Here is a 56,738-nt window from a genome sequence, read left to right as displayed (position 1 = left end):
TCAGCCGGGACGGGTCGCAGTCAGCACGACGGCGGCGATGCGTTCTGCGTGTGAATAGGCGGGGTTGGATACAAGTTCTTCGCTGAACACGTCGGGATCGGTTTCTCTGTAGTGCCACTCGAAACCGGCGGCTTGAAGCGTTTTTGTGGCCGCCACCCGAAACGCGTCGACTCCCCGCTCGATGGCTACGCCTGTGTAAAGCAGCAATGTGCCGTGTGGGCTTAAACGCTGCACGGCCACGTCAACGATGGAAAGAGACAGTCCTTCGCCTAACGCACCTCCGCCGTGACGATACGCACGTTGTGCGGGATCAATCATATAGGGCGGGTTGGCAATGATCAGGTCGAACGTGCCGCCGACGGCATCCAGCAAATTGCTGTGCATGGGGTGGACGTTATCCGTGCCGGCCAGCTTGGCGTTGATTCGCGCCAGACGCACGGCCTGGTCGTTGATGTCGATGGCCAGCACCTCCGCGTGCGGATGACGCAAGGCGACGGCGATGGCCCCGGGTCCCGCGCCACAGCCGATATCGGCGACGCGCCGTACAGGTTCAGCCCGAGCCGCCAGATACTGGTCGATGGCGCCCACGAATCGGTACGTGTCAGGACCGAAGAACACGGCGTCGGTATCGTTGGTGGGGTAGGCCGAATGGAAAAACAGCGAGTCATTCAACGTTGAGGCACGGAGCCGGCATCGCCAGCCGTCTCCATGCTCCCTCAGGATGCCGGCCTCGCGCATAAGCGCTACCAGCGCGGCAGGCAGCACATCGGCGTTGAACGGCCGGCTCCAGCCCAGGACATCCTCCACCTGTTGGGCCCATTCGTTGCCAGTACGTTTATTGACCAGGTTATGGGTGGCCGGCGTCACTGCGGTGTAACGGTATCCCCGATCTTTCAATGCCAAGCCCAGGCGCAGCAGGGCGGCATCCTGAATTGATTCGCTCGATGCGGCGGCCTGCGGGTGGCGGTCGGGAAGTACGGTTTCCAAGGCGTTCATAGTCCTAAAGTTCCTGTCATCCCGGTGGGCGCGTCCTCAAGCGTCATGAAGCAGGCGCGTATAGAGGCGGGTTGCCATCAGGCCTGGCGCCGTGTGATGGTGTACCGGGGATAGCAATGGAATAAGCAGGGTCATCGCGCCGTCCTTGCCCGGCGCATTGGCCAGCCTTTGTTCCAGCTGGTGCAGGTCAGCATCGATATCGCTGTGCGAAGGCATGGTTGCATCGGAGTCGCACCAGGCCTTTGGTATGCTGCAGTCGGATCTCAAAGCGGAATTGCGGTAGTGCATGGTGGCTGGACTATCCTGGGTTGCCAGGCGTTGCCGGGCCCTGAAGCTGATGGGGCGTGAACCGGTCCCTCCCGCACTGTCTCCCGCGATCCAGTCGTGGATGACTTGTTTTTCATAGGCGTTAAATACGCCGAACATATGCGCCTGTTCACCCTGGATCAATTTCCAGAATCGGCTGTTTTCGGGATTCTGGTGCCGCTTGATCCACCCGTTTTCTTCCAGGGAAGCAAGAAACATAGGTATTTGCGCGGGTACAGCCAGCCACTCGTTCACCGTTTTACCCGCAATTTTGCAGTAGTCCGAGTGCAGTTGGGCGCCTACCCCGGCTTTCGCGGTCAGGACAGCCACCAGCTCTTCATCCAGGTCGAAGCTGGCGATGACCGAGTTGGTGCTGGCTCCCAGCTCATTGAGCTTGTAGCCGTTGACGACGCGTCGATAGAACTCTTTTTTGTCCGCGACCTGGGGCAGCGCATCGAAGACGGCCTGCACCGCCTGCATGGCGTGACCGGTGCTCGCGTTATCGACCGTGACATGCAGGGTGAAGTAATAGGGATCGATGCCCAGTTCATTCAACTCGTAGGCACTGATCAGCAGATGCAAGGGAAGCTGTTCGTAACCCAGGTTGTAGCCGATGACTTCGGGCAGGAAATGAGCCGTGTGCTGGGCAAGGGCCAACTGAATTGCACCCTGGATGAAATGTGCATCACTTAAGGAATGCCACTGCAGGCAACCGTGAGTGCCCAGCAGCTTTTTATAGAGCACCACGTGGTTTTTATCTGCCGCGCCTTCGCCCAATTCTTCCAGATATGTCTGTATCAGCGGCAAGAAGCGTGGATCGCGCCAATGTTGCAATAAACCGTACAACCACGCTCCATCCACCAGTTTGGTTGGGGCGACGCCCTTCAGGAAATACAGCGCATGCGATTTGTTTGTGAAGTACTGCCGCGTGTCGCCAGCCCTGCGCGCCTTAAGGTATTGGCGATACTGGGTGCCGACCTTTTCGGTGTGGGCAATGCTCCAGGCTTGAAGCTTTTCGGGCCTGTCAGGCAAGTCCGCATCGCAGGCGATGGCCTCCGCCAGCAACTGTGTCAAATACAGGCGTGACCGCGCCACAGCCAAGTCGTCGGGGCGGGCTCCCATTAATCCAAAATATATCTGCTTCGCGTCGAAATGCGGGGTACGGCCATCGGCGACACGACCGGTCGAGGCCAGAGCACCCTTGGCAACATGTTGCTCATAGGGAGTTCGGGCATCATTGTTTCGCAACCGGTCCATAAGACCTTCTTCTGTAAGCACCATGGCTCATCCTTCTACGGTTTAAGACCGGAATGGTAAGTGTGAGGGCTGAAGCAAGTAACATGCCCGGGGCGATTCACTCAGGCGTGAGCCCGGGATGCAGGGGGCTAGACTTGGTTCCCGGGAACGGCGACACTCATCGACGTTGCACCCGTTGCAATAGTTGACGTTACCCAACCTATAAACCGGCTCAAGCCGCAGGAGACCCGCATGATATTCAAGCTATCGTTTTTAAGTTTTTGTTGTATGGTGGCCGCTTCCACTGCGGTGGCACAGGATAAGCCTGTGGTGCAATTTTTCGCGACGGGCGGCACAATCGCAATGAAGATAGACCCTGTCAAGAATGCGCCAGTGCCAGCCATTTCAGGCGAAGATTTGCTCGCCACGGTGCCCGATGTGGCCAAATACGCCACGATCCGCGTGAAAAGCCTTTCGAATGTTCCGTCCGACTACATGGATCCGCCGCGCTGGGTAGAATTGACTAAAGTCGTGCAGCAAGCCCTGGATCAGCCCGACGTGGCCGGTGTGATCGTTTCCCACGGTACCGACACGCTCGAGGAAACCGCATTCTGGCTGGACCTTACCGTCAAGTCCGACAAGCCGGTAACCCTCATCGGAGCGCAGCGTAATGCATCATCTTCCGACTTCGATGGCCCGCGCAACTTGTTGAACGCCGTCAGAATCTCGGTGGATGAAAAATCGAAGAACAAGGGTGTCATGCTGGCCATGAACAATCAGATCAATTCCGCGCGTTATGTCAGGAAAACGCACACGGGAAATGTGGAAACCTTCAATTCAGGTGAATTCGGTTTTCTCGGCGAGGTCTATCCTGACCGGCTCATGTATGCCAACTCGCCATTACGGCGCCAGCACATTGCCCTGAGTACCGACACGATGCCCGCGGTGGAAATATTCCCAATGTACGGCGGTGCTGACGGAGCCGGGCTGCGCAACGCCGTTGACCGCGGAGTCAAAGGTATCGTGGTCCAGGCACTCGGAATGGGCAATATGAATCAGTCCATGTTCGAGGCGGTGAAGTATGCGCTGTCCAAGCAAGTACCTGTCGTCGTTTCCACACGGGTTTACAACGGGCGTGTCCTGCCCAACTACGGATTTGAGGGTGGTGGCAAAACACTTGCCGATGCAGGCGCCGTCATGGCCGATGACCTCAGCCCGCCCAAAGCGCGCATTTTATTGATGCTGGCACTGCAAAGTGGTGTGAGCAGCAAGGCTGATCTCCAGGCGGCGTTCGACAAATAAGCGCCATACGTTTTAATCCAGCGCAGTGGCCGCCCGATACTGCACATCCGTGTGCCCGGCGGCCATGTTGTCGTTACGCTGATGCCTTGCACCGATACCCTGGGGGTATCATTGCCGACCCAATCCATATTAGACCGGTGCACTGCCGAAACCTATACTCGTGAAGTCCGATTAACTTGTGTAGGCCGGAGCCGCAATGCAACCCACCATCGTAGACGTAAGCACCCATATACTCGACATCCCCACCATCAGGCCGCACAAGATGTCGGTTGCGACCATGCAGTGCCAAAGCATGGTTCTGGTCCGGATCAAGACCTCGGATGGCATTGAAGGCATCGGCGAGGCTACGACAATAGGGGGGCTTAATTATGGGGGTGAAAGTCCGGAAAGCATCAAGACCAATATCGACACGTATTTTGCTCCGCTGATCGTGGGTCAGGCTGCTGACAGGCCGGCCGCGTTGCGAGTTCGTATCGACAAGGCCATCAAGGCCAACCATTTCGCCAAGAGCGCGGTCGAATCCGCACTATACGATGCATGTGCCAGGCGGCTCGGCGTTCCGCTGAGTGCGTTGTTTGGCGGCGCCGTGCATGAGGAGATCAGCGTGGCGTGGACTCTTGCCAGTGGCGATACGGAAAAAGACATCGTCGAAGCCCGGCAGATGCTGGATACGCGTCGACACAACATCTTCAAATTGAAGGTAGGCATGCGCGCCTTGAAGGATGACCTGCGCCACATCGCGTCCATCAAGTCTGCGTTGGGCGACGACATAAGCGTGCGTATCGATGTGAACCAGGGATGGTCGGAAACGCAGGCGCTACGCATGCTGCGTCCTCTGGCCGATATAGGCGTTGAACTGGTCGAGCAGCCCATACACGAGAAAAACCTGGCGGGCATGGCGCGTTTGACGGGTTTGGGCATAGTGCCCATCATGGCCGATGAAGCGCTCAAGGGCAGGGAAGATGGCTTCGCGCTGGCCGCGAACCAGTGCGCCGATGTGTTTGCCATCAAAATCGAGCAGGCCGGCGGCCTGCAGCGTGCACGCGATTTGATCGGCATTGCCCAGGCCGCTGATATCGCGCTGTATGGCGGCACGATGCTGGAAGGATCCATTTCCACCCTGGCGGCGGCACATCTGTTTGCCACGGTCGATAAGCTGGAGTGGGGAACCGAAATGTTCGGCCCGCTATTGCTCAAGGACGACATCCTGGTCGAGCCCCTCGATTACAGTGAGTTCACACTGAAGGTGCCCAAAGGTCCCGGGCTCGGCGTGACGCTGGACGAGGACAAGGTTCGGCATTACACCCGCAGGTAGCAAAGCACGCGCGGCGTGAAAAAGCCGGTCTGTTACTGATTGACAGTCCGGCTTCTTTATTGGCAAGATGCCCATCGGCTGAGGGGCAGATTTCCTGGCGCCTGCGCGGGTGCCTAGTTGGGTGAAATACCGGTTTCCTTGATGATTTTTGCCCACTTGGTCGTTTCGTCGGCCAGATAGGTCTTTAGTTCCTCAGGAGTGCTGCCGATTTCCTCTGCGCCTATGCCGGCGAATATCTGTTGCACCTTTTCGGACTTCATGGCTTTGAGCATGGAAGCATTCAGCGTTTTGATGATGTCGGGCGGCGTACCGGCGGGCGCGAACGTGGCAAACCACGGGGTCAGCTCATAGCCCTCCATGCCGCTTTCGGCCACGGTGGGTACATCGGGCAGGGCAGTAGAGCGCTTGGCGGTGGTGATGGCCAGCGCCTTGAGCTTGCCGGAATCGATATGCGGCTTGGCCGATGTGATGCTGTCGAACATATAGTCAACCTGTCCGCCCAGCAAATCGGACACGGCCGGGCCGCTGCCCTTGTAGGGCACATGCAGCATGTCCAGCTTGCCCATATAGGTGAACAGGGCGCCCGCCAGGTGGATGGACGTTCCTACTCCGGCCGATGCATACGTATACTTCCCAGGTTGTGCCTTGGCCTGTGAAATCACGTCCTGCAATGAGTTCACGTCCTTGCGGGTCGACTGGGTAACCAGGATATTGGGCACGGCGGCCAGCAGCGATATGGGTTCGAAACCTGCGACGGGATCGTATTGCAGCGTTTTGTACAGCGACGGATTCACGGCCATGCCGTTGGCAACGATCATGATCGTATAGCCGTCAGGCTTGGCCTTCGCCACATACGCGGCGCCTATATTTCCGCCCGCACCCGGTTTGTTCTCGACCACGATGCTTTGGCCAAGATCTTTGCTCATCGTCTCGCCGACCACACGCGCAATGGCGTCCATGGCGCCACCCGGAGGGAAGGGTACGATCCAGTTGATGCTGCGTTCGGGGTAGGTCTGCGCCTGGGCTGTTGTGGCGCCGAGCGTCAGCACTGACGCGGCGGCCATTGAAAGCACCGTCCTTGCGATCCCGGCGAAGGCACCGCGCCGGTTCTGTGAATAAAAGCGGGTCGTTTCCAAAGTCATCTCCTTTTAGTATAGGTACGTCGTCATGGAGGACGGGTATGGTTCGATTATCCTGGTTGTGGCAGAGGCATGTCTAAGACTATATTTGTCGCCAACAATACTTTTTGGGTATCAAAGTGGAACTCCGTCAGATACGGTATTTTCGACAGGTTGCGACCGAGCTCAGCTTTACCCGGGCGGCTCGTATGCTGCATATGGCGCAGCCTCCCTTGAGTCGCCAGATCAAGTTGCTCGAAGAGGAGCTCGGTGTAGACCTTTTCGAACGGATAGGTCGTGGCATTCGGCTGACCGATGCAGGCAGGTATTTCTTGGATCAGACTGAAAATTTGACCCGCAAACTGGAGGAAGTTGTCAAGGCGACACAGCGTATCGGACATAAAGACAAACGCTGGTTCGGCCTTGGCTTCGTGCCGTCCACACTCTATGGCTTCATGCCGCAGTTCATCGCAAGGCTGCGCGCGCTCGACACTCAGGTTGACATCGGCCTTATCGAGATGACGACTCTGCAACAGTTCGATGCCTTGAAAACGGGGCGTATCGATGTGGGCATCGGCCGCATCCTGTTGCACGACGATGAAGTCGAACGGCTTGTTCTTCGCGATGAACGTATCGTCGTGGCGCTGCCCGTACATCACAGCTTGGCAAAGCATAAGAAGCTGACCCTGGAAGATGTGGTGCCGCAACCGCTGATTCTTTATCCCGCCCGGCCGCGCCCAAGCTATGCCGACCATGTTTGTGATCTGTTCAGGGTCAAGGGATATACACCGGATGTGATCCAGGAAGTGAACGAGCTGCAAACCGCCATCGGACTGGTCGCCGCCGGGGTGGGCGTCGCGCTGGTGCCTGAGTCGGTACGTGGCCTGCTCCGCGCCGATGTGGCTTATGTCGACCTGGACGAGCCGGGGTTCACCTCGCCCGTCATGCTCAGCTGGCGCAAGAATGATGACTCCGTGTTCTTGAAGCAGGTCGTTGATCTGGCACGCACGATGGCATCGGGAAAGTAGTGGATGTTGCTCCTTTATGGCCGCTAAGCTGCGCGTGGACTGCCTCATGAATTCTGTTGATCGTTCGAATTCACCGTCATTGAAATCGTCGGCATTGCTGGACCAGATGTTGCGCGTCGTCGCTCGTCGTTACTGTCTGCCGGCGTTGGCAGCCCCATTACTGCCAGTACAGGATGCAAGTCCCGCCACGGCCCTAGCCTTGTCGATTGAGCTGGCACGCCAGGCAATCGTTCGAGGCGAAGTGCCAGACACAGGACTGAAACTTCGCTTCATCGAAGCGCTTGCGAGCATGATTCGTGACGCAATGCGTGAAGACTCGGGCGATTCTGGTTTTCAGGCTATGGTGTTGCGACATCGGGTGGCGACAGTGCGCGAATACGCGTCGCTGTCCGCGCACGCCGATCAGGATCGCCGCTTGGTCCGCAGCATTGTCGATGCTGTCGCCCATCCGGCTAAACAGCAGCGTATCCCGCCAGGTGGACAGCGTGAGGCCCTGGCACAATTACATGATTTCTCGGCCTCCGCGACATGGTCGGCTCTCGGCGACAAAGCGCAATGTCTACTTGCGATGCCTGCGGTCGCTGATGGCGATTCGTCCTTGAAGTACGATCTGGACCGATTGCTGGTGAGTCCGGCCTTGGGGCGATTGCGGCGTCTCGAAGTCTTGGCATCGGACAGGCATGTGCTCCGCTATCAATCGCTCTGGGACAGGAATGGTCCGCGCATGGGAAGTCCTGGTGCGATCGCCCAAGGTTCGATATCGAAACAGCGTGGTGTCGCTGTAGAGGCATCCGCAATACATGCACTCGACGTGCTGGCCCGACGCCTCAACGCCGAAGAGGGTGGTGTGACGGCATACCGTGTGGTAAGTTCGATGCGCGTGCCAGCCTCGATTCCTGCCACTCGCGACCGCGCCAAGAGTGAGTGGGACGCCGTGTTGCTAAGGCGTGCAAAGATGGCTGGCGAAAAATCGGAATGGGATGTCTGTTTGCTGGTAGAAGCCAAGGCTTCTGTCGATGCCGCAACAAGCGACCTGCCGCGCTTGCTGCGCGGCTTGCGTCTGCTTGCGCACGCTGAAGAAGACGCCGTTTATACGTTCAAGACGAGGCAGGGAGCGGTGCACTTGCGCGGAAGTTCGTTAAGAAAGCTTCCGACCGATGAGGCGAGCTTGGCGACGGCAGTTCTTTATTGCTGCGATGCACCAGCAGAAATGACATCGCGGTTGCTCAGTGCCGCCAGCCGGATGCAGCTTTTGACCGCGCCAGCCAGCATCGAATTTGCATGTGCCTTGGCGCAGAATGAGCATGTGAGTACGCAAGGCCTGCAGATCGTCTGGCTTGAGCTACTGGAATCAACCCGGTGGGGCGCTGTGCTAAATCAATATCCGATGCTGCGTCGCGTGCGTGAATTGATGGTCCACCCAGAGGATTTGGTGGTCACTGCAAAATTATCCTGATAGCGCCCTGGGCATTCGCGCCTTCTGAATAGCCGGTTGTAGCTCAAGTTTCCGAGAATCATGCCGTTAACCATACGGTATAGGGTTTCATGGCCCTGATGACTTTCCTCTCCTTGCTGATCCCAATGAATTTGACTTCCAAGCTTGGAAACCGACGCATGCTTTGTGCGTTTGTTATAGCAAGCACCTTCCACCTGCCTGTCGGATATGCCGGCGGTACATCCTCCGCACACAAGACGAGTACGGCTGCAGGTTTGGCGTCGATGTCGCTGGAAGACTTGTTAAGGATGCGTGTCGTCACTACGGCGTCCCGGATTCCACAGCGCGTGTCCGATGCCCCGTCTGCCGTGGTTGTGCTGACAGCGGCCGATATCCAAACGTATGGATGGGACACACTGGGCGATGCGCTGGCGACGCTGCCCGGTCTTTATACTACCTACGACAGAAGCTATGCCTATCTTGGATCCCGCGGATTTCTCCGTGTTGGCGATTATGGCAGCCGCTTCCTGCTTCTTATAGACGGCCACCGGGCGAATGATCCCATTTACGATCAGGCGGCGATAGGCTCCGAATTCATGCTCGACATGGATTTGATCGAGCGCATCGAGTATTCACCAGGCCCCGGGTCGGCCGTGTACGGGGCAAATGCCCTGTTCGGTACGATCAACGTCATTACAAAGAAAGGGCGTGATTTCGACGGTGTGGAAGCGGCAGCATCCGTGGGCAGTTTCGGGAATAAAAAAGCCCGTATCACCTATGGGCGACAGGGAAAAGGCCGCAATGATTTCCTGATTTCAGCTACGACCCACGAGCGAAGTGGGCGCGATCTGTACTTCAGCGATTTTGACACGCCTGATCAGAATTACGGGATCGCCAACGGCCTCGACTACGAGCGCGGACTGAAGTTGTTGCTTAAGGGCACGTATGAGGACTTCAGCTTTTCGCTATCACACGCCACGCGAAAGAAGGGTGTGCCAACCGCCGCGTACGACACTGTTTTCAACGAACCCTATTTCACCGAAGACAAGCAGACACTGGCTAGCGTGAAGTATTCCCGGGCGCTCACAAGCTCTGTCGCCATTGATGGGCATGTATTCGCCGGTCGGTATGACTACAAGGCCGAGTCCGTGCCTGCGTGGTCCGCGCCGCAAAAAAATACCGACGGGTCGCGCGCGAACTGGTATGGACTCGATCTGCACGCTACTCTGACGAATTTTGATCGTCACAAAATTGTCGTCGGAACGCATGTTCAGCATGATGCGAGAAAGGATCAGTACAACTACAGTATTGAACCATATTGGTCTGAACTCGACGACCATCGCACAGGCAGCCAAGCCGGATTTTACGTGGAAGACGAGATCACCTTGCCGTACAACTTCTTGCTGAACGCTGGCGTACGTTATGACATGCTTTCCGACGGCAAACATAGCGTGAGTCCTCGAATCGCATTGATCCATAAGCTGAACCGGACCACAACAATCAAGGCGATCTACGGCACGGCGTTTCGCTCCCCCAATGCCTACGAGACGTATTATGCCTATTCCGGTGAGGGTGGCCAGGAGCCTAACCCCGATCTCCAGCCTGAACGCATCACCACGCATCAACTCGTACTGGATCAGGCACTAGGCAATGCGACACATGCAACATTGTCAATCTTTCAATACAAGATCGATGATCTCATTTCGATGACAGTGAATCCCGAGACTGGTCTTTACGTGCACAAGAACATGGACCGGGCCGACGGACGTGGTGCAGAGCTCAACATCGAGCACAAATGGCGTGAAGGCGCGCAGCTAAGGGCCAGTTATTCGTGGCAACTCGCTCGCGACGGCATGACAAATGCGGTGCTCGACAACTCGCCCCGATCCATGGCCAAGCTTAATGTGGCAATTCCACTGTTCGATAATGCGGTCCGGCTTGGAACGGAGATCCGCTACATCAGTGCTCGCCGGACAGCGATGGACAACGTCCCCAGCTACTATGTCGCCAATTTGACGGTCAATCTACCGAAGCTTATTGCGCACGGAAATATCTCGTTCAGCGCCTATAACTTGTTCAATAGGCGCTACGCAGATCCGGCTGGTCCAGGACTGGTTCAGGACTCCATCCGCCAGGATGGCCGGACGTTTTTGTTGAAATTTACCTATGAGCTGTAGATGATTGCACCATGCTTGAAGGGCCTCTTGAGCCTGACCCTGTCGGCGTTCCTTGGCGGCGTGCAGCCGGCATTCGCCCAAGTGGATGAGAATGCCTTGAAGGCAGCATTCATCTACAACTTCGCGATGTTTACGACCTGGAAGGCTCACCCGTCCGAAGGTCCCGTGTTCAATGTCTGTGTCGGCGATGATAGTCCACTGAGAAGTGCGCTGGGCGAGCTCTCCGGCAGGCCGGTGGATAATCGATCATGGACGGTACGTACGATGCCGCCCGTATCGAACGCATCGATCTGCCAGATCGTTGTGTACGACCCGCAGAACGGCGGCCTCGCCAACGAGATCGCCGCCGCCGTGTACGGAAACTCGGTATTGCTTGTGACCGACGGTGGCGAAGCCCGGAAGAATCACGCGGTCATCACGCTCACGCTTGAAAAAGACCTATTGCATTTCGACGTCGATCTGGGTGCGGCTAAAGAGCGAGGGGTATCGCTAAGTTCCAATCTATTGAGGTTGGCCCGAAGCGTCTTATGAAACCTGACCCGTTGACCGCCAGGCCCAGGGGTTTTGGACGCGCATTGACTCTGGGCCATTTCATTGTGGCCGCGAGTGCGCTTTGTCTGATGGGTATGTTTTTATTGACATATCAGTTCCTGACATCGCGGGATGCGTTGACGCATGACGTGGAAACGCTGGCGGTGATTATCAGTAAAAATAGCGCGGCATCCTTGATGTTCAACGATTCCCAGACTGCCGAGGAGATCCTCCACTCTTTTCAGGGGGCACCTTATTTGGAGTCAGCTGTCATCTTCAATCTGGATCGCAAGCCGTTTGCGCGGTATTCGAAGGACGCGGATAAGCCGGTATTACGGCCGGAGACGTTGACCGCCATCAAGACCACCCAGCTCGGCCTGGCCACGGTCAATGTCATGCGGCCTATTTTATTCAAGGATCAGCTGCATGGCTATGTCGCGTTGACGGCGACGATGACGCAGCTGTACGAAAAGCTTTTTGTTTACGCGTTTTTCTATTTGGCCGCCTCGATCGTGGCTATTGGTCTGTCGCTGCCTATTGTGAGTCGTCTGCGCAGGCAGATCATTAAGGCCGAAGAGCGCCTGGACTTTTATGCGTTTACGGATCCTGTTACTGGTCTGCCCAACCGCCGCGCCTTCCAGGCGAAATTGCTCGAGGCCGGCGAGCATGCGGAATCGACCGGCTCGTTGCTTGGCGTCTTGTTGCTGGATCTCGATGATTTCAAATCGGTCAACGACACGCTCGGACACTCCGTTGGCGATCAGCTGTTGCAGTCATTGGCGCAGCGCCTGCGCGATTCCGTAAAAAGCGCCGGCGTCGTGTATCGCGTGGGTGGCGACGAGTTCGGCGTTATCCTTTATCCGCTTAAAGACACCGGCATCGTTCGCTACGCGGCCAAGAGAATCCTGGCGGCCATTGCGGCACCCTGCGATCTGGCTGGCCGCCAGGTGTTCAGCACAGTGAGCATCGGGGCGAGCATTTTTCCGACAGATACGACTGACCTGACGCTATTAGTCAGCAATGCGGATATGGCGATGTATGCGGCCAAGAAGTCGGGTAAAAATGCTTTTCTTGCATTCGACAGCCAAATGTTTTTGATGAGCAAGAACCGGCTTGAGCTCGAGCGCGACATCCGCCGGGGCGTGGAGAATTCCGAGTTTGTCGTCTACTATCAGACGCAATTCTCCGCGAAATCGAATGCGCTCGTCGGCGTGGAGGCCTTGTTGCGATGGATGCCGCCGGATGGGAGCGTCATCGGACCAAGCGAGTTCATTCCCGTCGCCGAATCCACCGGTCTGATCGTCGACCTGGGCAGGTGGGTTCTTTTTCAGGCATGTACCCATGCGCGATCGTGGGCTGATCAGGGCCTTGGTCATATAAGGGTATCGGTCAACGTTTCAGCTCGCCAGTTGCGCGATCCCGGGCTTTTGAAGGACGTGATCCGGACCTTGGCCGAGACGGGTTTGCCGCCTTCGCTGCTTGAACTCGAACTGACGGAAAGCCTGCTGATGGACGACGTTGAACAGGCGATTGTGTTTATGCGCGCCGCTCAGGAGCATGGCATCCAGATATCCATTGACGATTTCGGCACAGGCTTTTCTTCCCTGGCATATTTGCAGAAGTTCCCGCTCAACCGCCTGAAGATTGATCGAAGTTTTATCACTCGTTTACCCGGATCGGGCGACACTATCGTCACGGCCATTATTGGACTCGCGCACAGCTTTGGCCTGGAGGTCGTCGCCGAAGGCGTTGAAACGGAATCCCAACTTGAATGGCTGCAAATCGCCGGTTGCGACATTATCCAGGGGTATCTGTTGGGGCGTCCTGTCAGTGAAGAACAGGTCCGGCAAGTATTGGCGAAGAGAAGCGGGCTGAAAATCAGTCGTTTTTTCCGCCAGGAGGTATAGTGCCATAGCGCTACGGTGCGCCAGAAAAGCCACGCCTGTTTTCAATTCAAAATGACATTCATAGAGGAGTTCTCATGAGACATATTTCGCGCTATTTCTTAGGTCTTGCCATGGCCATGACGCTTGTTTTGGCCGCGCAAGCCGGTCCTCGTTTGGACCGCATCATGGAAAACAAAGTGATCCGGGTTGGCACCCCTGGCGACTACAGGCCTTTTGCCATCAAATCAGATAAAGGCGGCTACGAAGGCCACGACATTGATGTGATGGAAGCCATGGCGAAAGGCCTGGGGGTAAAGGTTGAGTATGTGCCAACTTCCTGGCCCAATTTAATGAACGATCTGCTGGCGGACAAGTTTGATGTCGCTGTGGGAGGAATCACCCGTAATGTCGCCCGTATCAGCAAAGCAGCCATGCTGCCGGGCTACGCCTCATTCGGTAAGGTCGCCCTGGTCCGCAAAGATGAAGCGTCCAAATATAAATCGGTCGACGATCTGAATCAGGCTTCGGTTCGTGTCATCAAAAACCCGGGTGGCACCAATGAAATTTTCGTGCAAGAAAACTTGAAACAAGCTCATGTCAGCACTCACGGGAAAAATGCGGAGATCCCGGCGCTGATCGCCGAAGGCAAAGGCGATGTCATGATCACCGAGACATACGAAGCGTTGCATTACAGCAAGGCAGATCCCCGTCTTGCGGCCATATTCATCGATGCGCCTTTGACACCCAAGAGTCAGCTCGGTTTCATGCTGCCTGTTGACGACGCCGACTACGTGCGTGTCATGGAGTTTGCCTGGGATCTCGTTGACGAACGCGACACGCTGGACCAGGCGGAAGATCGCTGGCTGAAATAAACCGAAAAAGTCGGGCGGCGCGCTTCATGGAAGGAATGAACCCATGCTTTCCGAGCCGTCCGACGACGACGTGCCGGTGGCGCGCAGCGCCTTCAGCAAGTACCGCAAAGATTGCTCGGGTACCGCACAGCCGATAACTGGATTCGGCTCGCTCCGGCTCGCTTTTCAGATCAATTGCTGCGCCATTCGTAGAAATTGGGCAATGAGAGGGGAGTTTTTTCGTTCAGCTCTGCAGATCAGTCTTGTGTACGTCCTTGCATCGAAATTTCTGACGTTCAGCTTTACCAGACCGGGGCCCGGCAAGTAAGCCCTGTCGGCGACGACTCCTAGCCCCAATCCTTGAATTACCGCCTCTCGCACGGCTTCCCGACTACGCATCTCGACGCTTGTTTTGATTTTTATCCGGTTGGATTTCAAGAAATCTTCGAATGCCTTGCGTGTTCCTGAGCCTTCTTCGCGCATGACGAACTCCTGATTCGTCAAGTCGGCCAGGTTCAATTCGTCCGCGTCGGCCAGTTCATGTGATGTGGCTGAAAAAATTACAAGGGCCTGCTCCCGGTAAGGCATGCAAAAGATCTGAGGGTCGGTAATCTCGTTCAACACCAGGCCAATATCGCCCTGGTAGTCCAGTATGCGCTGTGTGATGGACTTGGAGTCACCGACGGTAACGGTGACCTGCACGCCCGGGTAGCGCATCCGATAGGCCTTGATGATAGGTGTGACGTTGTACGGCCCGATAGCGTGCAGATTCAGGGTTCCACTGTAATGGGTTTTCGCCGCTGTCAACATCGAGCGGGCATCGTCCTCTGCGCTGAATATCCGCCGCGTGTGTTCCAGCAAAGCATCGCCGAACTCAGTGAGGACCAGGCGCCGGCCTTTGCGAAAGAAAAGCTCGACGCCATATTCCGCCTCCAGCCGCAAAATGTGGGCCGATACTGTGGGTTGGCGCAATCCCAGTTGACGTGCGGCGGTTGTAATCGAACTTGCGCGTGCGGTGGCATCGAAGGCCTTCAGCGCGGCCAGTAAGGTAATCCCTGACATAGGCGCCACCTATACATTGGTCTGTTATTTAGGAGAAAACGTAAACACGGATGACATAACCTTTGATCATACTGGCAAGCATTGTAGTTCGCCATGTGCTCAACCTTCATGTGGTCGTACTGTCCGAATCACTTAATGCAATGGGGCAACCCCGATGATTCCTTCAACAAAGCTTCCATGGCTGGTACAGACCAGCGATCTGGCGGTGACGTACCCCAACGGCCACCAGGCTTTGTATCCTACCTCGCTCACGATATACCCCGGAGAGATTTTGGTTTTATTGGGAGCTTCGGGGGCAGGTAAGTCGACCTTGCTGCGTAGCCTCAATGGTTTGGTGCGACCCTCGGAAGGTGAAATCATACTAAGCGACATCGGTCGGCCGCAGCGCGATAAACGCGTATTGCGAGAGCACAGACGCAAGACCGGCATGGTGTTTCAGCAGCATCATCTTATCGGGCGGCTCACGGTCCTGGCGAATGTCTTGCTGGGCCGGGTCGCAACTCGTGGCAACTGGCGTTCCCTGTTTCCCTGGTCGCGTGAGGACAAGTTGGAGGCTTTGGCCGTGCTTGACCGCGTAGGTCTTGTCGATAAGGCACTGGTGCGCGCCGATGCGCTTTCGGGAGGTCAGCAACAGCGGGTGGGTATCGCGCGAGCGCTTATCCAGAAACCGCGACTAATGCTTGCTGACGAACCTGTGGCGAGCCTGGATCCGGTGACGGCGGAAAGCGTGTTGACTCTGTTGCACGACATCTGCAAAACAGACCACCTGACCGCCGTCGTCAGCCTGCATCAGATCGAGTTCGCCAAGAAATTCGCCGACCGCATTATTGGTCTGAGTCACGGAACCGTTGTCTTCGAAGGCAAGCCCGACGCCTTGGGCGACGACGCCATGCGACGACTTTACGCTACATCTTCCCAGTCCAGCAAACCATCATCCGGCTTCGTCGCACCCGCGCTTTACGCCGCTTAATTCTCAGGAGTTACACCCTTATGTTCCCACGTAGACGTTTCGTCAACTGCATGGCAGTTGGCCTGTTCTCGATTGCGATTCCTTTCTCAGTGTCCGCCCAGGGTAAAGACCCCTCACGGCTGCGCGTCGCGCTGTTGCCGGACGAGAATGCCGCCACGTTGATTCAGAACGCCCAGCCGCTCAAGCAATACTTGCGAAAAGCATTGAACAAAGAAATTGAGCTCATCGTGACAACGGACTATTCCTCGATGATCGAGGCAATGCGGTTCGGACGCATTGAAATCGCCTATTTCGGACCTTTTTCCTATGTCCTCGCCAAGTCGAAAGCCAAGAATATTGAACCTTTTGCAGTGGGTGTGGAACGCGGGTCGCCCACCTATCAGTCGGTGCTGATTGCCAAGGTGGACGGCCCCGTTAAAACACTTGGGGATATCCGTGGACAGTCCTTTGCTTTTGGAGACCATGCGTCGACCTCCAGTCATCTGGCTCCCCGGGCCCACCTCTTAAAGACCACAGGATTGGACGGCGAAAAAGATTATCGGCCTGTACATCTGGGTACACACGATGCAGTTGCCCGTGCTGTCCAGGCTGGGCAGGTTCCTGCCGGCGCGCTCTCCAAGCCCATTCTTGATTCCTTGATTCAAAGGGGCATCATCGATGCGTCGAAAATAATTGAACTGGACCTGAGCGCGCCTATCCCCAACTACCCCATGGTCATGCAGGCCGATCTGAAACCTCAGCTCAAGGACGCGATCAGGAAAGCGTTCATTGATATGACTGATGCAGAGGTGCTTAAGACCTTCAGGATCCAGGCCTTTGCGCCAACGGACGACAAGGCGTACGACGTGCTGCGTGACACCGCCGCCATTTTAAAACTCGATATCGGAAAAATGAAGTGACCATGCCAATAAAGTACGCGGCGTTTTTGGCCGCGGATCGTTTGCGCGTCCAGCGTCAGTTGTTGTTGGCATTCGCCATTTTCATCGCCTGCCTCCTGGCTTTGGACGTTACAGGTTTCTTCGATATCCAGCGATTTGTCGAGGGGGCGCCGGCGATGCGACAACTCGGTTCGGAAATGATCCCACCGAATTTCGAACGGTGGCGTCACTGGATCATGCCGCTCAGGGACACGCTGGCGATGTCCGTTGCCGGAACGGCGCTCACTGTGGTGTTGTCGCTGCCGCTGGCACTGTTGGCCGCGCCCAATACCACGCCCCATCCGGCATTAGGACGTCTATTGCGTATGGTGCTTGCCGCTTTTCGCTCCGTGCCTGAGATTATTCTCGGCATTATTTTCGTGGCTGCGGTGGGTTTTGGTGCCTTGCCTGGCGTGCTTGCCTTGGCCTTGCACTCGACCGGCATGGTCGGAAAGTTCTATGCCGAAGCCATTGAACACGCCGATCCCAAACCCATGGAGGCGGCGATGGCCGCCGGCGCCAGCCGATTTCAGGTGATCATGCATTCGGTTCTGCCTCAAGTTCTTCCCCAGCTCGCCGATATTACGATTTATCGCTGGGAATATCACTTTCGTGCCTCCGCAGTTCTGGGCATCGTAGGTGCCGGGGGAATTGGCTTCGAGCTCATGGCCGCCTTGCGTCTGATCAAGTACGACGAGGTGTCGGCCATTCTGTTATCGATTCTGGTTTGCGTCATTGTCGTAGACAGCATAGGAACCGCGCTGCGTCGATATCTTAAATAAATAAACCAAATTTCCAAGTCAATGAAGTTATGAAACCAAAAATAGTGGTGACCCAGCCTGTTCATGCGGATGTACTGTGCAAGCTGGAGGCGGCGGGAGACGTTGTCATGAACCCTGGCCCCGAGCCTTGGGACAAGCAGCAATTTCATCAGCATCTCGCTGACGCCGACGCCTTGATGGCATTCATGCCCGATCGTATCGATGCCGACGTCTTGCGGCATGCGCCGCGATTGAAGACCATCGCGTGCGCCTTGAAAGGCTATGACAATTTCGATCTGGTGGCCTGCGGGAAGGCGGGCATAGCGATTAGTTTTGTGCCTGACCTGCTGACCGAACCGACAGCAGAACTGGCCATAGGGTTGGCCATTGCAGCAGGCCGGCATATAGTGGCTGGAGACCGTATCGTTCGTTCAGGCCGGTTTTGCGGTTGGCGACCCGTTTTATATGGAATGGGCCTGCACCGGTCGATTGTTGCTGTCGTGGGTTTGGGAGCTGTAGGCAAGGCGATTGTAGACCGTCTGTCCGGTTTTGGCTGTGCCTCGATTCTGGGGGTGGATCCGCACAATCCGGATCCGCGCACTATCCCGGTCAGTCTGGCTGATGCCGTGACGCGCGCGGACTATTTACTATTTGCCGTACCGTTGACGCTGCAGACACGGTATTTGCTGGATGAGGCTTTGCTCGCCCATGTGAAGCCCGGCGTGGTCATCGTCAACGTCGGTCGGGGATCGGTAATTAGCGAGGCGGCGATTGCCAAAGGTCTTGCCCAAGGCGTGGTCGGAGCCTACGCGGCAGATGTGTACGAAATGGAAGACTGGCTGCTTCCTGATAGGCCGTGTTCCATTGATGCAAATTTATTGCAGTCCGCGCACACGATATTGACGCCCCATATCGGATCGGCCGTTGCCAGTGTCCGTCTGGCAATAGAGCATCGCGCTGCCGATAATTTGATGCAGGTGCTTGCGGGAGCGGCTCCCAGGGACGTGCTCTGACGAGGTGGCGCGAGCTCTGTGCGCACCGAATCAAAAGGACCCTGCACACCATGTGCGGATCCTGCGCCACCCGATCACTAATGTACACACAAAAGCACCGAAAAGAAGCCCGGTAACGTGGTGTCATCCCGGCTTGCCGACCCTTGAGGCAAAGGCAAAAGAGTTGGACCATCGGTTGCCTAAAGCGGCGAAAAAGGCGCTGCGCATACGCCCGAGATCGCCGAAGCGACGTTCTCGGCGTTGCGGTCCGGCTTGTCGAATGGCGATTTTTTCCAGAATTATTTCATTTCAGGCGAATCGTCGTAACGGTAATATTAGAGATAACGTTTACAGACCGGGGTCTTCTTGGAGGAAAATCGCCATGAATAAGCGGCTTGGGTTGAGGATCATCTTGGCTTCGGCCACGCTTCTCGCGGCAATAGGCGTGGCCTGGATATTTTCGCTGCCTGCCACACCGGACCCCGGCGCCGCGCCGCCCATTGAAACGCAAGAGACAGACGCCATGCTGGCGGCTCTGAAGCCGCCTAAACGCGAGCGACCGCTGATCGCGATTATAGGTATCAACGAAGGCACGGAGGTCACCGACTATCTTATGCCCTACGGCATCCTGAAGCGCACTGATGTCGCCGACGTCGTGGCGCTGGCAACGGAGCCAGGGCCGCTGAGGCTCTATCCGGCCCTCCAGGTCGAGCCCGATGCGACGATCGCGCAGTTCGATGCCCAATATCCTGATGGCGCCGACTATATTGTCGTCCCGGCCATGAGTCGTGATGACGATCCCGCCGCCCTCACGTGGATCCGGGGCCAGGCGGGAAAAGGCGCGATCGTCATCGCCGTCTGCGCGGGGGTAAAGGTGGCGGGCGAGGCCGGCTTGCTGGACAATAAGCGCGCAACGACGCACTGGTATTTTGTCGATGAGCTTCGTGATAGAGTGCCTTCGCTCCATTACGTCGCAGACCGGCGGCTGGTGGCTGACCAGGGCATTGCCACGACGACCGGCATATCCGCCTCCATGCCCATGATGCTGACCTTGATCGAGTCCATTGCTGGCCGTGATAAGGCGATGGCTGTCGCACGCGATCTTGGCCTCAGCACGTGGGATGCTCGCCACAATAGCAGCGCGTTCAAGATCACGCGCGCTTTCGCCGCCACTGTGCTCGGCAACGTCCTTGCCTTCTGGAAACGGGATCAGCTCGGCATCGAACTGGTAGCAGGGATGGATGAGGTGTCGCTCGCCATCGTGGCAGACGCCTGGTCGCGGACCTACCGATCAAGTACGGTAACGTTCGCAAGTTCGGCCGATGCCGTAGACAGCCGCAGTGGCTTGCGCATCATCCCCGACAGGGTCGCCACGGAGTGGCCGGATGAGCAGCTCGTCCCTGCGTTCGCCGATCGCAAACCGGCAGAAGCACTGGATCAAGCGCTTTTTCAAATCGGAGCTCGATATGGGGATCGCATCGCCAGGGTCGTGGCCATGCAGCTCGAATATCCACGTCGAGAGGTACCACGGGAGGAAAACCAATGAACGCTCAGAAGTTACACAGACTGCGTTCATTACGGGATGGTCATCCAGTGCACGGCCGCAGTTCCAGCCTGTCCCGCAACCGTCTCCGCAAGCGTGCTACGAATGTGTCACTGCCCAAGGACCTTCTTTCCGAGGCAAAGGCCTTGCAAATCAATATCTCGCAGGCGGCTGAAGCCGGTGTTGTTCAGGCCACCGCATGCACGCGCAGCGAGCGCTGGCTTGCTGAGAACCAGGAAGCCATCGAGAGTTCCAATGCTTTCGTTGGAAAATACGGCCTTCCACTAACGAAGTACCGGATGTTTTGATGAGCCCAATTTTTCCAGGGCGTTAATTGATTTTGCGGAGAGGCTCATCCAGATTCCGCAATCGAAATTGGATTGGAGATTCTTCGAAGGCATTTGTCCTTCGCAACGCAGTTGTTGCATTTTTTGCAACAACTGAACCCCGTTCCAATTCTCCCTCTTTAAATACATTGCGGATATGACGCGAGATAACTGATTTATCGCGATCAAATAAGGCAGCCATCTGATCCAGACTAAGCCAGGCTGTATCTCGGTCTACAGTCACTTCCAACTGTGCATGGTACGCGCGCACTTTGCGCGCCGGGACACTAGTATTTGTGGCGAGTATGGCTACTTCGTAGGCGACCTGTACCGCCAGCCTGCTACGCACGCACAGCGCGACGCCGACGAGCATATACAGAACCAACAGTACGATAAGCACAGAGGCGACCATGGCGGGCGGTGATGATTGTAAAGCTGACATGCTACCGCAGCGACGGCAGGACCCTTTCAAATTTTGCGCGAAATCTGACGGCCGTTTTCGTTCAAAACGTGACCGGGGGTGTTCCCATAATCGACCCGTACCCCTGCGCATACGTCAAAATCGCGCGCCCGTTTGATCAAATCACAGTTATACCCGTTAGCGAGGCGACCCCCAATAAGGGGGAGCCACCCGGGGGTGGGGTCAGGACCGGGTGCATTTGTGATCTGGGCAGGCCCGCAGACGCGCCAGTACGACGCAGACTACGTTTTCTAGATGAGGCGTGGGAGAGGGGCATAGCCATAGCCTGCGACGCCGTCAGGGCGGCTGTAGTCGCTTCGCCGCCTGCGGCACCACGTCATGGCCAATAGACCAGACCATTACCCCGTAATGCCGTCAGTCTCAGAGTTGGGGCTTCGGGGGTACACAGAGGGTACACGGACGGCAAAAAGCAAAACGCCAACCCCGAAAGGTTGGCGTAAGTGCTTGATATCTTTGGTGGCGCATCCCTGATTCGAACAGGGGACCTGCGGATTATGATTCCGTCGCTCTAACCGGCTGAGCTAATGCGCCAAAGCACGAAACTATAGCATAAATTTTTAAGCATGTGTGCAGGCCCAGGCGTCGAAAATTCAGCTTGGTATCAACGTAAAGGCCCCGCCTTTTGGCGGGGCCTTACTGCCGCGAAAGCAGTGGACATTACCAATAGAGGTGATGTCAAATGAACTACCTCGAAAGGTAGTTGCGCTGCCCTAAGGCAGTAAAACCATCATAATTCCGGGCTCTCAACTTTGAAATAAGGGTAACTACTGATGAGGCATCTGCTGGCTATGGCTTCTCTTGCTTTCTCCCTCGGCGCCTGCGCCAACGGTACGGCTAACCATGGGCCGGCCTCTACCCGTTCCGGGGTGCAGGTTTATGGAACCATCGATGCTGGGGTGGGTTCGCAAAATATTTCACGCTGACAGTGCGGCATGGGTCTTGTTGGCTTCGCTGGCGTCGTCCGGCATGGGGCTATTGGTGTTGCCGGACAAGGCGGCGCTAAGACTATATAACGGCGCGAATGACTCGGCTTGCGCCATCGGCCAGGCCGTACGGAAGATGGTCAGCCGGAACTTTCCTTCAAGCAGTTCGCCGTCTTCCAGATCTGGAAACAACGCGGACAGTACCCTGATTTCGCCATTGGAAATTCGCTTGGCGATGTGATGCGGCCGTAATTCGCCCGGGTGTTGCAGCCCGGCAGCGCCAAGTATTTCGCCCAGGGCTTTCAAGGTGTTTGCATGGAAGCTTGCGACGCGCACTGATTTATCCTCCACGACCAACGCCTTCTGGCGCTTGGGGTCCTGGGTGGTGACGCCGGTTGGGCATTTGCCGGTATGGCATGCCTGGGCTTGTATGCAGCCGATGGCGAACATGAACCCGCGTGCACTGTTGCACCAGTCGGCGCCCAGCGCCATGACGCGCGCCATGTCGAAGGCGCTGATTATTTTCCCCGAAGCGCCCAGCTTGATGTGATCCCGCAAACCGATGCCGACCAAGGTGTTGTGCACCAGCCGCAGCGCTTCGCGCAATGGTGTGCCCACATGGTCAACGAATTCGATAGGGGCGGCGCCCGTGCCGCCCTCCGCTCCGTCGACGACGATGAAATCAGGCGTTATACCGGTCTTGAGCATCGCTTTGGCAATGGCAAACCACTCCCATGGATGTCCGATGCATAGTTTGAACCCGACCGGCTTGCCACCGGACAACCCGCGCAGGCGGGCGATGAACTGCATAAGTTCGATAGGTGTGGTGAATGCACTGTGCCGGGCGGGGGAATTGCAGTCTTGCCAAGGCGGGACACCGCGGGCCTGCGCGATCTCCGGCGTTACTTTGGGACCGGGCAGGATGCCGCCATGTCCTGGCTTGGCGCCTTGGGAGAGCTTTATTTCTATCATTTTGACGCTGTCATGCCTGGCCCGCTGTGCAAAGACTTCGTCCGAGAACTGGCCCTTGCCGTTGCCGCAACCGAAATAACCGGAGCCAATATTCCAGATCAGCGATCCGTTGTGCTCCAAATGATAGGTGCTTATCCCGCCTTCTCCGGTGTCGTGGGCAAAGTTGCCTTCCGATGCCCCCTTATTCAGTGCAAGGATGGCGTTGGCGGAAAGGGCGCCGAAACTCATGGCGGAGATATTCAATACCGACAAGGAGTGCGGACGACTACAGTCGGGTCCCCCCACTGTAATGCGAAAGTCGCTGTTCTGCGGGTGGGAAGGTTCCAGGGAATGATTGATCCATTCGTAGTCTCGTCGGTAGACGTCATGTTGCGTACCGAAGGGCCTTTTATCGATCTCCTGTTTGGCGCGTTGATATACCAACGATCGGTCTACGCGGGAAAATGGCAGTGCGTCGTTATCATCTTCGATGAAATATTGCCGCATTTCAGGCCGGATCGATTCAAAGAAAAATCTGAGATTACCGATCACTGGATAGTTGCGGCGAATGGCGTGGCGTGTTTGACGCAGATCCCATATGCCCAAGGCCGTGAGCGCGCCAAATACCAAGGCAGGCAGCAGCCACCAGACGCTTGAAACGAGGCTGAAGACCAGGGAAGCTATGGTACAGGCGATGACAAAATGAAATGCTGAGTAACGCGTTAACAGACGTTGCATGGGATATCCTGTTTCGGTTGCAATTTGGAACGATACCAGAGGCTGCAATCAATCCACCGGTATCGATCCTTGCTCGTAAGCATTTCCGTGCTCATAGAGCACTCCGGCGAACTCAGTAAAATGCCCGTTTCCAGCGAGGACGACCTCGCCGTCGATCATTGCGGCGTACACAGTGGGGACGACCCCTCGGACTCGGAGAGCGATCATCATGTCAGTGTCAACATCCTGGATAGTGCTATTTATTGCCGGGCTATTGGAAGTGGGTTGGGCTATCGGTCTCAAATACACAGTAGGCTTCACACGATTATGGCCCAGTGTGGGAACCGTCTTTGCCATGGTGGCCAGCGTGTTGTTGTTGGGACTGGCGATGAAACAATTGCCGGTAGGGTCGGCTTACGCCATATGGGTAGGTGTTGGCGCAGTCGGAACAGTTATATTAGGCATATTCTTGTTCGGAGAGTCCGCCAGTCCCGCACGCCTGATCAGTGTTGGTTTTATCATCGCAGGCATCATCGGCTTGAAACTGGCGGCGTGACGGATTTTCACTTCGCGTCATTGTTCCCATAGAATCCTTCCGCACATTCAATTTCGGAGACTTACGTTGAGCCCCATAAAGGTCATTCTGGGAGATTGGACAACCTGCATGCAGGACGCGATGGTAATTCGGCACGAGGTATTCGTGCAGGAACAGAATGTTCCCACTGAACTTGAGTTGGACGCTGAAGATCAGCATTGCATCCACGCGTTGGCTTACGACGAAAATGGTGTGGCAATCGGAACCGGCCGACTGCTGCCCAATGCCCACATAGGGCGGCTTGCAGTCAGGGCACCTTATCGAGGCCGAGGGGTCGGATCACAGTTGCTGACTGCGCTGGTCGACGAAGCGCGTCGTCAGCACTATCTGGAAGTTGTATTGGCAGCCCAGCTGCATGCGTTGGCGTTTTATACGGCACATGGCTTTGTGGCCGAAGGCGGCACCTATTTGGATGCTGGTATCGAGCATGTAACGATGCGTCATCTTTTAACTGTCTGAGCGCTTGTTGCGCTGCATAAGAAAAAAGCCCGTGAATTCACGGGCTTTTCGCCAGAATTAAATGGTGCCCAGGAGAGGACTCGAACCTCCACACCCGAAGGCACATGGACCTGAACCATGCGCGTCTACCAATTCCGCCACCTGGGCATAAAGTGTATGCTATCGCTTTACAAACTACTGCTGCGTTTTGCATTACATCTTTAAGAGGCGCAAAGTATAACGTATTTTTTTACCTAACGGAAATCACTTTTGAACAAACGTTCCAAAAACGACTCGACTGGCAAGGGAAGCTCGGCCGGCACGCACAATCTGCCACCGGATTTCGACCCCGAAGTGCCCAGTCGCGAAGTAATCATGCAGTACCTCCGATCCTCGGAAACTCCCATGTCGCCTGAAGACCTGGCAAAGGCGCTAGGCACTTCCGTGCCTTTGTCCGTAGGTTTCGATCGCCGTCTGAACGCCATGGAGCGCGACGGCCAGATTTTCATCAACCCGCAAGGGCAGGTGGTGCTGAACAACAAACTCGAGTTCATCGCGGGCCGCGTGCAAGGGCATCGCGACGGGTTTGGGTTCTTGTTGCGCGACGATGGCGGCCCTGATTTATTCCTTTCACCGCGCGAAATGCTTAAAGTGTTGCATGGCGACCGCGTTCTGGCGAAGCCAGACGGCGAGTATCGCGGCAAAGCCGAAGCCACTATCGTGGAAGTCATAGAACGGCGCACCAACAAACTGGTGGGTCGTTTCCTGAAAGAGCGCGCTTCATATATCGTGGTGCCGGAAGACCAGCGCATCAAGCACGACATACTTATTCCCGCGTCCGATATCGGTGACGCCGAACCTGGCCAAGTCGTCACGGTCGAGATCGTGCAGCAGCCCACGCGGCACACGCAGCCATTGGGACGCGTCGTGGAAGTCCTGGGCGAAATCGACGATCCTGGCATGGAAATCGAGATTGCCGTGCGCAAGTTCGATGTTCCGCATGAGTTTTCAGCTGCCACCTTGCAGCAAGCCGAAAAGCTGCCTGCCACCGTCCGGCCCGCAGACCTCAAAGGACGCATCGATCTGCGTGAAGTCCCGTTCGTGACAATAGACGGCGAAGACGCCCGCGATTTCGACGATGCGGTATTCTGCACCCCGGTTGAACTTGGCACAGAAAAACGCAAGAAACCGGGCTGGCGCCTGTTGGTGGCCATTGCCGATGTCAGTCATTATGTGCGGCCGGGCGACGCCCTGGATAACGACGCCATCGAGCGAGGGACCAGTGTTTATTTTCCTCGTCGGGTCATCCCCATGCTGCCCGAAGCGTTGTCCAATGGCATATGCTCGCTGAACCCCGACGTCGACCGCTTGGTGCTGGTTTGCGATATGGTTATTGCCGCCAGTGGCACCAAGGCCGGCAACATCACCGCCTACCAGTTTTACGATGCTGTCATCCATTCGCACGCACGTACGACCTACACCGATGTCTGGTCGGCCCTGCAACAGCCCACGGGCCCGGCCGGGCAAGCAATGCAGGCCGTGCTTGCGCACGTCCAGAACTTGTACGAACTCTATCAATTGTTTGCGCAGGCGCGCAAGAAGCGCGGCGCTATCGATTTTGACACCATAGAAACGCGCATTGTCTGCAACCCATTGGGTCGGATCGAAAAGATCGAAGCCTACACGCGCAACGATGCTCACAAGCTCATTGAAGAGTGCATGTTGGCCGCCAATACGTGCGCAGCCGAATTCATGACGCGCAACAAGCGCTCGGGACTATACCGGGTGCACGAAGGCCCGACACCCGAGAAACTCAAGAACCTGCGTGACTACCTGCGCAACCTGGGCTTGACGCTTGAAGGCGGTGAAGACCCGTCCACCGATGACTACGCCAGGCTGGTGCAGGCGGCCCGAAATCGTCCAGACTACGCCATTATCCAGACCATGTGCCTGCGGTCCTTGCAACAGGCCATCTATAGTCCCGAGCAGGTTGGCCATTTTGGCCTGTCCTACGACCATTATGCACATTTCACTTCTCCTATACGCCGTTATCCCGACCTGCTCACACACCGGGTCATCAAGGGTATTCTTCAAAGCAAAAAATACGTGCCGCAAGTCGCCGATATCGGAAGCTTGGCAGCACTGCCCATAGACGAACGCGAACATGCCATATGGGAAAAGCTGGGGGTGCTGCTGTCGGCCCGCGAGCGCCGAGCGGACGATGCCTCGCGCGACGTCGAGGCATGGCTCAAGTGCTGGTTTGTCAAGGAGCATGTCGGCGAAGAATTCAGCGGTCGGGTGACTGGTGTCGCACCATTTGGCATATTCATCACGCTCGATACGCTCTTTGTCGAAGGCATGGTGCACGTATCGGAATTGGGTTCCGACTACTTCCAGTACAACGAAGCCATGAACGAATTGCGCGGCGAGCGCACCGGTATCCGTTATCGCCTGACCGATGCGGTACAGGTGCAAGTGGCGCGTGTCGACCTCGAAGCACGCCGTATCGAGTTCCGGCTGGTGAAAGGCACGACGTTCAAGGCTCTGAAAGCGTCCATCGAGACCGAAGAGGGCATACCGCGTAAAAAAAAGGCGGCCGCCACGAAGCCTGAAGCGCTCAAGGGCACAACGTCGCGGCAACGACGAGCGGCAGCCAAGCGTGGAGCCAAGACGGCATCTCCAAGCAAGACAACACGCAGGCGCTAGTGTCCAATTCAAGCCTGGCGCGGCGATGATGGTTCCGAGGGGTAAAATGCATTTGCAGTGAGCTAGCGCGACGCTTGCTGTAAATACAACTCCATAAGGATATACATGTCGTCTCATCAGGTTTTGGCCGGCTTTCATGCCGTGATTGCTCGCTTGCGCCACGCCCCGGAATCCATCAAAGAGCTCTACGTCGAAGCGTCGCGGCGCGACAAGCGCATGCAGACTTTCATCGAGCAGGCGCAGTCGGCAAATATTCGGGTTCATCCGGTTGCTACCGATCGACTTGACGGCCTGGCTCGCGGTACCCGACACCAGGGTGTGGTTGCGCTTGCCGAGCCGCACACGTTGGCTGCCGATGTCGACGAGGTCCTCGACTGGCTCGAGGATAAGTCCGAGCCGCCATTGTTCCTGCTTCTTGATGGCGTGACCGACCCGCACAATCTGGGTGCGTGCCTGCGCACCGCCGACGCCGCCGGGGTGCACGCCGTAATTGCACCGCGCGACAAGGCCGTGGGATTGAACACCACGGTGCAACGCGTTGCCAGCGGCGCTGCTGAGACGGTGCCGTACATCATGGTCACCAACCTGGCGCGTACGATGCGCCAGCTTAAGGATCGCAACGTGTGGATCGTTGGTACTGACGATCAGGCTACCTCCACAATTCATCAGGTGGATGCGCGACGCCCGATGGCATGGGTGATGGGCGCTGAAGGCGAGGGCATGCGCCGGCTTACCCGCGACACCTGTGACGAGCTTGTGCATATTCCAATGCTGGGTTCCGTCGAAAGCCTGAACGTCAGCGTGGCCAGCGCCGTGTGCTTGTACGAGACAGTGCGCCAGCGCCGGTCGTGAACCCGCCTGGCCTTGCAAAAACGGACATGGCCCCTGTTGTGGGACTATGTTCGCCGGGTTGACGGCTCCCTTATTTCTGCTCTCTACTTTTCCATTCCTGACCATGGCTAAAAACGGCTTCACCACTACGATTCTTCATTCAGACCGACGTGCGTCGGTTGAGCACGGCGCCATCCACAAGCCTATGCATCCTTCGTCGCAGTATGCGTTTTCCGATGCGCGTGAACTGGCTGCGGTATTCCAGGGCAAGCCCGGATTCACTTATGCGCGCCAGGGTACGCCGACCACGACCGCTCTTGAGGCCAAGGTGACGCAGATGGAGGGCGGGGTGGCAACAGTGAGCTTCGCCACTGGCATGGCGGCTTTGGCGGCTACTTTTTTTGCCCTTCTCAAGGCGGGCGACCATTTGATCAGCAGCCAGCACATCTTTGGCAATACCAATAGCCTGCTTGGCACCTTGGCCGACCTCGGCGTTGCCGTCACTGTCGTGGACGCAACCAATGTCGATAACGTCGTTGCCGCCTTGCGACCGGAAACCAGAATGGTTTTCACCGAGGCGCTGGCGAATCCGGGTACGCAGGTGGCCGACTTGGTCGGCATCGGCGAGTGGTGCAAAAAGAAGAATCTGGTCTATGTCGTCGACAATACCCTTGCAACGCCCTGGTTATGCCAAGGTATATCGGTGGGCGCCTCTCTGGTCGTCAACTCCTTGTCCAAACATATAGGCGGCCACGGTAACGCCCTGGGTGGGGCCGTGACCGATACGGGGCTGTACGATTGGACCGACTATACGAACATTGCGTTGTCTTACCGCAACGGCAAACCCAGCTCCTGGGGTCTGACGCAGATAAAAAAGAAGGGTCTGCGCGATATGGGCGGAACCCTTGCGGCGGAAGCGGCGCATCGTATTGCTGCAGGTGCTGAGACGCTTGCATTGCGTATGGATCGCGCATGTTCCAACGCGCTTGCTCTGGCACAGTTTCTTAGCCGGCATCCAAAGGTCGCCAAAATTCATTATCCGGGATTAACCGATCACCCGCAGCATGAGCGCGCCAAACAACTGTTCGGCAGTCGTTTCGGTGCGCTGATGGGCATCGAACTTATCGATGAGGTGGATCTATTCGATTTCCTGAATCGATTGCGGGTCCTGATTCTGGCCACGCATCTGGGCGATAATCGCACGCTGGTTTTGCCGATGGCACAAACCATTTATTACGAGATGGGAGCAGAACGAAGGGCGTTGATGGGTATTTCAGATAACTTCTTGCGGGTTTCCATAGGCATCGAGGATACTCAGGACATCATCGATGACTTTGTACAGGCCCTTGATTAATGGGTTTGAATAATCACACCGAGTTACAATTACCATAAATTCCGGCCGACGCATAGGCCCATCGGCAACTTTTCCATATTTGTTAACGTTGATGTACACAATTGAAAAAGTCAGCAACTATGCGGGTTTTCAAGGCTTTTTGCTTGACAGTCCTTGGTTTCAAAGGCTTAATACGCGGTAGTCAGCTGAGTGTGCATTCAGAAGCCGAAACGCCGCCCGGTTGCGCCATCCTCATGTCGGTTGGCAATACGATCCGCAAAAAACCGCGTCACGTATTTTTCTACCAAGCGCCAAGTCACTCCTTATCCGGACGAGCTTGGCTACAATAATTTTTAGGGGTAATCCTTAATGAACAAAACAGAGCTCATCGAACACATTTCCACCAAAGCAGATTTATCGAAGGCAGACGCGGGCCGCGCGCTCGAAGCATTCATCGGGGCTGTGAAAACTACACTAAAAAAGAAAGGCACCGTGACTCTGGTGGGCTTTGGTACCTTTGCCGTTACGGAACGCGCTGCACGCATCGGCCGTAATCCACGTACTGGCGAAGAAATCAAAATCAAGAAAGCCCGGGTGCCCAAGTTCCGTCCTGGTAAAGCTCTTAAAGACGCGGTTAATTGATAATTGGCCATTTGCAATGGAAAACGCGCTAGGCTATACTTGCGTCTTCGCGTTTTGCACCAAATTGGTGGTACCCAATGCAATGGGTGCTTAGCTCAGTTGGTAGAGCGGCGCCCTTACAAGGCGTAGGTCACAGGTTCGAACCCTGTAGCACCCACCACTTATTGGTTGCAGATAGCAGTAAAATCAAGCATCTAAGGAAACTTAGGTGCTTTTTTATTTGCTGTCACCTTACCGGAGGGTTTATGCGACTAGATAAATGGCTTTGGGCAGCGCGCTTTTTCAAGACCCGGGGGGTGGCCGGAGCAGCCATAGACGGGGGCAAGATCAAAGTTAATGGCACCACTGCCAAGCCTGCAAAGGCAATCAAGCCCGGAGACCTTCTGGATATTCGTGCCGGCGACCAAAGCTGGGAAGTCGAAGTCCGAGCACTGAACGACCAACGTCGTCCTGCGGCTGAAGCCAGGATGTTATACGCTGAGACCATAAACAGCATCGCCGCCCGTGCGCGACACGTGGAACTCATGAAGTTGGCGCCTATGCCAGTAGGCGAGCGCAAAGGAAGGCCGACTAAAAAGGACAGACGACAGCTCGCAACCTTCCACGAAGAATGATATTGCGAATAGTTCGCATTTCTGATAATATTTTGCAGTTGTTTTAACCCACAGCGTCATGCCTCCCCGGCTTTGCGTTGGCCATACATCAATTGCCCACTAATGCCGCGTTCCCATGTTGAACCGATGTCCCGATCCGTGCTTATCAAAGTGGCCGGAGTTGCCGTTGCGGTGGGATTGCATCTGGCAGTGCTTGGGGCAGTACTTTCTTCACCCCCGCCCAAACCGGAAATAGATTTGCCGGAAACGGTGGAGGTGCGTTTTGTCGAAATCGCCGACGACGTGGTTGACGCGGCGGTCAATGAGGAAACCGATCTCGAGCCCGTTCAAGATATTGCGGTCGCTGAAGCGGAACCGGAACCGGAACCGGAACCGGTTCCGGAACCCGTCCTGGAACCCAAGCCTCCCGAACCTGAGCCTCTAGAACCTGAGCCTCTCGAACCTGAGTCCGAGCCGGTACTCGAGCCTGAGCCTGAGCCGATCATTGAACCGTTGCCGGAGCCCGAACCGTTAACCAAACCGATCGTCGAGCCTGAGCCCGAGGCCATAGCGCCCGAGGCTCCCCCCGAACCTAAACCCGAGCCTAAACCCGAGCCCAAGCCGAAACCTAAACCTAAACCCAAGCCCAAGCCGGCGGTTAAGGCGCCTGTGAAACCTGTCGAGCCTGTTGTGGCGGCGGCGCCGGTCGGCAAGGCCGCTGCGCCAGCCGTGCCTAAAGCGCCCTCGGCGCCGGTGGATCCCGACCGCCCGCGCATGATAGGAAAGGTGGATTACCTCGGGAAACGACCGAATCCGGTCTACCCGCGTGTGTCAGAACGGCGTGGCGAGCAGGGCAGGGTCGTGGTCCGGGTGTTGATTTCCGCGCAGGGTAGTGTATTGAAGGCGTCCGTAAGAACCTCTTCCGGCCACGAGCGCCTGGATATGGCCGCCGTGAAGGCGGCGAGCAGTGCCCGTTTCAAACCTTATACGGAAAACGGTATCGCCTACCAGGCCATGGCCGATATTCCGTTTGATTTTGTTTTATAGGACATAACGAATGTTGGATTTTCTTGATGGCGCCATGCAGGTGATCGCCCAACTTGCGGATGTCCCGCCAGCGGTCACGGCGGCCGGCGGTGTTACGGCGGCGCAAGCGGCAGGTGGCGACGGCATGCTGCATTTCATTTCACAAAGCGACATCGTCGGCAAGACCTTGTTCGGCTTTCTTATCGCAATGTCGCTGACCAGTTGGTACCTCATCTTCGTCAAGACATTCATCAACATTCGTATCGGCATGCGATCGAAGAAATTTCTGACGGAGTTCTGGACGGCCAGTTCGCTGGAACAGGTCGAGAATGAAATTGCCACCCACGGTGCCAACGAGCCCTTTGCACACCTCGCCATTCATGCTATTCATGCACGCAACCATCATGCCAAGTACGGTGCGGTGAAGCTGGAGGAAAAAGGTTCGACCGGCGCCTTTGTGACCCGCACCATACGCAAGGTTATCGACGAGGAAACCGCAAGACTGGAAAACGGCTTGACTATATTGGCCTCCATCGGATCAACCGCACCGTTTGTGGGCCTGTTCGGCACGGTGTGGGGTGTTTACCACGCCCTGGTCGGTATCGGCCTGTCGGATGGCGTGACGGTAAATCGCATTGCCGGCCCGGTCGGCGAGGCGCTCATCATGACTGGCTTGGGCCTGGCTGTCGCGATTCCAGCGGTACTGGCATATAACGGTTTCGTGCGTAGTAATCGCGTCTATCTGGCCAGGCTCGACGTCTTCGCACATGACCTGTTCACATTCCTTAGTACGGGCCAGCAAGTTTCTGAATCGTCCAATAAAGCACGTCGCGTCGTGCTGGCCAGCGGGAAGGGTGAATAATGGCATTCGGCAGTTTTGACAACAAAGGGGCGAGCCATACGGTCTCCGAGATCAATATGGTGCCGCTTATCGATGTGATGCTGGTGCTTTTGGTGATTTTCATCATCACCGCACCCTTGCTCAGTCACTCCATCAAGATCAATGTGCCGCAGGCATCGTCCCAGCCGGTCGAGCAGGAGCCCAGAACTATCGATCTTGCCGTGGACGCACAGGGCGAGATGTTCTGGAACGAGCAGCCAGTGACGCGTGATGACCTGACGCGCAAGTTCGCTGAAGAAGCGGGACTTGATCCGCAGCCCGAGTTACGGATCAGGGCCGACCTCAATACGCGCTACGAAGTTCTGGCGCAGGTGATGAGCAGTGCCAAGGCGGCTGGCTTGAAACGTCTGGGTTTCATTACACGGCCCGGCTCCAGGGATGCGAGGCAGGCCGAACCCGGCATCAAGGAAGGCGCGGCGACAGTGCCGTCAAATTAACGAGCTTCGCGCGTGTCGCTAAGCCGTTTGTCAAGTTTGTAACTGCCTCGGGTAAATTGTCGCGGCACGATATCCTGCGAGGCGCTTCGATATAGAATTAAGGTATGAGAGTACTAGTTATCGAAGACGACGCAACCTTGGGCCATGCCTTGCAGGAATTCCTTGTTGAACAGGGTTATGCGGTCGACTGGCTGCAAGACGGCGATCAGGTATTGGGCGCTGTAACGGCCCAGGACTACGACCTGCTATTGCTGGATTTGAATTTACCGGGTCAAAGCGGTCTTGACGTCCTGCATAAGCTGCGGTCCGGTAATCATCAAGTTCCTGTGCTCATTCTTACCGCGCGCGACGGCGTCGAAGACCGGGTGGCCGGCCTGGACGCGGGTGCAGACGACTACGTCACCAAACCCTTCGAATTACTCGAACTTGCCGCAAGGGTCCGGGCTTTCGGCCGCCGGCGTACCGGCCACGTACAACCCTACATCGAGGCGGGGCCTTTGCAGTTCGATACGGTCGGACGCGAAGTCCGCGTGAACGGCGAGCGTATCTCCTTGTCGGTGCGGGAATTGTCCGTGCTGGAAATGCTCATGGCACGCGTAGGTCGTGTGGTCACGAAGCGACAGATTGTCAATTCGCTGTCAGCATGGGATGCCGACTTCAGCGAGAATGCCGTCGAAGTGTACGTTTATCGACTGCGGAAAAGGCTCGAAGGCACCGGCACCGGTATACAAACCGTACGTGGCTTCGGCTACTTGCTAGAAGTCGAAAGTGCCGCCTGATTTGAACGGCAAACTGATGCCGCCCGGCTCACTGGCGCGGCATCTGGTTCTGCGCCTGCTTCCTGCCATTATCGTACTGGTTCTGCTCGACTTGGGCGCAACATGGGTCATGACCCGCAAGATGACCATGGAGGAATGGCTCCTTCGGGATATTTTCTGGACCATGGTATTTAGCCAGATCATCCTGGTTTCTGTTTTTGCATGGGTTCTGCTCTCCGGCGTGCGCTCGGGCCTGGCGTCGGTCAACCGGCTCTCCCAGGAAATCAGTCAACGTTCCATCGACGACTTGCAGGTTCTGGATACCACGGGATTACCCGCCGAGGTGGCACCCATGGTGAACCATGTGAATGATTTGTTGCTTCGCCTGGACGAATCCATGCAGGCACAAAAGCGTTTCATCGGCCATGCGGCGCACCAGTTGCGCACGCCCTTGGCCGGCCTCAAACTTGAGTCTGAATTGATGCTCACCAGGCAGTTGCCCGACGATGTGCGCGAGCGGGCCGAGCGTATCAAGGCGGTCACCGATCGCATGATACGGCTGGGCCAGCAACTCTTGGTGTTGGCGCGCGCCGATTCGACGATACGCCCGCAGGACAGCTTCGTTCGCATCGACCTGTGCGAGTGGGTCCGGACGAGCGGGGCCGAATGGATCCCCGCCGCCCGTGCCAGGCTGGTAGACATTCAATTGGTGGCGCCCGATGAGCCTGTGTGGGTGGACGCCGATACCCTGTTGCTTGAAGAGTTGTTGAGCAATCTGATCGACAATGCACTGCGCTATGGCGCAGGAGCCAACAGCATCACGCTGCGCGTCGCTGCGAATCCTCCAACCTTGACGGTAGAGGATGACGGTCCTGGCATCGATCCGCAAGATGGAAATCGTGTGTTCGAAGCTTTTTACCGTTCAGAGCGAGCCTCTGCGGGCGGCTCGGGACTGGGATTGGCCATCGTCCGGGAAATCGCGCGCGCCCATGGCGGCTGGTGGAACCTCGCAAGCCGTCCGACATTTCCGGGTACCCGTATTACCGTGGTATTTCCCGGCCCGCGCATCGGCGCCAAGCTTAGAAGACAAGTCTCACAATGAATGATGCGTCAACGATCGGAGAAGGGCCTGTCAAGCCGGCCATAACACCTACAGCGGCGATGATGCTGGGGGCGCTAGGCGTGGTCTATGGTGATATCGGTACCAGTCCCTTGTATACCATCAAGGCCTCGCTCGCCCGGTTGGACAACCCCGGCGAGGCGGAGGTCCTGGGGCTGCTTTCGCTATTGTTCTGGATGCTGATGACGGTCGTTTCGCTCAAATACATGATTATTATGCTACGTGCCGATAATCGGGGCGAGGGCGGTACGTTGGCGTTGATGGAACTCGCGTTACGGGGCGTGACAGGTCCTCGTAGGTGGCGGCTGATGATAATGGGCCTTATCGGCGCCTGTCTCTTCTATGGAGACAGCATGGTCACGCCGGCAATTTCGGTATTGTCGGCGATGGAAGGCATTGTACTGATCTCACCCACGCTGCAGCCATGGGTCGTGCCCCTGTCCATCGTCGTCCTGGCAGGACTTTTCATGATTCAGTCGCGCGGAACCGGTACCGTTGGCAAGTTGTTCGGTCCCGTCATGCTGGTCTGGTTTCTTACGCTGGGAGGTCTGGGCGCCTGGCGGATCGCGCTCGAACCCACAGTCCTGCTTGCGTTGAACCCGATGTGGGCGTTTGGGTTTATTGCCCATGCACCGTGGGAAATCTATTTGCTGCTGGGAGCCATTGTGCTCGCACTGACAGGCGCAGAGACCATCTATGCCGATATGGGTCATTTCGGTCGCTCCGCCATACGCCGTGTCTGGTTTGCCGCGGTGCTTCCGGCATTGGTCCTCTGCTACTTTGGACAGGGTGCCGTTATTCTGTCAGACCCCGCAACCGCGACGAATCCCTTCTTTCATTTGGCCCCTGAATGGGCTCTGGTGCCGCTCGTCGGTCTGGCTACGATGGCGACGATCATTGCGTCACAATCGGTCATTTCGGGCGCCTTTTCGGTTACTCGCCAAGCTGTGCAGCTAGGGTATTGGCCGCGCATGGTAATCCTCCATACTTCCGCCCACGAAGAGGGGCAGATTTACCTGCCACGTGTGAACATATTACTTTTCATCGCGGTGCTGGTTCTTGTACTGGCCTTTCAGTCTTCTGAAGGGCTGGCCCATGCTTACGGGTTCGCTGTGACAGGAACTATGCTCATGACTTCATTGCTGGCATTTGCGGTGGTGCCACGGTACGCACGTGGGTACAGGCGTTGGCTCTGGCTTTGTCTGATCAGCATATTTCTGATCATCGATATTCTGCTTTTCTCGTCCAATACGCTGAAAATCCATGACGGCGGCTGGGTGCCCTTGCTGGTCGGCGCATGCCTGTTGACCTTGATGATCACCTGGAAGCAGGGCCGGCAAACGATGCACGACAAACTGGCTGGCGATCAACAGCCGCTGAAGACCTTCATGGAGGGACTTGAAGAGTACCCGCCGACACGGGTGCCGGGTACGGCGGTGTTCATGAGCATGATTGAAAATACTGTTCCGCCCGCCTTATTGCACAACCTGAAGCACAACAAGATTCTGCATGAACAGGCTCTATTCCTGACCGTCGAAAGCGCGGATGTTCCCTATGTGCCGGCCAGTGAACGATATCGACTCGAACGGCTTAGTCGCAGTGGCTGGCAGGCTGTCGCGCGATGGGGTTTCAAGCAGGAGCCAAACGTGCCTCAGGCTTTGGAGCAGATTGGCCAGGCACATCCGGAGTTGAATCTGGATCCGATGCAAACCTCTTACTTCCTGTCACGGCAAACGGTCATCGTGCGGCGCACATTGCCGTTCTACACGACATGGCGCCGCCATTTGTTTGCGTTCATGGCCCGCAACGCCAGCCGCAGTACCCGTTTCTACAGGATCCCGCCTAATAGGGTGGTCGAAATGGGTATGCAGATGGAGTTATAGCCAGTGTTATTTGGGACCTGTACCCGGGACTGAGCCGGGAGCAACGGGCGTCAGTGAGGGCGCGGGTACGACGGCAGGCGGGTTGGGCGTGAGTCCCGGGGCGGTTCCAGGCGCCGGCGCCGGGGTCCCCGTCGTGGTGATGGTGGTTTCGCGCAGTACCCCCCCTCCGCCAATGCTGCCTTGAGTGGTCGTGCCTACGCCCGACATCTGCAACATGCATTCATCGCGCTGCTCCACAGGCAGGGCGTCGCACCGTGCCTTTTGGTTGGCGTCATAGACCTGTGGGTTGCCGTTGTTCAGTCTGTTGCGGTTGGCTTCTTCACGCGCTGCCCCGGCCTCGCGTAGGCAGGTGGCCTTGTCCTGATTGGTTTGACCGGCGTTGCATCGGGCGACGTCTGTCTTGTACCGTGCTTCGATATCAGTAGCGCTCATGGCCGGGCCCGGACCTGCGGCGATTGCCAGTGGACTGATCAGGCATGCCCCCAGTGCGCATGCCGCCAATAGGCGGGAAGACAATATTGTTGATCGAGTATGCATCGCGGATGTACTCCTTTGTTAAATGTCGAATCGCAGAGGAACTGCCAGACTGTAGGCAGTATATCGACCTAGCTCTCACAACGCATAAAATAGACGCCATGTGTCCGACAATGCTTGCCATAGCAATTGGCGTACCTGTGGCACGCAGCGCAGCGCGAGGATGTCATTCTCCCTCGTTTTCCTTCTGCTCAACGCGCAGTTTTCGGCGTATGGCTGCGCGCATCAACAGCATGGTGGACACGGGTGCCGTGATGATCAGGAACACGGTAAGCAGTATCTGGTGCACGACAATACGTTCCTCGAGTGCGGAGCTGACGAGAATCGAGGCCATCACCATCCCAAAGACGCCCAGTGTATTTCCTAGGGTGGGCGCGTGGATGCGACAGTAAAACTTATTGAGGCGCAACAATCCCACCGAACCTATCAGTGTGAGCAGGCCGCTGATGATAAGGAACAGGGATGCGGGTATCGAAACCCAGATCGGCAAGGTATCCATCATGGCTCGATGACCTCGCCGCGCAACAGGAACTTTGCCATGGCGACGGTACTGACGAAGCCAAATAGGCTGATCAATAAGGCGATGTCGAAATAGGAACTGGAATTGAACTGCAGGCCCAGGACAAGCAGGATCAACATGCCATTGATATACATGGTATCCAGCGCGAGCACCCGGTCGGAGGCGGTGGGTCCGCGCAACAGGCGCAGTGCCGCGCAGCCCAGGGACAGCACGAAGCAACCCAACGCGAAGTCCGCCGCCCAATAAATAAGATCGCTCATTCAAATATCTCCATCAAGGGACCTTCATAACGATGCTGGATGATGCGACGCCACTCCTCTTCATCCTTGAGATCAAGCACGTGCAGTGTCAGGATGCCGTCTCGTTCCGAATAGTCCGACCATACCGTTCCCGGGGTGTAGGTCACGATGCAGGCCAGTGCGGCCAGACCGTGGGGATCGCGCATACGCAGTGGGATCTTCAGGAACCCGGAGTAGTCATCGACTTTATTGCCCTTGCAGATGATCACGGCGACGGCGAGGTTGGATCGTACGATGTCCTTTGCGACATGGCCTATCAGTCTGATAGCGGTCAGTGGCTTCTTTGGATACGCCTGCAAGGGGCGCAGGCGCTTCGCAGCCCAACCCAGCAACAACGCCAGCGTTGCGCCCAGCGCAATCTGGCCCGGCGACAGTGTGTCGTTGAGCAATAGCCACAGGGCCAGTAGCACTGCTGGCAGGACCAGTCGATTCAAATATCGTTTCATGGGATCGCTCCCGGTGAGATCCCACGCACGGGGTTCTGTGTAAGCACTGCATTGATGTACGAGGATGGGCGGTCGAGGTACTTGGCGGTTTCTTCCAGGTAGCTCATGACGGGACCCGCCCAGAAAGCCAGTGCGACACAGGCGAGTATAAGTACGCCAACCGGGCCAGCCTCGCTGACGCGTAACCGTGGCGTGACAGAGTCTTCGACGCTCCAGAACAATCGCATGCCGGTCCGGCTAAGCGCAGTGATGCCCGCCAAGCCGGATATCAGGACGCCCGCCACCAGCATCCATGCGGCCGGCGACGGCGTGTCGGTGGCGGACGTTTCCAGGGCCGCCGACAATAAGGAAAATTTGGCGACGAACCCCGACATGGGCGGTAAACCTATGATGAGCAAGGCACATGCAATGAAGGCCATGCCCAGGAACGCCAGGGCAGCCGGAATGGCGATTCCAACCACATCATCGGATCGATCGGCTGGCTCTGGATCTTCCAGGTCAAAGGCTTCAAGACTGACGGCCAGCAAATCGGCGCCAAAGGTCTGGGTCCGGTCTATCATTTCGAGCAGCATGAAAAACGCCCCCAGCGCCAGCACCGAGCTGATCAGGTAGAACAGGGCAGGGCCAGTAAGCGTCACGCCTGGCATACCCAGGGCGGCCAGCAACGTTCCCGACGAAAGGATCACACAATACCCTGCCTGCCGTTCAACCTGGGGAGCGGCCAGAAGACCGATGGTGCCGAATCCCAGTGTCAACATGCCAAGGGGGAACATCCACTCGCCGCCGAACGCCGCTGGCGCGCCGGTCGGCAATAGTAGCGAGCCGATACGCAGCAGCGCGTATATGCCTACTTTCGTCATGATCACAAAAATCCCGGCAACCGGTGGGCAAGCATTGGCATAGGTGGCGGGAAGCCAGAAGTTCAGCGGCCAGGCGGCCGCCTTTATCAGGAAGGCGATGCCAAGGATGGCCGCGCCTGATTCGAACAGGATGCGGTCGGGTCCGCTCAGCTCGCCGGCTCGCGCCGCCAGGTCGGCCATGTTCAGTGTTCCAGTGACGCCATAGATAAGCGCCATGGCAATCAGCAGAAGGAAGGAGGCCAGCAGGTTCACGACAATGTAGTGTAATCCGGCGGCAACGCGCGCCTTGCCGGATCCGTGCAGAGTGAGTCCGTAGGAGGCAGCCAGCAAGACTTCGAAGAACACGAACAGGTTGAACAAATCGCCGGTAAGAAAGGCGCCATTGAGTCCCATTAAGAGGAACTGGAACAGGGGATGATAGTGCACGCCCGCGCGGTCCCATCGCGCTGTTGAATAAACCCATGCCGCGCTCCCGAGCATGGCCGTCAGTAGCAACATGATGGTGGACAAGCGGTCGACGACCGCCACGATGCCGAATGGCGCAGGCCAGTCGCCCAGCAGGTAGACGCCCACCCCATTAGGCCAGTTGCTGGGGATGTAGCCGGCCGCCAGGCAAAGCAGAACCACCGCCACGGCCAACTGTACGGCGACGGATATGAAGCCAAAGGCAAGCCGTGTACGCCGCCGCGAGTCGCGCAGCATGAGCATGGAGGCCCCCGCCAACAGGGGGATCGCAACCGGAAGAATAGGAAAGTGCTGCAACCACTGGTTCACGACCGGGTCTCCCGTCCATCGACATGGTCGGTGTCAGACAATCCGCGTGAAGCCAGCATGACAACAAGGAACAAGGCCGTCGTCGCGAATCCGATTACGATGGCAGTGAGTACCAGCGCCTGCGGCAGTGGATCGGCATAGTGCACGGCGTCCGCTCCCCATTCCGGATTGATCACTGGGGGGGCCCCAAGCGTAATGCGGCCCATGGCGAAAATGAACAAATTGACCGCATACGAAATCAGCGTCAGCCCCATGATGACCTGGAAGGTGCGAGGACGCAGCAGCAGCCAGATGCCGGACCCGGCCAGCACCCCGATGGCAATTGAAAGCACGGCTTCCATTAATGGGCTCCTTGTTCAGGCGATATGGGCGGAACTATGGCCTGCGAGTGCTTTCGATGGAGCCTCAAGGACTGGTGAGCCAGAGCGACCAATATAAGCACCGTTGCGCCGACGACCAGCAAATACACGCCAAGATCGAATAACAATACCGTTGAAAGATGCAGATGGCCGATGACGGGCAGCGAGATGTCCCAGCTCACGGCGGAAAGAAATGGCTTGGATGCCCACCATACCCCCATCGCAGCGGCCGCCGCCAGCAAAAGACCTATGGCGATCAAGTTTTGCGGGTGCAGGCTCTGGCGTGCCTCTACCCAGATAACACCGCCCACGACGTACTGCAGGATGATGGCCGTGGCCATGATGAGCCCGCCCACGAAACCGCCGCCAGGAAGGTTGTGGCCGCGTAGCAGGAAATAGAGCGAAATCAGGGTGGCGAGGGGCAGCAGCAGGCGCACCAGTACGGCCGGTAATTTCATGACGCCTTCCGGAATGAGCGCCTTGGGATCAGGTTCAGCGAAGTGATCGAGCAACTTGCCGTTGGCCGGCAGTATCGTGCGTGCATTGGGCAAGGTCATGCTCTCTGGTGGAGGACGGAAGCGCCGTAGCAGGGCATAAACCGTGAGCGCCACGATGGCCAACACCGTGATTTCGCCGAACGTATCGAACCCGCGGAAGTCCACCAGGATCACATTGACAACATTCGCCCCGCCGCCCATGGGCAGGGATTGCTCGACAAAGAATGAGGAGATTCCTTCTGGATGAGCACGCGTCAGGACGGCATAGGCAACGGCCGAGAGCCCCGTGCCGGTGACCACCGCGATGATCAGATCGCGGAAGCGTCGTATGAAGGCGCGCACCACATTTTGGACGGGCAGTTCGTCTTGCGTCATGACTCGTGGCGGCAGCCACCTTAAGCCGAGCAGGATCAATACGGTGGTGACCACTTCGACGGCCAATTGCGTAAGGGCAAGATCGGGCGCGGACATCCAGGCAAAGGTCAGCGCCGTGGCAAGCCCGGCGCCACCCGCCATAAGCAGCGATGCCGCACGATGGTATTTGGCCTGATTGGCGGCCCCTACGGCGCAGGCGCCACCGGCCACCCACATCAGTACGAAGTAAGGATTTATTGGCGTTGTGAATTCGGGCTGCAGCCATGAGCCTCCCAGTAGCGGTAACATGGCGACCACGAACGTGGAAACGACGACCAGCAACAGTTGCGGCTGCAGGCGAGGCGAGCGTGCCCAATCAAGCAGGAATGAGGCCAGTACGTCCAGACCTTCCAGCATGGATTCAAACGTATGGCGACCGTCGAAACGGTATATGAGCGGCGTCTTTCCAGGGCGCGTACGATGTCGATGGCGCAGCAGCCACAGTATTCCGACGCCGCCGACCATGGCCAGGAAGCTCATGGCGAGGGGCAGGTTCAAGCCATGCCAGACGCGAAGATCGTACTGTGGGGTGTCGGCGCCAAGGATGGCCACGGTTGCGCTGTGCAGGAAAGGGCCGAGCGTTACGGACGGCATGATGCCCACCACCAGGCAGATAAGCACGAGAATGCCACTGGGAATGAGCATCAGCAACTGAGGCTCGTGCGGAGCCCGGGGAAGATCGCGAGGCTCGGGCCCAAAGAACACCTGCATGATGAAGCGAAGCGAATAAGCCACGCTGAAGGCGCTGGCGACCACGGCAGCTATGGGCAAGCCGTAACTGCTGAACCAGTCGCCGCTGACGAACACCGTTTCGGCAAAGAACATTTCCTTGGAGATGAAGCCATTGAGCAGAGGCACGCCTGCCATGGAGGCGGCCGCGACAACAGCTAGAGTGGCCGTAATCGGCATGCTTCGATACAGGCCGGACAGCCGGGTCAGGTCACGGGTTCCGGTTTCGTGATCCACCACGCCGGCCGCCATGAAGAGCGAGGCCTTGAACGTGGCGTGGTTGATCATGTGGAATACTGCCGCAACCAGGGCGAGGTTACTATTCATGCCCAAAAGCAGTGTGATCAGGCCCAGGTGGCTGATGGTGGAGTAGGCAAGTACCCCCTTCATGTCCAGCTGGAAGGTGGCGGCGTAGGCCCCCAGAATCAGCGAACAAAGTCCCGCTCCGCCTATGATCCAGGCCCATTCGGGCGTGCCTGCCAGGACAGGCCAGAAACGTGCCAGCAGGAATACGCCGGCCTTGACCATGGTGGCCGAGTGCAAATAAGCAGATACGGGGGTGGGCGCCGCCATTGCATTTGGGAGCCAGACGTGGAAGGGGAATTGCGCGCTTTTTGTCAATGCGCCCAAGGCCACCAGCACCAGCATGATGGTGTACCAGGGATGATTGCGAATCAAATCACCGGAGGCCAGCACGACATCCAGGTCATAACTGCCCACGACATGTCCCAGCATCAGCATGCCGCCCAGCAGGCACAAGCCGCCGGCGCCGGTGATGATCAGCGCCATACGAGCGCCGCGCCGTGCATCGAGCCTGTGGTGCCAATATGCGATCAACATGAAGGACGAGAGACTGGTCAATTCCCAGAAGACGACAAGCTGGATTAGATTGCCCGAGAGCACGACGCCAAGCATCGAGCCCATGAAGGCTTGGAAGAATGCGAAAAAGCGGGGGACCGGGTCCTGCGGCGAAAGATAATAGCGGGCGTACAGGACGATCAAGGCACCCATGGTGGTAATGATCATGGCGAACAGCCAGGCATAGCCGTCCATGCGCAGGGTCAGGTCGACACCGAGGCTTGGTATCCAGGGAACGGTGGTTTTGACGACATTGCCATCGATGACGTCGGGCAGGTGCCAGGCAACCAGGACTGCGCTGAAGATAGCAACGGACCCAGCCAGCCATGCCTCCAGGTTTCGGGCATTCGCGGGCAGCAGCGCAGCGATAATGCTGCCCGCAAAAGGCAGGACAAGAATAAGTGCTAAGAGCATTGGGACTGAGGGGCTTGAATGAATCCGAGCCCTAATAATACGATATGTTGCTTTCAGCTCCGCGACAGTCAGATGGTTTTTCTGTTTTACTGGCGTAATCCAAGGTTTGTTATTCTGCTTGACGTAGATCAAGAAGCATTTTGATCGATGTCCTGACAATGTCAGGTTGATGCAAGCCGCATATTGACAGGCATGCATGGACGCCAACGGCGTCCCGGCCATAATCGGAGTAAGTAATGAGTGCCTCTAATAATGTTGATGCCACGCCTGAAGGCTCGGGCACTATTGCCTTCCCTGATATTGAAATTTCAGAGGCGCTGATACGCCGTTTCGACAGCTCCGGCCCGCGTTACACCTCTTACCCCACGGCCGACCGCTTCAAGCCGGATTTTGCCGAGCCGTCGTATATCAGATATCTGGCCGAGCGCGCGACGTCTGACAGTAATCCGCCGCTATCGGTCTATGTGCATCTGCCGTTTTGCGAGTCGCTCTGTTATTTCTGTGGCTGCAACAAGATCATTACGCAGGACCACAGCCGCGCCGCCGAATACCTACGCTATCTGGACAAGGAAATCGCGTTGACGGCCCGGCATCTTGGACCCGACCGCAAAACGATGCAGTTGCATCTTGGCGGCGGGACCCCTACGTTTCTCAGCGCCGCCGAATTGACGCAGTTGATGGACTCCTTGCGCGGAAACTTCGATATGGCGCCCGATGCCGAACTGGGTGTCGAAATCGATCCGCGCACGGTCAGCGAGGCAACGCTGTCCATGCTGGCCGGCCTGGGTTTCAACCGCACAAGTTTCGGGGTGCAAGATTTCGATCCCGCCGTCCAGGCGGCGGTAAACCGCATACAGCCGCTCGAAATGGTGGAAAAAGCCCTACTTGCCAGCCGCGATGCCGGTTTCCAGTCGGTGAATGTAGACCTCATCTATGGCCTGCCCAAGCAGTCGTTGGCGAGCTTCAATCGCACACTCGATCAGGTTATTCGTCTGTCTCCAGACCGTATCGCCTTGTACAACTACGCGCACCTGCCAAGCCGGTTCAAGGCGCAACGGTTGATTATCGCCAGCGACCTGCCCACGGCCGAAGAGCGGCTACAAATTTTCCTGATGTCGACCCGTCGGTTGCTCGAGGCAGGTTACATCTACATAGGGCTGGATCATTTCGCCAAGCCCGAGGATGAGTTGAACAAGGCTCGACTGGACGGCAGCCTGCATCGTAACTTCCAGGGCTATACCACTCGCGCGGAATGCGACCTGGTCGGCCTGGGTGTATCCGCCATAGGCAAGGTTGGCAATTCGTACAGTCAGTCGGTGCGCACCCTCAATGCCTATTACCAGTATCTGGACCAGGGACGGCTGCCGACGGAAAAGGGATACGACCTGACACCGGACGACGTGCTGCGCCGCCAGATCATCATGACCCTGATGTGCAGCATGCCGCTGGATTTTTGTGCAATCAACGTGCAGCATGGTATTGATTTTATAGACTATTTTGCGCCGGAGCTTGCGCGTGTCCAGCAATACGAAGAAGCCGGGCTGATGCATACCGACGAAAAAGGCATCACCATCACACCTAAAGGCCGCCTGTTCGTTCGCGCCATTGGCATGGTGTTTGACAAGTTCATGGGTCAGCCCACGGTATCCACGTATTCCAAGCTTATCTAATGGTCACGATCATCGACGCGAACAAGTGTCTTGCTGCGCAGAAGATAAATGGTGACGCCAAAGCCGGGGATCAGCAAGAAGACGCTGACCCACGCATAGGGAACGAACCAGGCGGATATGGCCAACGAGGTCCAAAGAAAAATGATGGCGATGATTTTTGCGCGTAGCGGAATACCAGAGCCATTTTGTAAATTGACCAGATAGGGTCCGAATATCTTGTTGCGCATCATCCAGCGGTGAAGACGTTCTGATCCGCGCACAAAACAGGCCGATGCAAGAAGCAGGAAAGGCGTGGTGGGCAGCAGCGGAAGAAATATGCCAATGATGGCCAGCGTCAAAGCCACTGTCCCCGCAACATTGAACAGGATTTTGATCACTATGGTTGTTCTGCTTCAGGTTCGAGTTGTAACTGGGCAAACACTGCACCGTTATGGGATTCTAGCAATATGAGCACAAACAGGATACGCATCCAGGATTTTCTGTCCAGGGTGCCATTGTTCAACGAGCTGGGCGTCGAAGAACTCGACAATATTGCCCTGGGTACGACTGAGGTCCAGGCGGCACGCGGCGAAATTGTTTTTCACCGGGGCGATCCCTGCGTAGGCTTTCATACGGTGGTCTATGGACAGATCAAGCTGATGTTCGTCTCGCCGATGGGCGGCGAGAAGGTCGTGCGGCTTATCGGTCCCGGCGACAGCTTCGGTGAAGCGCTCATGTTCATGGACAAGGCCTATATCGTAACGGCGCAGGCCTTGGCCGACACTTTGCTGCTGCATGTCGACAAGTCGGTGCTGTTCGACGAACTCGATCGCCGTCCCGGCCTGGCTCGCAAGATGTTGGCTGGCTTGAGCCAACGCCTGCACGCCCTGATCAGCGACGTCGAAGCGTATTCATTGCGCTCCGGTACCGAGCGCGTGATCGGCTACCTATTGAAAGGCGAACCTTGTGAGGACGGCCACCAACTAAGGCTGGAGACCAGCAAGACCGTCATTGCCTCGCGACTGAACCTGACGCCCGAGCATTTCTCGCGCATACTCCACGACTTGGCTGCCAACGACCTCATCAAGGTAAAGGGCCGTGAAATCACGATACTCGATTCCGACAAGCTAAGCGCCTATCAGGGCTAGGGTCGCCCGGTGGCTGCTCGCGACTGCTGCGCAGCATACGCTTCGAGGCTTGCGGCGATTTGCTTTTTTGCGTTCAGGAACAGACGGATTGCGCTGGCCATGTTCCAACCCAGCCAGCACACCGATATGGCCATGGCAAGAGCCGCCACGCGTGTGAACGGAGCTGGCCAGACGGCCGCCGCGACCAGCAGCGGCAGGGCGCAAGCATGTGCGAAGAACTGGCGTGTTGCAGCATGGTCGGGAATGATGTCCTTGACCTTGGGCACACCCTTCAGCGCAATCGGTAGCTCGTTTTGCGCGTGGAACCAGAGCAGGAAGGGCAGGATCTTGTAGAACATTCCATTGATGGCAGACCAGGCAAAGCCTACGATGAAAAGTATGCCGAGTGCAATCGAATAGTCGGTCTTGGTGATCACTTGCACTGGCCATAGCAGGGCGCAGGCCGATAGGCTTAGCATGGCCGTGCGCCAGAACAGGGTCGTGGCGTCGGGCTTGGGCCGTTTGCGAGTATGAAGCAGGTATATCGTTGTCGCTGCAAATATTGCATAGGCAATCAGAACCAGTGCCGCAGCGACGCGCCCGGCATGCCAGGAACCGAAATCGAACACCAGGCTGGCCGTCCAGGTGGCAAGCAGGATGAAGATCGATGGCGCCATCCAGCGGGTAATGGGGCGTGGGTAGAGTTCGGTGACCTGGAATATGGGCACCACTTGATAAGCCACTCCGATTACCAGCAGGCCCACCCATCCCAACAAACCCCAGCCGGCATGGATGTCTGTCAGGAGCAAGACAGGCATGGTCAGGCCCGGCCAGGCGAAGGCGGCGGCGAGCGTGCCGCCGAGCGCCACCGTAATGAATAGAGCGCCAAGGGCGAGCCGGCTTGCCAGCAGTACGTCGTCGGCGCCTTTCGCCGCATCGGCCCGATGGATCCAGAGTCCGCCAGCGCATGCCGCCAGCAGCGAGGTGAACGCTACCAGCAGCGCACCCAGAGCAAGTCCGAAAAGCAGTGCTTGTCCACGCAAGAATGCGACCGCCAGCAGCAAGGTACCCAGCGTGAGGGTGGTATGCACCACGACCGACGTCAGGCGTGGGGCCAGGACGTTCACGCCGCTTGCGACCGGCAGGATTTGCATGAACGCACCCGCCATGGCGCTAGCCAGCACGCCCAGCGTGAACAGATGGGTCAGCGCCAGCGCATAGGGCGTCCAGCGCGATGCGAGCGCTTGCGGTCCGGCGACCAGCAGCAGGATGCTGGCCAGCAAAGCAAAGACGGGTACGGTCAGGAAAAAGCGTAGCGGTACTGCTAAATGCGGCGAGTTGTTAAAGGCCAGGGCTCGGCGCATCAGCTTTTATGCCAGATCAGGAGTTCGTAACGGTAGTCTGCGGAAGTGGTGGTTTCATAGTGGAAGTTGTTGCCATCGAGAATGGTATACAGAGGCCGCGGTTCGCGGTCTACCAACATGCGAAGGCACTGATGCTGTTGTAGATTGCTGAGCGCTTCCAGGACCAGTTCCAAGGGCTCGGGCGGGGGCAGGCCGCGCGTGTCGAGCAGGATTTCGTTTTTCGGTTGCGGGATAGTCATGGTTTGCTGTGGGGGTTATTGCTCTTGACCACATTGGCAACAGAGCATTTTTACATTTATCTAAACGACCTAACCTTGATATTTATTAAGGAATGAGCCGTCGTTCGCCTGCATAGTGGCTACTGCGCTTCCACGCCTCTATATTCGAAGGACTCTTATCGTGCTGCACTCCGCTCTAGAACTACTCAAGCTGAAAGGCAAGTCTCTGTTACCAATTGTGCAGGGCGGAATGGGTGTGGGCGTATCCGCCCACCGACTGGCAGGAACAGTAGCTTCGCTGGGGGCCTTCGGCACCATTTCCAGCGTCGACCTGCGCCGCCATCATCCCGATCTCATGGTCCAGACGGGTCGCTCACGCAATAAGGCCCTTATCGATTCGGCCAATCTAGTCGCTCTCGACCGCGAAGTCAATGCAGCCAAGAAAATGGCCAGCGGCAACGGACTGGTGGCTGTCAATATCATGAAAGCCGTGGCTGAATATGCGGCATACGTGCGCCAGGCATGCGAAAGCAACGCCGATGCCGTTGTGGTGGGAGCGGGGCTTCCCCTGGATCTTCCCGAACTCACCACCAATTTTCCCAAAGTGGCGCTAGTACCCATTCTGTCCGACGTCCGCGGCATTGGTGTCATTCTCAAGAAATGGATGCGCAAGAATCGCCTGCCCGATGCCATCGTCATTGAAAATCCCCGCTACGCCGCGGGCCACCTGGGCGCACCCAGCGCCGACGCGGTCAACAATCCCAACTTTGCTTTCCCCGTCGTACTCGAGGGCACCCTGCAACTGTTCAAAGACCTGGGTCTCGAGCGCGAGAATATTCCCGTCATTACCGGCGGCGGCATTCATAGCCACGAGCAGGTCGTGAAACTCATGGGCATGGGCGCCAGCGCCGTGCAGCTGGGCACACCGTTCGCGGTAACCGAAGAAGGTGATGCGCACCCCAATTTCAAGAAAGTGCTGGTCGAAGCCCGTCCAGAAGATATCGTCACCTTCATGAGCGTCGCCGGTTTGCCGGCACGTGCGGTACGCACACCCTGGTTGGCCAACTATCTCGAAAAAGAAGAAAAACTGCAACGCATGGCCAAGCCCAAGGCATGCACAGTCGGTTTCGATTGCCTCGCCCAATGCGGCTTGCGCGACGGAATCAGCAAACACGGCCAGTTTTGCATTGACACTCAGCTTGCCTTTGCTTTGGCAGGCGACATCCGGCGCGGCCTGTTCTTTCGCGGCTCCGAAAAACTTCCCTTCGGCAATTCCATACGGTCAGTGCGCGAACTTATCGAGTATCTGCTAACCGGTATCCGGCCTGCATTGGCTGCGGTTGCCTCGCCCACGATAAGGTTCGAACAGGCACTCGTTCCAGCCTGATTCCGCTTTACTGGCCGCACCCTAAACCAGACAACACAGCGCAAGACCAGGACAAGTACCGGTCGGGCCACCTCTCCCGAGAGGAGCCTTGCTGTGTCCAACATTTTTGAATGGCTTCAAACGTATCAAGGCGACACCATGACGCTACCGCTTTCCTCCTCGTCCCATTCCGCAACGCCGCGCGCCGCACCCATGGAACTGGTTTGCCCAGCCGGCAGCCTGCCGGCGCTCAAGTCGGCCATCGATAACGGCGCCGATTGCGTGTATCTGGGGTTTCGCGACGTGACCAATGCGCGCAACTTTGCCGGCCTGAATTTCGACGACGCTGCCGTCAACGAAGGCATACGTTATGCGCACCGGCAAGGGCGCAAGGTGTTTGTCGCACTGAACACCTATCCACAGCCCTCCGGTTGGGCGTTGTGGCGTGCGGCGGTCGACCGTGCCGCCGATTCCGGCATCGACGCCATGATCGTCGCTGACCCGGGCCTCATGCAGTACGCAAGCCAGCACCACCCCCAGTTACGCCTGCATCTGTCCGTCCAGGGCTCGGCTACGAATTACGAAGCCATCAACTTTTATCGCGAGCATTTTGGAGTGGTTCGGGCGGTGTTGCCGCGCGTACTATCGCTGGCGCAGGTCGAGCAGGTCACCGAAAAGACACCAGTTGAAATCGAAGTGTTCGGTTTTGGCAGCTTGTGCGTCATGGTGGAGGGGCGATGCGCCTTGTCCTCCTATGCAACGGGCGAGTCGCCCAACACCCATGGGGTTTGTTCGCCGGCAAAGTCGGTGCGCTGGCAACAAACCGCACAAGGTCTGGAATCCCGCTTGAACGGTGTACTTATCGACCGCTATGCGGACGGTGAAAACGCCGGCTATCCGACCTTGTGCAAAGGTCGATTCGATGTTGCGGACGAAAACTATTACGCGCTCGAAGAGCCCACCAGTTTGAATACGCTCGAACTCCTTCCCCAGTTAATGAAAATCGGCGTACGAGCCATAAAAATCGAAGGTCGTCAGCGCAGCCCCGCCTATGTGGCCCAGGTTACACGCGTATGGCGCGATGCCATCGACCAGTGCCTGGCCAGCCAGCAACGCTATTCGGTGAAACCCGCCTGGATGGCAGAACTCAACAAAGTCGCCGAAGGCCAGCAGCATACGCTCGGTGCCTACCACCGCCCATGGAAATGAAACCCCACATCGCTTTGGGCCGTCCAGAAGGAACAGGCATTAACATGCAGGAGGCAGTACTGTGAAAATCGCTTTGGGACCAGTGCAATATTATTGGTCGCGTTCGACGATCATGCAATTCTACGCATCCATGACCGAAGCACCGGTCGATATCGTCTATTTGGGTGAAACGGTTTGTTCGCGCCGCCACGAGCTGCGTCTGCCCGACTGGCTGGACGTTGCCGAGATGCTGGCCGATGCTGGAAAAGAGGTCGTTTTGTCTACGCAGGTGCTGCTGGAATCCGGCAACGACCTGGCCACGTTACGGAAGATCGCGGAAAACGGCCGTTACGCCGTCGAAGCCAACGATATGGGAGCCGTGCATTGCCTCGAAGGCAAGTCGTTCGTCGCGGGGCCTTATTTGAATATTTACAGCGGGCCCACACTGAATATCCTGGCGGGCCTGGGAGCGCGCCGCTGGGTGATGCCTCTGGAAATGGGGCGGGAAGGGTTGGCCCAATTGCAACAAGACCGTCCGTCAGGCATGGAGACGGAAGTGTTTGCCTACGGGCGGATGCCCCTGGCGTTCTCTGCGCGATGCTTTACCGCGCGCAATCGCAACATACCCAAGGACAATTGCCAGTACGTGTGCATGGATCATCCCGACGGGCTGCTTCTAGAAACGCGCGAAGGGCAACCGTTTCTGGTGCTTAATGGTACGCAGACGCAGTCGGCACTGGTTTATAACTTGCTGCACGAAATAGGAACCATGCACGCCATGGGCGTGGATATCCTGCGGATTAGCCCGCAAGCAGAACACACAACTGAAGTCGTACGTCTTTTCCATGATGTGATTCACGCAACACAATCTGTCGCCCAGGCTTACGACCTTCTCCTGCCCTTGATGCCGGCTGCCCCCTGTAATGGTTACTGGCACGGCAAGCCCGGCCTGGAATTGCTTGTGGCATGACAACAAAGGCAATGAATCATGTATTACGGTGAAAGGTTCAACAGCATTAGTCACCTTGCAGGCGCCGCGTTGGCAACGGTTGGTGCGGTGGCGCTCATCGTTCTTGCAGCCATCGCCGGGGACCCCTGGAAAATAATCAGTTTCAGCATCTATGGCGCTATGCTGATCTTCCTGTACCTGGCGTCCACGCTCTATCACAGCCTGCGGGGCCGAGCCAAGAAAATCTGGTGCAAATTCGATCACTGCGCCATTTATCTTCTGATCGCGGGCAGTTATACGCCATTCGCGCTGGTCAGTTTGCGTGGTCCCTGGGGATGGTCTCTGCTCGGGGCCGTCTGGGCGCTGGCTTTGTTTGGCATCGTGCAGGAAATTTGGTTCGCCAAGGGACACCGCATTCTTTCACTCGTCATATACGTGCTGATGGGCTGGTTGGCGGTGGTCGCTACGGTTCCCCTGGTGCAGGCGCTCTCATGGGATGGCTTCTTGTGGCTGGCCGCCGGCGGGCTGATATATACCATAGGCATTGTCTTCTACGTCTCCGACGAAAAGTGGCGCCACGGCCATGGGGTGTGGCATCTTTTTGTGCTGGGCGGCAGTGTGTGCCACTATTTTACCGTCGTGTCCTATGTCGCTTGAGTCATGGGTTGTCATAAGGATTTATCAATGAGCCCTACCGCCTATTCGTTTCCAGTTCCGGTGCAAAAAGTTCTGTCACGCTTGCCTTCTTATCCAGGCTCCATCCTTTTTGTTGCGGGGCTTAACCTGGCGCTGGCGCGTCATCTATCCCCGGACACTCTGCGTTTGCTCGATGGCAAGAAACTGCGTATTCGGGCAAAGGACGCAGGGGTCGGTTTCGACTTCGTCTGGCGCGACGGTTCGTTTTCAGCCGCCCGCCATGCTGACGAGACCGATCTGGCCATTAGCGCCAGCGTCCATGATTTCCTGCTGCTGGTGCAGCGAAAGGAAGATCCGGACACGCTGTTTTTCAGCCGCCGGCTGGTCATGGAAGGCGACACGGAGCTTGGCCTGCTGGTAAAGAACACGCTCGATTCCATCGACCTGTCTGTCTTTTCGCCAACCAATTTTCTGCCGGGCAGGTTGTTCCGGCGAAAAGCGGGCTGACGGCATTATCCAGTATTTCTCCGGTGAGCTGGTCTTATGTGGGGAACAACAAGCGCCATTCCTCCAGGCAGGCGGAATGGCGTTGCTAGCGTGATTCAGCCGCGACGTAGCTGAAAATTTGGGAACATCCGGGCAATCTGTTCAACGGCGCAGGTGCTGGGATACGTGTTCGACATAGTCGCGTTCAACCTGGCATCGCTGCAGCCTTGTGCACGAAACACTTGCAGGGTGTAGTTCGCCACCTGCATGTCGGACAGTGTGCGTGCCAAGCGTAATAAAGCGGACTCCGGCAGCAAAACAGGATGCGCGGTCGTACGTACTTCGTAGGCAATACCGCTGGCCAACACGGTCTCAAGACTAGCCAGCGCTGGACGGCCGCTGTTTGCCACCCCTGTGACGGTGGAATAGTCGGCAAATCCGGCTTTTATATCCAACCCTAGCCAGTCCACGGACGAAAGCACGCTTTTCAGTCGCGTAGGATGCGTGCCCCCACTATGCATGCCGATTTTGAAGCCGAGCGCCCGCAATTGTGCGATGGCGTCGCCCAACTGCGGATCCATGCAGGGTTCGCCGCCACTAAATACCACGGCGTCGATGAGTCCTACCCGGCGTCTGAGCAGGGCCAGGACGTCGGACCATGCAATAGGACTGGCAGCTGTGCGTGTTTGTAAATGCGGATTGTGGCAGTAGCCGCAGCGCCACGGACAGCCCTGTACGAAGACCGCGGCCGCCAACTGGCCCGGGTAGTCGGTGGCCGTGAACGGCGTGACGCCGCCCACCTTCAGGGTACGACTGCGTGGCGTCGCGTCAGGCGACAAGCCGGGCTCCTTCCATGAAATATTTGCGTTCGTGGAATTCCCCTTTTTTTCCGATATTGAACGAGGACATGGGGCGGTGGTAACCCATGACTCGCGTCCAGATTTCGCAAGGTTGACGCTCCTCGTCGGATAACGTCATGTTGTTGGCGGCAGCGGGGATATGTGTTTGGCTGGATGTCATGGTGAGTTTCTCTCTGGGTTGAAAAAATTTACGCGGTCATGGCGTGTGGTGCGTCGATATTGCTCTTGCGGGCGATGAGTTCATCGTCGCACTTGGGGCAGAAGTGATGGCTTCCGCCCAGATAGCCATGTACCGGACAAATGGAAAATGTTGGCGTGACCGTGATATAGGGCAGCTTGAAACGACCCAGCGCGCGCTGGACCAGTTTGCGGCAGGCATCAGCGGATGACAGTGGCTCGTTCATATACAGATGCAGTACGGTTCCTCCGGTGTATTTCCGCTGCAGGTCGTCTTGTCGCTCCAGTGCCTCGAAAGGGTCGTCGGTGTAGCCTACCGGCAACTGCGAGGAGTTGGTGTAGTAAGGCATGTGCGTCGTTCCGGCTTGCAGGATGGCCGGATAGCGCTTGAGGTCTTCCTTGGCAAAGCGGTAGGTCGTTCCTTCGGCCGGCGTTGCCTCGAGGTTATACATATGACCGGTTTCTTCCTGGAAGGCGAGCATCCGCGTGCGCACGTGATCAAGAAGCCTGACGGCAAGCTCGTACCCCGGCACTGTAGTGATGTCGTCGCGGCCATGGCTGAAATTGCGGATCATTTCGTTCAGGCCATTCACGCCCAAGGTGGAAAAGTGGTTGCGCAGTGTGCCAAGGTAGCGTTTGGTATAAGGAAACAAGCCGTTGTCCATATAGCGCTGTATGACTTGCCGCTTGATTTCCAGACTGATCTTGCCCAGCTCCAGCAGTTCGTCCAGGCGTTTGAACAGGGCGGTTTCGTCACCGGCATGCAGGTAGCCGAGCCGTGCGCAATTGATGGTTACCACCCCTAGCGAGCCCGTTTGCTCGGCCGAACCGAACAAGCCGTTACCGCGCTTGAGAAGCTCGCGCAGATCCAGCTGCAAACGGCAGCACATGGACCGTATCATGTTGGGCTTGAGTTCCGAATTGATGAAGTTCTGGAAATAGGGCAAGCCGTACTTGGCCGTCATCTCGAACAGGAGCTCGGCATTGGGGCTGTGCCAATCGAAGTCATCAGTAATATTGTAAGTGGGGATGGGGAATGTAAAGACCCGGCCTTTGGCGTCGCCCGTCATCATGACCTCGATGTAGGCGCGGTTGATCATATCCATCTCGGCCTGCAGCTCGCCATAGGTGTAGTCCACTTCTTTCCCGCCGATGCAGGGAATCTGCTGGCGCAGATCTTCGGGACATACCCAGTCGAAGGTGAGGTTGGTGAAGGGTGTCTGGGTGCCCCAGCGCGAGGGTACGTTCAGGTTATAGATGAGTTCCTGCATATACTGCTTGACCTCGCCATAGCTGAGCTGGTCCTGGCGGATGAAGGGGGCCATGTAGGTATCGAAAGAGCTGAAGGCCTGGGCGCCGGCCCATTCGTTCTGCAGCGTGCCCAGGAAATTGACGATTTGGCCGACCGCGCTGGACATATGCCTGGGCGGGCCGGATTCAACCTTGCCCGGCACACCATTGAGACCTTCCGTCAACAGCATGCGCAGCGACCAGCCCGCGCAATACCCCGATAGCATATCGAGGTCATGCACATGCAGGTCGGCGTCGCGATGCGCCTGTCCGACGGCGGCCGGGTAGACATGGCTGAGCCAGTAGTTGGCAATCACCTTGCCCGAGACATTGAGTATCAAGCCGCCGAGTGAGTAACCTTGGTTCGCGTTGGCATTCACCCGCCAATCGACCTTTTCGAGATACTCGTTGATGGAGGACGCGACATTAATATGTGGCATGTAAGCTCCGTAATAACTATATGTTGTGGTTGGATGGAGAATAAATACTATATATAGTGTGGTCAAGCTCAATGCCACATCAATTCAGGAATGCTTGATTCAAGTTAAATCAAGACAAAAAAAAGCGCGCTCCATGGTGGGGAGCGCGCGTTATTGTGTAGAAGGGATGGACGCGCACAGGCGCGTCGATCAGGCGTCAGGAAACGATATGGAAGTCGATGACGATTTCTCCGGGCTGACGTGACAGGTACTCGAACTCGATCTGATCACCGAAATGGCCCTGGAGTTGCTGCAACAATGGCAAGGGATCATGATCGTTGCAGAACCGCATGGTTTCTCCGGGTTGCAGTGCGGAGAGCGCCCCGAAAATAGCGGCATGGCGGAATCGTTTCGCCACGCCCCGGGCGTCGAAGGGGTGAACGTTATGTGTAAGGATGGGTAGGGAAGTATCGGCCACAGTAAGCTCCTGGTAGGTCCGGGTTGAGTCAACCGGTGCGGGGAATTATAGGGAGGAGCGGCCCAAAAACCCCGTGGAACCACATTCGGAATAAGGGTAAAAGCCGGCTTTACTCCGACTGCACGTGCCACCAGGCCGGCAGGAGCCGGCGCACGCGTGCCTGCGCGTAACGGTCATCGATGAGGTACACCACACCCTGGTCGCTATGGCTGCGGATCACGCGGCCTGCCGCCTGCACGACTTTCTGGATCCCCGGGTAAAGATAGGTGTAGTCGTAGCCCTTGTCGTGGCCGAAGGCCGCGGCCATCCGCCCGCGCAGTCCTTCGTTGACCGGGTTGGTTTGCGCCAGCCCCAATGTGGATACGAACGCGCCGATCAGCTGCTGGCCCGGCAAGTCTATGCCTTCGGCAAACGCGCCGCCCAGCACGGCGAACCCGATGCCCGCGCCGCCCAGCTTGAAGCGTTCCAGGAATTCGCATTTCGCTGTTTCGCTCATGTTGCGGGCCTGCTTCCACACAGGGATTTGTGGATAACGCTGGACAAACTCGTCAAGCACTTGTTGAAGATACTCGAAGCTGCTGAAGTAGCTGAGATAGTTGCCGGGTAGGTCGCGATATTGCCTGGCCATGAGGTCGGCAATCGGGCTGAGGGACCGGGCGCGATGTTGATAGCGTGTGGATATTTGCGGAACGATACGTACGTGCAGCTGACTGGCCTCGAAGGGGGACTCCACATCCACC

56 protein-coding genes and 3 tRNA genes (1 of these 59 running past the window's edge) are annotated in these 56,738 nt (G+C 57.0%); 35 read left to right on the top strand and 24 right to left on the bottom strand.

Features of this window, described 5'->3' with window-relative positions; all coding sequences use genetic code 11:
• Entirely contained in the window at positions 1 to 996 is a 996-nt protein-coding gene (locus CR155_RS12795) for a methyltransferase (protein WP_102070399.1), read from the bottom strand.
• Between the two features lie 36 nt (positions 997 to 1,032).
• Entirely contained in the window at positions 1,033 to 2,583 is a 1,551-nt protein-coding gene (locus CR155_RS12790) for an iron-containing redox enzyme family protein (protein ID WP_233214232.1), read from the bottom strand.
• Positions 2,584 to 2,790: 207 nt separating this feature from the next.
• On the opposite strand from CR155_RS12790, the gene CR155_RS12785 reads away from it, so the two are divergent.
• Positions 2,791 to 3,840, top strand: a complete 1,050-nt coding sequence (locus CR155_RS12785; protein ID WP_102070398.1) for an asparaginase — start codon at positions 2,791 to 2,793, stop codon at positions 3,838 to 3,840.
• 196 nt (positions 3,841 to 4,036) lie between these two features.
• Positions 4,037 to 5,155, top strand: coding sequence for a muconate/chloromuconate family cycloisomerase (locus CR155_RS12780; RefSeq protein WP_102070397.1), 1,119 nt, complete (start codon positions 4,037 to 4,039; stop codon positions 5,153 to 5,155).
• A gap of 113 nt (positions 5,156 to 5,268) precedes the next feature.
• Here CR155_RS12780 and CR155_RS12775 read toward each other — a convergent pair whose 3' ends face one another.
• Positions 5,269 to 6,219 (bottom strand): Bug family tripartite tricarboxylate transporter substrate binding protein, encoded by a 951-nt coding sequence (locus tag CR155_RS12775; RefSeq protein WP_102070454.1) that lies wholly within the window; start codon positions 6,217 to 6,219, stop codon positions 5,269 to 5,271.
• 194 nt (positions 6,220 to 6,413) lie between these two features.
• Here CR155_RS12775 and CR155_RS12770 point away from each other — a divergent pair, with 194 nt between their 5' ends.
• The 6 genes from CR155_RS12770 (at position 6,414) to CR155_RS12745 (ending at position 14,202) form a co-directional block, all read left to right on the top strand.
• Positions 6,414 to 7,301, top strand: a complete 888-nt coding sequence (locus CR155_RS12770) for a LysR family transcriptional regulator (protein WP_102070453.1) — start codon at positions 6,414 to 6,416, stop codon at positions 7,299 to 7,301.
• Positions 7,302 to 7,347: 46 nt separating this feature from the next.
• Positions 7,348 to 8,757 (top strand): 3-deoxy-D-arabino-heptulosonate 7-phosphate synthase, encoded by a 1,410-nt coding sequence (locus CR155_RS12765; RefSeq protein WP_102070452.1) that lies wholly within the window; start codon positions 7,348 to 7,350, stop codon positions 8,755 to 8,757.
• Positions 8,758 to 8,915: 158 nt separating this feature from the next.
• Positions 8,916 to 10,913 carry a TonB-dependent receptor plug domain-containing protein gene (locus CR155_RS12760; protein ID WP_233214230.1) on the top strand — a complete coding sequence of 666 codons (1,998 nt, stop codon included), beginning with the start codon at positions 8,916 to 8,918 and terminating at the stop codon, positions 10,911 to 10,913.
• Positions 10,914 to 11,444, top strand: a complete 531-nt coding sequence (locus tag CR155_RS12755) for a YfiR family protein (protein WP_102070396.1) — start codon at positions 10,914 to 10,916, stop codon at positions 11,442 to 11,444.
• Positions 11,441 to 13,351: a putative bifunctional diguanylate cyclase/phosphodiesterase gene (locus tag CR155_RS12750; RefSeq protein ID WP_102070395.1), complete on the top strand. Its 1,911-nt coding sequence runs from the start codon at positions 11,441 to 11,443 to the stop codon at positions 13,349 to 13,351. Before CR155_RS12755 ends, CR155_RS12750 begins: the two co-directional genes overlap by 4 nt.
• 74 nt (positions 13,352 to 13,425) lie before the next feature.
• Positions 13,426 to 14,202 carry a transporter substrate-binding domain-containing protein gene (locus CR155_RS12745; protein WP_102070394.1) on the top strand — a complete coding sequence of 259 codons (777 nt, stop codon included), beginning with the start codon at positions 13,426 to 13,428 and terminating at the stop codon, positions 14,200 to 14,202.
• A gap of 165 nt (positions 14,203 to 14,367) precedes the next feature.
• Here CR155_RS12745 and CR155_RS12740 read toward each other — a convergent pair whose 3' ends face one another.
• On the bottom strand, positions 14,368 to 15,243 hold the full coding sequence (locus CR155_RS12740; RefSeq protein WP_102070393.1) for a LysR substrate-binding domain-containing protein: 876 nt from the start codon (positions 15,241 to 15,243) through the stop codon (positions 14,368 to 14,370).
• 154 nt (positions 15,244 to 15,397) lie between these two features.
• Here CR155_RS12740 and phnC point away from each other — a divergent pair, with 154 nt between their 5' ends.
• The 6 genes from phnC to CR155_RS12710 all read left to right on the top strand — a co-directional run bounded on the left by phnC (position 15,398) and on the right by CR155_RS12710 (position 20,734).
• Positions 15,398 to 16,213 carry a phosphonate ABC transporter ATP-binding protein gene (gene phnC / locus CR155_RS12735; RefSeq protein WP_102070392.1) on the top strand — a complete coding sequence of 272 codons (816 nt, stop codon included), beginning with the start codon at positions 15,398 to 15,400 and terminating at the stop codon, positions 16,211 to 16,213.
• Between the two features lie 20 nt (positions 16,214 to 16,233).
• The gene (gene phnD / locus CR155_RS12730; protein WP_102070391.1) at positions 16,234 to 17,112 is read left to right on the top strand and encodes a phosphate/phosphite/phosphonate ABC transporter substrate-binding protein; all 879 of its coding nucleotides are present in this window, start codon (positions 16,234 to 16,236) and stop codon (positions 17,110 to 17,112) included.
• Positions 17,113 to 17,114: 2 nt separating this feature from the next.
• Positions 17,115 to 17,912, top strand: coding sequence for a phosphonate ABC transporter, permease protein PhnE (gene phnE / locus CR155_RS12725; RefSeq protein WP_102070390.1), 798 nt, complete (start codon positions 17,115 to 17,117; stop codon positions 17,910 to 17,912).
• Positions 17,913 to 17,941: 29 nt separating this feature from the next.
• Positions 17,942 to 18,904 (top strand): NAD(P)-dependent oxidoreductase, encoded by a 963-nt coding sequence (locus CR155_RS12720; RefSeq protein WP_102070389.1) that lies wholly within the window; start codon positions 17,942 to 17,944, stop codon positions 18,902 to 18,904.
• A 361-nt stretch (positions 18,905 to 19,265) separates the two neighbouring features.
• Entirely contained in the window at positions 19,266 to 20,429 is a 1,164-nt protein-coding gene (locus CR155_RS12715; RefSeq protein ID WP_102070388.1) for a DJ-1/PfpI family protein, read from the top strand.
• A complete protein-coding gene (locus CR155_RS12710; RefSeq protein ID WP_102070387.1) occupies positions 20,426 to 20,734 on the top strand; it encodes a type II toxin-antitoxin system CcdA family antitoxin in 309 nt (102 codons plus the stop codon). Before CR155_RS12715 ends, CR155_RS12710 begins: the two co-directional genes overlap by 4 nt.
• 22 nt (positions 20,735 to 20,756) lie before the next feature.
• Here CR155_RS12710 and CR155_RS20905 read toward each other — a convergent pair whose 3' ends face one another.
• The 4 genes from CR155_RS20905 to CR155_RS20800 all read right to left on the bottom strand — a co-directional run bounded on the left by CR155_RS20905 (position 20,757) and on the right by CR155_RS20800 (position 24,055).
• Entirely contained in the window at positions 20,757 to 21,194 is a 438-nt protein-coding gene (locus tag CR155_RS20905; protein WP_199171751.1) for a virulence RhuM family protein, read from the bottom strand.
• 493 nt (positions 21,195 to 21,687) lie between these two features.
• A tRNA-Met gene (locus tag CR155_RS12695) sits at positions 21,688 to 21,764 on the bottom strand.
• A gap of 383 nt (positions 21,765 to 22,147) precedes the next feature.
• Complete coding sequence (locus tag CR155_RS12690) at positions 22,148 to 23,845, bottom strand: FMN-binding glutamate synthase family protein (protein WP_102070450.1); 1,698 nt, start codon at positions 23,843 to 23,845, stop codon at positions 22,148 to 22,150.
• Between the two features lie 48 nt (positions 23,846 to 23,893).
• Positions 23,894 to 24,055 carry a hypothetical protein gene (locus CR155_RS20800; RefSeq protein ID WP_158238267.1) on the bottom strand — a complete coding sequence of 54 codons (162 nt, stop codon included), beginning with the start codon at positions 24,053 to 24,055 and terminating at the stop codon, positions 23,894 to 23,896.
• Between CR155_RS20800 and sugE the strand changes: the two genes are divergently transcribed.
• Together sugE and CR155_RS12680 are read left to right on the top strand one after the other, a co-directional pair.
• On the top strand, positions 24,054 to 24,380 hold the full coding sequence (sugE, locus tag CR155_RS12685) for a quaternary ammonium compound efflux SMR transporter SugE (protein WP_102070385.1): 327 nt from the start codon (positions 24,054 to 24,056) through the stop codon (positions 24,378 to 24,380). The genes CR155_RS20800 and sugE overlap by 2 nt on opposite strands.
• Before the next feature lie 66 nt (positions 24,381 to 24,446).
• The gene (locus CR155_RS12680) at positions 24,447 to 24,878 is read left to right on the top strand and encodes a GNAT family N-acetyltransferase (RefSeq protein ID WP_233214228.1); all 432 of its coding nucleotides are present in this window, start codon (positions 24,447 to 24,449) and stop codon (positions 24,876 to 24,878) included.
• A gap of 62 nt (positions 24,879 to 24,940) precedes the next feature.
• Here CR155_RS12680 and CR155_RS12675 read toward each other — a convergent pair.
• Positions 24,941 to 25,025: transfer RNA gene (locus CR155_RS12675), tRNA-Leu, on the bottom strand.
• A 102-nt stretch (positions 25,026 to 25,127) separates the two neighbouring features.
• On the opposite strand from CR155_RS12675, the gene rnr reads away from it, so the two are divergent.
• The 12 genes from rnr to CR155_RS12615 all read left to right on the top strand — a co-directional run bounded on the left by rnr (position 25,128) and on the right by CR155_RS12615 (position 37,087).
• Complete coding sequence (gene rnr, locus CR155_RS12670; RefSeq protein WP_102070383.1) at positions 25,128 to 27,563, top strand: ribonuclease R; 2,436 nt, start codon at positions 25,128 to 25,130, stop codon at positions 27,561 to 27,563.
• 105 nt (positions 27,564 to 27,668) lie between these two features.
• Positions 27,669 to 28,415 (top strand): 23S rRNA (guanosine(2251)-2'-O)-methyltransferase RlmB, encoded by a 747-nt coding sequence (rlmB, locus tag CR155_RS12665; RefSeq protein WP_102070382.1) that lies wholly within the window; start codon positions 27,669 to 27,671, stop codon positions 28,413 to 28,415.
• A 103-nt stretch (positions 28,416 to 28,518) separates the two neighbouring features.
• Positions 28,519 to 29,748 (top strand): cystathionine gamma-synthase family protein, encoded by a 1,230-nt coding sequence (locus CR155_RS12660; RefSeq protein ID WP_102070449.1) that lies wholly within the window; start codon positions 28,519 to 28,521, stop codon positions 29,746 to 29,748.
• Positions 29,749 to 30,096: 348 nt separating this feature from the next.
• On the top strand, positions 30,097 to 30,369 hold the full coding sequence (locus CR155_RS12655) for an HU family DNA-binding protein (protein WP_102070381.1): 273 nt from the start codon (positions 30,097 to 30,099) through the stop codon (positions 30,367 to 30,369).
• An 84-nt stretch (positions 30,370 to 30,453) separates the two neighbouring features.
• Positions 30,454 to 30,529 (top strand) — tRNA-Val (locus tag CR155_RS12650).
• Between the two features lie 85 nt (positions 30,530 to 30,614).
• Positions 30,615 to 30,983, top strand: coding sequence for an RNA-binding S4 domain-containing protein (locus CR155_RS12645; RefSeq protein ID WP_102070380.1), 369 nt, complete (start codon positions 30,615 to 30,617; stop codon positions 30,981 to 30,983).
• A 126-nt stretch (positions 30,984 to 31,109) separates the two neighbouring features.
• Complete coding sequence (locus tag CR155_RS12640; RefSeq protein ID WP_233214226.1) at positions 31,110 to 32,009, top strand: energy transducer TonB; 900 nt, start codon at positions 31,110 to 31,112, stop codon at positions 32,007 to 32,009.
• A gap of 34 nt (positions 32,010 to 32,043) precedes the next feature.
• A complete protein-coding gene (locus CR155_RS12635) occupies positions 32,044 to 32,850 on the top strand; it encodes a MotA/TolQ/ExbB proton channel family protein (protein ID WP_439650442.1) in 807 nt (268 codons plus the stop codon).
• On the top strand, positions 32,850 to 33,326 hold the full coding sequence (locus tag CR155_RS12630; RefSeq protein ID WP_102070377.1) for an ExbD/TolR family protein: 477 nt from the start codon (positions 32,850 to 32,852) through the stop codon (positions 33,324 to 33,326). The genes CR155_RS12635 and CR155_RS12630 overlap by 1 nt, the downstream gene beginning before the upstream one ends.
• A 104-nt stretch (positions 33,327 to 33,430) precedes the next feature.
• Entirely contained in the window at positions 33,431 to 34,105 is a 675-nt protein-coding gene (locus CR155_RS12625) for a response regulator transcription factor (protein WP_102070376.1), read from the top strand.
• A 16-nt stretch (positions 34,106 to 34,121) separates the two neighbouring features.
• Complete coding sequence (locus CR155_RS12620) at positions 34,122 to 35,186, top strand: sensor histidine kinase (RefSeq protein ID WP_102070448.1); 1,065 nt, start codon at positions 34,122 to 34,124, stop codon at positions 35,184 to 35,186.
• Positions 35,183 to 37,087, top strand: coding sequence for a potassium transporter Kup (locus tag CR155_RS12615; RefSeq protein WP_102070375.1), 1,905 nt, complete (start codon positions 35,183 to 35,185; stop codon positions 37,085 to 37,087). The genes CR155_RS12620 and CR155_RS12615 overlap by 4 nt, the downstream gene beginning before the upstream one ends.
• A gap of 6 nt (positions 37,088 to 37,093) precedes the next feature.
• Here the strand turns inward: CR155_RS12615 and CR155_RS12610 are convergent, their stop codons facing one another.
• The 7 genes from CR155_RS12610 to CR155_RS12580 form a co-directional block, all read right to left on the bottom strand.
• Positions 37,094 to 37,624 carry a hypothetical protein gene (locus CR155_RS12610; RefSeq protein WP_102070374.1) on the bottom strand — a complete coding sequence of 177 codons (531 nt, stop codon included), beginning with the start codon at positions 37,622 to 37,624 and terminating at the stop codon, positions 37,094 to 37,096.
• A 163-nt stretch (positions 37,625 to 37,787) separates the two neighbouring features.
• Complete coding sequence (mnhG, locus tag CR155_RS12605) at positions 37,788 to 38,123, bottom strand: monovalent cation/H(+) antiporter subunit G (RefSeq protein ID WP_102070373.1); 336 nt, start codon at positions 38,121 to 38,123, stop codon at positions 37,788 to 37,790.
• Positions 38,120 to 38,401: a K+/H+ antiporter subunit F gene (locus CR155_RS12600; RefSeq protein ID WP_102070372.1), complete on the bottom strand. Its 282-nt coding sequence runs from the start codon at positions 38,399 to 38,401 to the stop codon at positions 38,120 to 38,122. Before CR155_RS12600 ends, mnhG begins: the two co-directional genes overlap by 4 nt.
• Positions 38,398 to 38,886, bottom strand: a complete 489-nt coding sequence (locus CR155_RS12595) for a Na+/H+ antiporter subunit E (protein WP_102070371.1) — start codon at positions 38,884 to 38,886, stop codon at positions 38,398 to 38,400. Before CR155_RS12595 ends, CR155_RS12600 begins: the two co-directional genes overlap by 4 nt.
• Positions 38,883 to 40,520: a monovalent cation/H+ antiporter subunit D gene (locus tag CR155_RS12590; protein ID WP_102070370.1), complete on the bottom strand. Its 1,638-nt coding sequence runs from the start codon at positions 40,518 to 40,520 to the stop codon at positions 38,883 to 38,885. Before CR155_RS12590 ends, CR155_RS12595 begins: the two co-directional genes overlap by 4 nt.
• Positions 40,517 to 40,861 (bottom strand): Na+/H+ antiporter subunit C, encoded by a 345-nt coding sequence (locus CR155_RS12585; protein ID WP_102070369.1) that lies wholly within the window; start codon positions 40,859 to 40,861, stop codon positions 40,517 to 40,519. The genes CR155_RS12590 and CR155_RS12585 overlap by 4 nt, the downstream gene beginning before the upstream one ends.
• Entirely contained in the window at positions 40,861 to 43,791 is a 2,931-nt protein-coding gene (locus CR155_RS12580; protein WP_102070368.1) for a monovalent cation/H+ antiporter subunit A, read from the bottom strand. The genes CR155_RS12585 and CR155_RS12580 overlap by 1 nt, the downstream gene beginning before the upstream one ends.
• 236 nt (positions 43,792 to 44,027) lie before the next feature.
• On the opposite strand from CR155_RS12580, the gene hemN reads away from it, so the two are divergent.
• A complete protein-coding gene (hemN, locus tag CR155_RS12575; RefSeq protein WP_102070367.1) occupies positions 44,028 to 45,461 on the top strand; it encodes an oxygen-independent coproporphyrinogen III oxidase in 1,434 nt (477 codons plus the stop codon).
• On the opposite strand, the gene CR155_RS12570 is transcribed toward hemN, so the two are convergent.
• Positions 45,458 to 45,838: a YbaN family protein gene (locus CR155_RS12570; RefSeq protein WP_102070366.1), complete on the bottom strand. Its 381-nt coding sequence runs from the start codon at positions 45,836 to 45,838 to the stop codon at positions 45,458 to 45,460. The two genes, hemN and CR155_RS12570, sit on opposite strands and share 4 nt — an antisense overlap.
• A 69-nt stretch (positions 45,839 to 45,907) precedes the next feature.
• Between CR155_RS12570 and CR155_RS12565 the strand changes: the two genes are divergently transcribed.
• Positions 45,908 to 46,588 (top strand): Crp/Fnr family transcriptional regulator, encoded by a 681-nt coding sequence (locus CR155_RS12565; protein ID WP_102070365.1) that lies wholly within the window; start codon positions 45,908 to 45,910, stop codon positions 46,586 to 46,588.
• On the opposite strand, the gene CR155_RS12560 is transcribed toward CR155_RS12565, so the two are convergent.
• Entirely contained in the window at positions 46,585 to 47,931 is a 1,347-nt protein-coding gene (locus tag CR155_RS12560) for a hypothetical protein (RefSeq protein ID WP_102070364.1), read from the bottom strand. The genes CR155_RS12565 and CR155_RS12560 overlap by 4 nt on opposite strands.
• Positions 47,931 to 48,170 carry a DUF2249 domain-containing protein gene (locus tag CR155_RS12555; protein WP_102070363.1) on the bottom strand — a complete coding sequence of 80 codons (240 nt, stop codon included), beginning with the start codon at positions 48,168 to 48,170 and terminating at the stop codon, positions 47,931 to 47,933. Before CR155_RS12555 ends, CR155_RS12560 begins: the two co-directional genes overlap by 1 nt.
• A gap of 160 nt (positions 48,171 to 48,330) precedes the next feature.
• On the opposite strand from CR155_RS12555, the gene CR155_RS12550 reads away from it, so the two are divergent.
• From CR155_RS12550 to ubiT, 5 genes are all read left to right on the top strand, one after another.
• The gene (locus tag CR155_RS12550; RefSeq protein ID WP_199171750.1) at positions 48,331 to 49,536 is read left to right on the top strand and encodes an NAD(P)H-dependent flavin oxidoreductase; all 1,206 of its coding nucleotides are present in this window, start codon (positions 48,331 to 48,333) and stop codon (positions 49,534 to 49,536) included.
• A gap of 138 nt (positions 49,537 to 49,674) precedes the next feature.
• Positions 49,675 to 50,724 carry a ubiquinone anaerobic biosynthesis protein UbiU gene (gene ubiU, locus CR155_RS12545; protein WP_102070446.1) on the top strand — a complete coding sequence of 350 codons (1,050 nt, stop codon included), beginning with the start codon at positions 49,675 to 49,677 and terminating at the stop codon, positions 50,722 to 50,724.
• A 61-nt stretch (positions 50,725 to 50,785) separates the two neighbouring features.
• On the top strand, positions 50,786 to 51,673 hold the full coding sequence (gene ubiV, locus CR155_RS12540) for a ubiquinone anaerobic biosynthesis protein UbiV (protein ID WP_102070362.1): 888 nt from the start codon (positions 50,786 to 50,788) through the stop codon (positions 51,671 to 51,673).
• A gap of 18 nt (positions 51,674 to 51,691) precedes the next feature.
• Positions 51,692 to 52,309 (top strand): PAQR family membrane homeostasis protein TrhA, encoded by a 618-nt coding sequence (gene trhA, locus CR155_RS12535; RefSeq protein WP_102070361.1) that lies wholly within the window; start codon positions 51,692 to 51,694, stop codon positions 52,307 to 52,309.
• A 27-nt stretch (positions 52,310 to 52,336) separates the two neighbouring features.
• Positions 52,337 to 52,795 carry a ubiquinone anaerobic biosynthesis accessory factor UbiT gene (gene ubiT / locus CR155_RS12530; protein ID WP_102070360.1) on the top strand — a complete coding sequence of 153 codons (459 nt, stop codon included), beginning with the start codon at positions 52,337 to 52,339 and terminating at the stop codon, positions 52,793 to 52,795.
• A 95-nt stretch (positions 52,796 to 52,890) separates the two neighbouring features.
• On the opposite strand, the gene CR155_RS12525 is transcribed toward ubiT, so the two are convergent.
• The 5 genes from CR155_RS12525 to CR155_RS12505 form a co-directional block, all read right to left on the bottom strand.
• The gene (locus tag CR155_RS12525) at positions 52,891 to 53,574 is read right to left on the bottom strand and encodes an anaerobic ribonucleoside-triphosphate reductase activating protein (RefSeq protein ID WP_102070445.1); all 684 of its coding nucleotides are present in this window, start codon (positions 53,572 to 53,574) and stop codon (positions 52,891 to 52,893) included.
• Between the two features lie 28 nt (positions 53,575 to 53,602).
• On the bottom strand, positions 53,603 to 53,794 hold the full coding sequence (gene nrdD / locus CR155_RS12520; protein ID WP_102070359.1) for an anaerobic ribonucleoside-triphosphate reductase: 192 nt from the start codon (positions 53,792 to 53,794) through the stop codon (positions 53,603 to 53,605).
• A 28-nt stretch (positions 53,795 to 53,822) separates the two neighbouring features.
• Positions 53,823 to 55,541, bottom strand: coding sequence for a ribonucleoside triphosphate reductase (locus tag CR155_RS12515; protein ID WP_102070358.1), 1,719 nt, complete (start codon positions 55,539 to 55,541; stop codon positions 53,823 to 53,825).
• 196 nt (positions 55,542 to 55,737) lie between these two features.
• Positions 55,738 to 55,998 carry a DUF2249 domain-containing protein gene (locus tag CR155_RS12510; protein ID WP_102070357.1) on the bottom strand — a complete coding sequence of 87 codons (261 nt, stop codon included), beginning with the start codon at positions 55,996 to 55,998 and terminating at the stop codon, positions 55,738 to 55,740.
• Between the two features lie 109 nt (positions 55,999 to 56,107).
• Positions 56,108 to 56,738, bottom strand: the end of a protein-coding gene (locus CR155_RS12505) for an ATP-dependent DNA helicase (protein WP_102070356.1). 1,643 nt of this gene lie beyond the right edge of the window; only the last 631 of its 2,274 coding nucleotides appear in the window; its start codon lies off the right edge, out of view; the stop codon is at positions 56,108 to 56,110.

This window comes from Pollutimonas nitritireducens (genome assembly GCF_002849615.1).
Taxonomy (GTDB): Bacteria; Pseudomonadota; Gammaproteobacteria; order Burkholderiales; family Burkholderiaceae_B; genus Pollutimonas; species Pollutimonas nitritireducens.
The sequence above is the reverse complement of the archived record's forward strand: the minus strand, read 5'-3'. Positions and strand labels throughout refer to the sequence as shown.

Coding starts and splice junctions, on each gene's coding strand:
- CR155_RS12640 (WP_233214226.1), top strand. CDS start 31,110: ATGTCCCGATCCGTGCTTATCAAAGTGGCCGGAGTTGCCGTTGCGGTG.
- CR155_RS12560 (WP_102070364.1), bottom strand. CDS start 47,931: ATGCGCCGAGCCCTGGCCTTTAACAACTCGCCGCATTTAGCAGTACCG.
- CR155_RS12515 (WP_102070358.1), bottom strand. CDS start 55,541: ATGCCACATATTAATGTCGCGTCCTCCATCAACGAGTATCTCGAAAAG.
- CR155_RS12790 (WP_233214232.1), bottom strand. CDS start 2,583: ATGGTGCTTACAGAAGAAGGTCTTATGGACCGGTTGCGAAACAATGAT.
- CR155_RS12660 (WP_102070449.1), top strand. CDS start 28,519: ATGGCTAAAAACGGCTTCACCACTACGATTCTTCATTCAGACCGACGT.
- CR155_RS12600 (WP_102070372.1), bottom strand. CDS start 38,401: ATGAGCGATCTTATTTATTGGGCGGCGGACTTCGCGTTGGGTTGCTTC.
- CR155_RS12555 (WP_102070363.1), bottom strand. CDS start 48,170: ATGACTATCCCGCAACCGAAAAACGAAATCCTGCTCGACACGCGCGGC.
- CR155_RS12755 (WP_102070396.1), top strand. CDS start 10,914: ATGATTGCACCATGCTTGAAGGGCCTCTTGAGCCTGACCCTGTCGGCG.
- nrdD (WP_102070359.1), bottom strand. CDS start 53,794: ATGACATCCAGCCAAACACATATCCCCGCTGCCGCCAACAACATGACG.
- CR155_RS12565 (WP_102070365.1), top strand. CDS start 45,908: ATGAGCACAAACAGGATACGCATCCAGGATTTTCTGTCCAGGGTGCCA.
- hemN (WP_102070367.1), top strand. CDS start 44,028: ATGAGTGCCTCTAATAATGTTGATGCCACGCCTGAAGGCTCGGGCACT.
- ubiU (WP_102070446.1), top strand. CDS start 49,675: ATGACGCTACCGCTTTCCTCCTCGTCCCATTCCGCAACGCCGCGCGCC.
- CR155_RS12780 (WP_102070397.1), top strand. CDS start 4,037: ATGCAACCCACCATCGTAGACGTAAGCACCCATATACTCGACATCCCC.
- CR155_RS12760 (WP_233214230.1), top strand. CDS start 8,916: ATGCTTTGTGCGTTTGTTATAGCAAGCACCTTCCACCTGCCTGTCGGA.
- CR155_RS12720 (WP_102070389.1), top strand. CDS start 17,942: ATGAAACCAAAAATAGTGGTGACCCAGCCTGTTCATGCGGATGTACTG.
- CR155_RS12765 (WP_102070452.1), top strand. CDS start 7,348: ATGAATTCTGTTGATCGTTCGAATTCACCGTCATTGAAATCGTCGGCA.
- CR155_RS12610 (WP_102070374.1), bottom strand. CDS start 37,624: ATGCATACTCGATCAACAATATTGTCTTCCCGCCTATTGGCGGCATGC.
- phnD (WP_102070391.1), top strand. CDS start 16,234: ATGTTCCCACGTAGACGTTTCGTCAACTGCATGGCAGTTGGCCTGTTC.
- CR155_RS12745 (WP_102070394.1), top strand. CDS start 13,426: ATGAGACATATTTCGCGCTATTTCTTAGGTCTTGCCATGGCCATGACG.
- sugE (WP_102070385.1), top strand. CDS start 24,054: ATGTCAGTGTCAACATCCTGGATAGTGCTATTTATTGCCGGGCTATTG.
- CR155_RS12785 (WP_102070398.1), top strand. CDS start 2,791: ATGATATTCAAGCTATCGTTTTTAAGTTTTTGTTGTATGGTGGCCGCT.
- CR155_RS12595 (WP_102070371.1), bottom strand. CDS start 38,886: ATGAAACGATATTTGAATCGACTGGTCCTGCCAGCAGTGCTACTGGCC.
- CR155_RS12645 (WP_102070380.1), top strand. CDS start 30,615: ATGCGACTAGATAAATGGCTTTGGGCAGCGCGCTTTTTCAAGACCCGG.
- CR155_RS12690 (WP_102070450.1), bottom strand. CDS start 23,845: ATGCAACGTCTGTTAACGCGTTACTCAGCATTTCATTTTGTCATCGCC.
- CR155_RS12795 (WP_102070399.1), bottom strand. CDS start 996: ATGAACGCCTTGGAAACCGTACTTCCCGACCGCCACCCGCAGGCCGCC.
- ubiT (WP_102070360.1), top strand. CDS start 52,337: ATGAGCCCTACCGCCTATTCGTTTCCAGTTCCGGTGCAAAAAGTTCTG.
- trhA (WP_102070361.1), top strand. CDS start 51,692: ATGTATTACGGTGAAAGGTTCAACAGCATTAGTCACCTTGCAGGCGCC.
- CR155_RS20905 (WP_199171751.1), bottom strand. CDS start 21,194: ATGTCAGCTTTACAATCATCACCGCCCGCCATGGTCGCCTCTGTGCTT.
- rlmB (WP_102070382.1), top strand. CDS start 27,669: ATGTCGTCTCATCAGGTTTTGGCCGGCTTTCATGCCGTGATTGCTCGC.
- CR155_RS12620 (WP_102070448.1), top strand. CDS start 34,122: ATGCCGCCCGGCTCACTGGCGCGGCATCTGGTTCTGCGCCTGCTTCCT.
- CR155_RS12625 (WP_102070376.1), top strand. CDS start 33,431: ATGAGAGTACTAGTTATCGAAGACGACGCAACCTTGGGCCATGCCTTG.
- CR155_RS20800 (WP_158238267.1), bottom strand. CDS start 24,055: ATGATGATCGCTCTCCGAGTCCGAGGGGTCGTCCCCACTGTGTACGCC.
- CR155_RS12740 (WP_102070393.1), bottom strand. CDS start 15,243: ATGTCAGGGATTACCTTACTGGCCGCGCTGAAGGCCTTCGATGCCACC.
- CR155_RS12630 (WP_102070377.1), top strand. CDS start 32,850: ATGGCATTCGGCAGTTTTGACAACAAAGGGGCGAGCCATACGGTCTCC.
- CR155_RS12580 (WP_102070368.1), bottom strand. CDS start 43,791: ATGCTCTTAGCACTTATTCTTGTCCTGCCTTTTGCGGGCAGCATTATC.
- CR155_RS12655 (WP_102070381.1), top strand. CDS start 30,097: ATGAACAAAACAGAGCTCATCGAACACATTTCCACCAAAGCAGATTTA.
- CR155_RS12710 (WP_102070387.1), top strand. CDS start 20,426: ATGAACGCTCAGAAGTTACACAGACTGCGTTCATTACGGGATGGTCAT.
- CR155_RS12615 (WP_102070375.1), top strand. CDS start 35,183: ATGAATGATGCGTCAACGATCGGAGAAGGGCCTGTCAAGCCGGCCATA.
- CR155_RS12585 (WP_102070369.1), bottom strand. CDS start 40,861: ATGGAAGCCGTGCTTTCAATTGCCATCGGGGTGCTGGCCGGGTCCGGC.
- phnE (WP_102070390.1), top strand. CDS start 17,115: ATGCCAATAAAGTACGCGGCGTTTTTGGCCGCGGATCGTTTGCGCGTC.
- CR155_RS12715 (WP_102070388.1), top strand. CDS start 19,266: ATGAATAAGCGGCTTGGGTTGAGGATCATCTTGGCTTCGGCCACGCTT.
- CR155_RS12750 (WP_102070395.1), top strand. CDS start 11,441: ATGAAACCTGACCCGTTGACCGCCAGGCCCAGGGGTTTTGGACGCGCA.
- CR155_RS12635 (WP_439650442.1), top strand. CDS start 32,044: ATGCAGGTGATCGCCCAACTTGCGGATGTCCCGCCAGCGGTCACGGCG.
- mnhG (WP_102070373.1), bottom strand. CDS start 38,123: ATGATGGATACCTTGCCGATCTGGGTTTCGATACCCGCATCCCTGTTC.
- phnC (WP_102070392.1), top strand. CDS start 15,398: ATGATTCCTTCAACAAAGCTTCCATGGCTGGTACAGACCAGCGATCTG.
- CR155_RS12775 (WP_102070454.1), bottom strand. CDS start 6,219: ATGGCCGCCGCGTCAGTGCTGACGCTCGGCGCCACAACAGCCCAGGCG.